Consider the following 57,671-nt stretch of genomic DNA (forward strand, 5'->3'; position numbering starts at 1 on the left):
CGCCCCGGTGCCTTGTGCACCAGCACTTTGCGCTCGGCCGCATCTTGCGCACCATAGCTGGCGCGCAAGGCACCCTCGAATTCGCCCTCACGCACTTCCAGGCGCAGAGGCTCTGTCCAGCCGGGAAGGTTCTCCAGACTGTTGAGCACCAACGCTTCGGTGTCGGGATTGGCCAACCCTTCGAGATACAAACCTTCGTAGGCGTGGACCAGTCGCACTCGCTGTTGCAGCACCCGCGCGCGCTCGGCAAGGTGCAGCGGCACCCGCGCAGCGCTGGTGAGGGCTTCGCGCTGCGCGGGCGCAACCTCGGCCAACAACTCGCGCACCATCAGGGTGGGCAGGCTCTTGAAGTTGCGTTGTATAAGCGCCACCGCCGTATCGGTCAGGGGTTGTTGTTCGGTGTACAGGCTACGCATCAGGCGCTCACGCGCCAAAATCGCACGTTCTTGCAAGGCTTTTTGCACCGCGCCGATACGTGCACCCGCCTCACGAGATGTGTAGCGCCCCACCAGCCGATCCATTTGCGCCTCATCCAGAAAGCCATGGATGCGCTCCGGCAGTTTCCCGGCCATCAGCTCGGCGCGCCGGATCTGCAGGGTGTCCCGGACGGAGGCGTCCAGGCTTCCATATTTGGCCGACGGTCCACTCAGCGTCTCGTCGGCAAACACCTCGATTGCCTTGCCGTCGGGCCAGCCCGGCAACTCCACCGCCAACACCGCGGCGTAACCACACAGCGTTTCGGGCAACGCCCCGTCACCAATGCCCTGCGCCACTTTGACCGCACCGTCGTAGGCCCGGAACTGCCGAATCGTATCGAGCAGGATGGCCGGCACCGGCTCCCCCTCCACATGCACCCGGCGCAATTTTGCCTCGCTGATGTCGCTGACCTGGCGGATCTGTTCCAGCGTGGCATCACTGAACCCCTCGACCACCGGCCCGAGGCGGCGCATCAGTGTGGCGCCTTGCCAAGTCAACGGCTGCTCCAACTCATGGTTCCAGGCACCGCTGCCATTCGCTACCAGTCGCGGTCGATAGGCGTCCGGACGAGTCGGGTGCTCAAGGTGATAACGCTGCGTAACCGGGTCCTGGCCCACGGCGTAACGCCGATCGTCCAGGGTCAGATAGCGCTTGCTGCCCACCCGGACAAGCCCTTGCTCATCCAACACCGACACCACAGGTAGCGGGCCGACGTGCTCATAGGCAGACAGGTCGGGCTTCCATAGGCGCGTCTTGCCACTGGGCAACTGCACCGACTTGAGGTTCTCGATAAAAGGCGATGCGGCCACGTGAAAAACCGCCGCGCCCACCGCCACCTGCGCCAGGCTCTCCAGCACATCGCTGATATGCGCCCACCCGGCTTCGCGGTCACCGGCACTGAGCTCGACCACTCCTTCGAGCACCTCATAAAGCATCTGCCCGACCATGACCACCGACATCACCGCCCCCAAGGGAGGCACCGCCATTGCCACCAGGTTGACCGCAAACAGGCCGATATTCAGGTAGTGCGCCAGGCGCAGGCTGCGGCTGGCGGCATCAGCATCGGCGGTGGGGATCGCCTGGGCCAGGCCATCATCGAGCATCCGTTTGCGCAGGCTCTCAAAGCGCTGTGGCCACAAGTCGACTTCGTCCCATGGGCCATTGATGGCATCGGCGTTGATGTTGAACCGAGGGTCCTTGAGCGGGTCTCGCCGGTACGGTTGCGGCTCGCCGAGAATCGACTCGATCGGCGACAGCCGTGGTGCGACCAGGCTCAGCGCCACCCGGCCCCATTCCGAACGCAGCCATTGCATGGCGAAGGGCTGTGGCGGTGCGTCCAGCACCAGTTCGGTCAGGCGTCGGAAGTAATAGGGCCGATCCTTGTAGGCCACGAACCGGCTGAAGAAATGCGCATAGTCAGTGCCTGAGGTGTCACGGGGGCTGCCAGCCATCAACCGCCGGGTCATGGCCCGTTCGAACTCATCGAAGGAGGCATAGCGCTTGATGGGGTGGTCAGGGTCATCGGGGATGTAGGCGATAAACCAATCCGAATAGTGGTATTTGACGCAGGGATCGATGATCAGGCAATCGTTCAGGTGCAGGTTCATCAGGCACGGCGTGCGGTACCAGATCTGTTTGTCACCCACCCTGATCGGTGATTGGCCGGCCGCCACTTTCAGCAACAGCCCATGGTCGCTGTCGCCGATATCGCCCTTGAGTAGCGCCAGGTAGGCGGCTGCCAGGAAGGCATCTTTCTGGTAACGCAGGTAGCGCTCGCGAAGCACGCCCTCGGCCACGACCTGGTCGGGATACAACGTGCTCTTGAGGTGGGCCTGGTAGCGCGCGCCCAGGTCCAGGTCGCGACACAGTTTTACGAAGACCTCGATCTTGAGCGTCGTGGCGTGGCGCTCGAAATGCCCGAGCGTGTCGGGCTCATTGATAAACCCGGAGGCGGCGTTGAAAAAGCCACTCTCGGCCTCCTGCGCCGAGAAATTATTCAGCGCCCCTTGCAACAGGGAAAACGTCTTGACCTTGAAGCCCTCCGTGCTGACCCCAAACCCATCCTCGGCCGGGCTGTAGAGGCGCAACCAGGTGCGATTGACGTCCAGTGGGTAACCGGCCTCTTGCAGCGCTTTTTCCAGCAGGGGCTGGCAAAAAGCGTGCACCGTTTGCAGCTTGCCAAGGGTTTTCTCCAGTGCATTGAGCGACTCACAGCGCGCTTGCATCAGTGCCTTGAGCCGGTCCTTCTGAGCATCGGTAGCGGCTGCATACCACGCGGGTATCTGCACGGGCGTTTGTTTGAGGGCGCTGCGGCGTTGCGGCGAAGACTGGACCAGGCATGGCGCGATGGCCTGACGGATAAACGCGTAGTGCTGCCCCTGTTCCCCTGGCATGAGCAGGGATGAGGAGCTAGGGGCTTGGGAATCGGGCATGGGATGACCCACCTTCAGGAGTGAAAGAAGGTCATCCTAGGTCGCGTGTTCGGGCCGGCGGCGCTAACTATCTACCCGTCGGTTGCGCCTGCGAGGTGCTGCTCAGGGGCCTGGACGGGCGGGAGCGGCAAGCGCGCGCTCCTCCAGGCGCGAGAGTTCCAACAGCTTCTGGTTGCGCGCCAGGGCCCCATCGACTTCGAGGCTTTGCAGGGCCTGGATATAGGCTTCGCTGGAGTAGCCTGGATATTGCTCCTCGATTTTCTCCTGTTCAGCCTCCGACTGACGTTGCAGTTCACGCAAGGGCTGCGGGTATTTTTCCTCCAGGTAACGCACCCAATACTCCCGTGAGATCAGTTCTTCATAGAACTGCTCCGTGGTCTCGGCCTGTTCCACTTCGCGCAGCGCATTTGCCCGAACCTCCCCTTCGACCGGCCTGGCAAACGCCATGTAGCGCGGCTGCCCCGGCAAAGGCAAGCCGTCGCGCCAGCCGTTGGTCAAACCGATCCGGTAACTCAGGCGCACCTCGGCCGCATCGGCCCCGCGCGTCAACGACGCATCGGCCAGGCGCTCTACCTGGCCGAGGCGGAACAACTGTCGCGACAGGTTCAACAACGCACGCCCACGTTGTGCCAGGCCCGGCGGGATCTCGCGCAGGGCCTGGTACTCGAAGGCCTTGACCTCCAGGTTGCTGAACGCCAGCGTACGCCCGTCAATACAGGTGTCGTGGGTGGCGGACAGGCTGAACAGTGTCTGGCGCAATTCGGTATCGCCCTCGGCGGCTTCCAGCAAGCGCCATACACGGCGGGTCAAGTCGGCACGGAACTGGGTGAACTCCCGCGTATCCTGCATGCGCAATAGCAGGTGGAAAAACTCCGCGTTATCCGGTTCGTCTGCCAGGCGCTGCCAGCGTGCACGGTGGCCCGGCACCTCGGCAGCGGGCACGGACTCCAGCCAGGGCGCCAGTTGCTCGGGGATCGCCGCGGTTTCGTCCTCGGAGATCACTTCGTCGGGTTGGTCCAGTTCCGGTTCATCGTCGCTGTCCCCTTCGAGTTCCTCAGGGGTCATGCCCAGCACATGATCAAGCCCGCGCCTATCGCCGTAGTCCCGCAAACGCTGGAGGCTGGCAGCCGACAGGTAGCGGTTATCACTGATGTCGGTACCGGCCATCAACGCGTCATGCGCGCCTTCCAGGGCTTGTGCAGGAATATCGTTGATTTCGTTGCCGCTCAAGTTGAGGCGACGCAGACGCGGCGCTTGCAGCGCCCCCGCCGGCCAGCGCTCCAGAAGGTTCTGGCTCAGGTTCAGCTCTTCCAGGTGGTCAAACTGTTCAACGCTGAAGGCGTGCAGGTTGTTGTAGCCCAGGTCCAGCACGCGAAGGTGTTGCAGTTGGCGCAGGGTCGGGTAGAGAGGGGCAGGATCGCTAAGTTCGATACTCGCCAGGCTGAGTCGATCCAACTGCGTCATCTCGGCGACCGCCTCGGGCAACGTCGCCAGGTGTTGGCCGTCGAGGGTGAGGTAACGCACATTGCTGAACGCCCGCAGAAAAGCGTTGGAGCCCTGCGCCGAAAGCCGCACACCTGTGAGGTCCAGGCGCGCCACATGGGAGAAATCGCCCGCCAGCGCTGGCAAGTCCCCGACTTGCAAACCTTTAAGGTCGAGGCTGTACGGCGCAAGGCCGAGCCCATCCAGTGCACCCAGGCGCCAGCAGTCAATGATTCTCGCCGCCGCCAGGGCGCGACTTTCGGATGATATCTGCCAGCCCAGACCGCTGGAGCGATGGCTGAACAGCCAGCCGTTAAGCGTTTGGGTCATGGTGTCGAGGGCCTGGTTTGCCTGGATGAGCCGAGCGTCAATGGCTGCGTCCGACTGCAGCGCAAGACGCAGTTGAGCCAAGCCAGCACGCACCTGCCCGATGGAAAACTGCGGCTGGATACGCTGCAGGCTTTGCTCACGCCACGCTGCCCCTTCGCCCAGGGCCGGCGGCGCCATCGGCAACAGGTCGCGCGAGACGCTAAGGGCCGTTTCAAGGGGTGGAAAGTAAGGCGTCTCTTCGGCTTCGCCGGCAAATCGGGCCAGTGTGCCTTCTGGCAACCCCCGCACGCGTTCGACGCGTGACATCGCCTGGGTCAATTCGCGCAGAGTCGGTGCATCCAATGCCAAGCCATGCACATTCAGCACGAGCAGCATCCGATCCTGCGCCAGCACCTCGGCGGGCAACGCGGTGATCGCGCTGTCGCGCAGGTCCAGATAGCCCAACTGCGCCAGTTGCTCGGCCCCCTTGGGCCAACTGCGCACGCCGCTGCCGCTGAGGTCCAGTGCCTTGAGACGGTGCATGCCGCTGACGTCCAGGGCGACCAGCGGGTTCTTGCCGAGGTCGAGGTTTTCCAGCATCGGCAGGTCGGCGGCCTCAAAGGGCAGTTCCGTCAGTGCGCTGTCATTCAGATCAAGGCTGCGTACCTGGCCAAAGCTACGGACAAATTCGCGCACCTGCGCCAGCGGGGCACGCAAACCGCGCAGGTTCACCGAGCGAATATGCGTGAAGCCGTCCTCAGGCAGGATGGGCAGATCAGCGACAGACAGGTCAGTCAACTCAAGGGCGGTGGAACCCCGTGCGCCGAAGCGTGGCAGCAACCCTTCCCACCAGCGGGTACGCAACTCTTCTACCACACGTTCATGGGACGGATTCCTGCGCCTCCAGTCCTCCAGGCTGGCATTGAGCGCAGCCTGTTCCTGGCGCAGCGCCTCAACCGCCTGGAACCGGGCGCGGGCCCCGGTAAAATGATTGAAAAACGCAGAGCGAAAGGCTGATTGCCGATCGAACTCCAACGCCAAGCTCACGAACGGACGGGTTTGCGCACTGATCCGATCCAGCTCGGCGTGGCAGTACTCCCTGATCATTTCCTCCTCGTCGACCAGATGCTCGGGCTGAGCCCTGAGAAACTCATAGGCGGCACGCAAGCTGTCGCGTTCCACCAACGACCAGTTGAGGGAAAGCCCGCGCCATACGCGCTCATGGCCCGGTTTCAGCAGTTCATCCGGCAAGCGGCGGATGACCATGTCCTTGAGGTCCAGGCGTCCCAGATGAGGCAGCCCGAGCACGCCTTTGGGCAAGGTTCCGAGGAACCCTTTGGAGATCTTCAACCGCTGCAACTGGGTCATTGCACTCACGTCGAACTCGCGCGCAGACCCCAAAACACGGTACAGGGACAGCGACTTCAATTGCGTCAGCCGCTCCAGTTTTGCCACTTCACTGTCAGCAAGGGGGGCCGCCGCATCGCCGGTTGAAATGCTCAGGTCGGTCAGTTTGGACAGCGTGCCGAGAGCGTCGGGGACTCGTTTGAACGGGGCACTGACGGCCTTGAGTTCAAGACGCTGCACGCCAGGAAAAGTGCGCAGCAACGACTCGAGGTTGGCATCTGTCACATTGGGGCCGGCGATGGTCAGATCACGCACATGGGAAAAATCTGCCGTCAGCGCCGGCAGCACATCGTTGCAACGCAGTTCCAGGGTGGCAAAGCCTGGCAATTCAGCCAAGGGGGCGTTTTGCCAACTATGCTTGATGTCTTCGGCCACGTACGACCGGCCCCAAATGCTGCGACTGAAGAGGGTGTCCGGTTCAGCGGCGACCCACTGATCCAGCGTGGCCTCCAGGGCCTGCCACTCACGCTGGCGTTCATTGAGCAGGTGCACGATCTCACGATCGGTCTTGTTGGCGATCATCTGCTTCAAAATAAAGCCGTCGGCCTGGTCGTTGGTCAACTGCGGATACACGGCCCGGACCCGCGCCGTCAGATCGGGAGCCTCGCCCACCCCGCGCCCGCTCGCCGGGTAACCCAGCAGGTTTGCGGCGATTCGCTGCGGCGGCCTGAACCAGGGTTGCTCACGCATGCGCCCGGAAACAATCCGCGCCGACTCCTGGGCGTGATTCACCGCGAACTCGCTGATCGTGCGCTGCAACGCGGCATGCTGGTTCACTTCGGGTACGCCAAGGGCGCCGCGCGCGCTGTCCGGCAGGGCATGCATGACTGACGCAAAGAAATTGTCGCCCTGGGCCGTGACGCTGTTGAGGGCTTCGCCCCGCTCGTCGAACGCCTGATAGCCTGGCCCGCGCTTGACCAGGTATTTGCGGCTGGCGGCACCTTCATCGCCGATGGCATCGAGTAGAGCGCCGGCCACGTTGCCCTCGCGCACCTCCAGGCGCAGCCCCTGCGGCCAGCCAGGCAACTTGGCCAGGGTGTGCAGGGCCAGGTGGCGGCTATCGGCCGAGGCCATATGTTCAGAGTGCAAACCGCTGAGCGCCCGGGTCAGTTGACCTTGCTGCGCGTACCAGCGCCCTTGCTCCAACAGGCGAAGCGGCACTTTGTTACTCGCCTGCATCCGCGTGATCTCTGCCCCATCAGCCTGGGCCAGCACGGTTTTCGCCGCCGTGTCGCTGAGGCCGGGGCATTCGCGTTGCAACCGGGCGACCCAGGGCGAGCGCGGCTCAGTGCCGTTGTACAGGCTGTCAAAGATCGCCGAGGTGCGGGTGCGGGCGAAGTCGACCAGTTGCTTGCTGAACTCCCTGGGCCTGGCGCTGACCACCCGCGCCGCTTCGCCGCCGAGCAGATGGGTGACTTCCGACTCGTCCAACTGCGCCAGGATGCGCTGGGGCAATTCACCGCCGAGCACTTCGGCGCGGCTCACGCGGATCGGTGCCTTGCGCAGGCGTACGGGCACCCGGTGCTCGGAGCCATACTTGACGGATGGCCCGCTCAACTGCGGGCCCTCGAACACCTCCAACATCCGGCCCAGCGGCCAGCGGGGCATTTGCGTCACCAGCGGCAGGCTGTAGAAATAACGGCCATTGATCGGCCGTGCGCCGCCCAGTTGTTCCAGCACCTGGGCCACATCACGGTCTGCTTCCAGTAGCCGCAAGGCATCACTCAGTGCCGGCGGCGGCAAGGCGTTGTCCAGGTGCATCTTGCGCAATGCGTTGTCATCGATACCGCTGAGGTCGGCGGCCTTGAGCAGGGTTTCATCGCTGGCCCCCTCAGTGATCGGGCCCATGCGCCGCAAGAGGGTGAGACGGTCCCAGCTCAAAGGGCGCTCCAGGGTATGGCGCCAGGCACCGGCGCCGTTGTGGCTGAGCAACGGTTGGTAGGCGCTGGCGTCGCTGGGATGGCGAATGCGCCAGCGTCGCTGGGCGGGGTCCCAGGCCTGTTCATAGGCCTTGCCATCGATGCGGATGAAGGTTTTGCCATCGACCCGATATTGCCCCTGCGCATTGGCATGGTCAGGCAGGCTGACGGTTTGTTCATAGCCACTGAGGTCCGGCTTCCACAACCGGGTCTGGCCGTCGGGCAGGGTTACCGGTTCGAGGTTTTCGATCACCGGCGTGGCCTTGGCGGCCACCAGCTTGGCCAGGCCCTTACCCGCACCGGCGGTCACGGCGAGCAACGCAAGGTTTTGTGCGACATCCAGCAGGTGGGCCTTGGCGGCCTGGCGGTCGCCCTCGCTCCACTCCAGCACGCCTTCAAAACTTTCGTACAGCAACTGCCCCGCCATCACCGTGAGCATCAGTTCGCCCAGCCCGGGCACGAACATCGATACCCCCGTGAACAGCAACATGCCGATGTTGAGCAGGCTCGCGAACTTCTGCGAGCGGGCCCGGGCGTCCACATCTGCCGTCGGGACCGCATGGGCGCGGGCATCAGCGATGGCCTTGGCGCGATGCTGATCGTACAGGTAGGTCCACAGGTCAATATTGTCGGCCCACAGGCCATGGCCTGCGCGAGGCAAATCCACGGGCGCCAGGAACGGATCAGGGTTGGCTTCGCGGGCACCCGGCGCTTGTGGCGGTAGATCGCGAATGCCGGTGAACACGGCAAACGGATTGAAGCCCTTGGCGATCTCGTTGAACACCGGTGCATAGCTCGCCGCCTTGTGGGCAAACGAAGGGTCGGGGGTGGCCTGGGTCAGTTGGCTGAAATAATCGGGGAGGTCGGCATAGCCCACGAAGCGGCTGAAAAACCTTTGGTACAGCGTTGGGCTGCCGTCGTTCGGCGCCTTGGCATCGCGTTCGGTAAAGCGCTGCTTGAACGCATGCTTCATGGCGTCGCCACTGTAGCGCTTGAGTGGGGCCTGCGGGTCGTTGGGAATGTAGAGCAGCCACTCGTCGGTGTACTTGTACTTGTCGCTGATCACAAACAGCACGCAGCCGGTCATGCGGTGCTTCATAAGGCCCAGGTCACGGAACCAGACGGGTTTGCCATTTACGTTCGGCAACCGCTCGCCGCCTGTCACCGACAGGATCATGCGGTAGTCGCGAGGTTCGATGTCTTGCTTGAGTAACGCGATTTCGGCGGCCACGCGCAAGGCCGCTTTTTGCGCGGCGATGAATTTGTCGCGCAGCACGTAATCGGCCACGCCATCCTTGGGGTACAGGTAGTCCTTGAGGTAGGCCTGGTACTGCGAGCCGATGTCGAGGCGGCGACACAAGCGGGTGAATTGCGTCACGGTCAACGGGGTGGTGACGGCCTTGAATGTGCCGTCGGCGGCGTCCTGTTCGATGAACCCCGAGCTTTCATGGAAGGTATCGGCCTCACACTCTGACGCTTCGAAGTTATGCAGCGCCGCCTGCAGCAGCGGCAGCTTGAGCACGTCGTAGCTGGCGACATCGATGCCGAGAATGCCCAGTTCTACCGCTTTGCGCAGTTGCAAAAATGTCGAGTCAACGTCCAGTTCGACGCTGAACTGATCCTTCAAGGCCTTGACCAGCAATGGCCTGGCAAACGCGTCGACGCTCTGCAGGCCCGCCATGGCCTGGTCCAGCCGGGTCTGTGCGGTGAAGCTGGCGAGGGTTTGCGTGTGCAAGGCCTGGCGCTGCGCCAACGTGGCCTGCCGGTACCACGGCGGTGGTTCGGCGGGGGCGTCCTTGAAAGCGGCAAGGCGTTCGGGTGTGGCGTTGATCAGCCAGTCGGGAATGGACTGTTCGATGAAGTCGCCGTGCAGGCTGCGGGAGATCGGCGGGTGTGGCTGCGCCGTGGAAGGGGTGGTTTCGGGCATGGTGTCGCTCCTCTGATTGGGAGCGTCAGCACACCATGCCCGGATGAGCGAGCCGCGCTAGATAGTTAGCGCGGTGGCCGATACCTCAGAAGTTTTCCCGAGGGTTGAACGCGGCCTTTTTCGCCAACTCCTGCCACAGGGCGACGGTTTCGTCGTCTGCCGCCTTAGGCATCACGGCCTTGAGCTGGATATACAGATAGCCGCGTTGCCCACTCTTGTTCAACAGGCCATGGCCCTTGGCGCGCATGCGCTGGCCGTTCTGGCTGCCGGCAGGCACCTTGAGGTTGATCTTGCCGGTCAGGGTCGGCACCGCCACTTCTGCACCCAGCGCCAGTTCCCACGGCGCCAGCGGCAGGGTAATCACCAGGTTTTCGCCTTCGACCTCGAACTTGGGGTGTGGCGCAAACTTGACGATCAGGTACAGATCACCGTTGGCCCCCCCGCCAATACCCGGTGCACCCTGGCCCTTGAGCCGGATGCGCTCACCGTCGGCGACGCCGGCGGGGATCTTCACGTTCAGGCTCTTGGTGGTGTTGCTCACATGTCGGCCCGAGGCGTCGTATTGCGGCACCTGGAAGCTGATTTGCTTGGACTCGGTAGAAAGCGTCTCTTCCAGGAACACCGACAGCTGCATCTCCACGTCCTGGCCCTTGCGCCCGGCAGGACGGCGCTGACCGCCGCCGAAACCGTCGCCGCGCGAACCGAAGATCGAGCTGAAGAAGTCCGAGAAGTCCTCGCCGCCGCCACCGCCGCCAAAGCCGCCACGGCTCTGCCAGCCCGGTGGCCCCTGGAACGGTTGGCCATGCTGGCCGTATTTGCGCAGCTCGTCGTATTCGGCGCGCTTGTCGGCGCTCTTGAGCGCCTCATAGGCTTCGGACGCGTCCTTGAACTTGGCTTCGGCGTCTTTTTCCTTGCTTACGTCGGGGTGATATTTACGCGCGAGCTTGCGGTAGGCCGCCTTGATTTCCTTGTCGTCGGCCGTCGGCTCTACGCCCAATATCTTGTAGTAGTCTTTGAAATCCATCGGCGGTTCACCTTCCTTAATCGAGATCGCACAGCCGGGGCACAACGTGCGCTGGTTTGCACCTGTTGAGTCTTGTGGCCAGGGGGTGCGTCAAAGTGTTATCGGCATTCGCCGTATGCAGCAGATGTGGGGGCGAATCCTGAACTTTCAAGGCGTATTTACAGATAGCCGGCCTACGCATCCGCCGCCGACTGGCATACACTGCGCGGCCGTTTTTCGACCGGAACCCGATAGACATGAACAACCCATCCCCGGCCCGTGCCTGCGGCATCGACTTTGGCACGTCCAACTCCACCGTCGGCTGGATTCGCCCCGGCGAGGAGACGCTCATCGCGCTGGAGGACGACAAGATCACCCTGCCGTCGGTGGTGTTCTTCAACTTCGAGGAGCGTCGCCCGGTGTACGGTCGCCTGGCACTGCACGAATACCTGGAAAACTACGAAGGCCGCCTGATGCGCTCGCTCAAGAGCCTGTTGGGTTCCAAGCTGATCAAGCACGACACCAGCGTGCTCGGCACGGCGATGCCGTTCACCGACCTGCTGGCGCTGTTTATCGGCCAGCTCAAGAGCCGCGCCGAAGCCAACGCCGGCCGTGAGTTCGAAGAAGTGGTGCTGGGCCGCCCGGTGTTTTTCGTCGATGACGACCCGATGGCCGACCAGGAAGCCGAAAACACCCTGGTCGACGTGGCGCGCAAGATCGGCTTCAAGGACATCTCGTTCCAGTACGAGCCGATTGCGGCCGCGTTCGACTACGAGTCGACCATCGCCAAAGAAGAGTTGGTACTGATCGTCGACATCGGCGGCGGTACGTCCGACTTCTCCCTGGTACGCCTGTCGCCGGACCGTCGCCACAACGACAACCGCCAGAGCGACATCCTCGCCACCGGCGGTGTGCACATCGGCGGGACCGACTTCGACAAGCAGCTCTCGCTCAACGGCATGATGCCGCTGTTCGGCTACGGCAGCCGCATGAAGAGCGGCGCCTACATGCCCACCAGCCACCACATGAACCTGGCGACCTGGCACACCATCAACTCGGTGTACTCGCAAAAGTCCCAGTTGGCCCTGGGCAGCATGCGCTACGACATCGAAGACACCGGCGGCATCGACCGCCTGTTCAAACTGATCGAAGAACGTGCCGGGCACTGGCTGGCCATGGAAGTGGAAGAAACCAAGATCCAGCTGACCCACGAAGACAGCCGCCACGTTGCGCTGGACCGCATCGAAGCGGGCCTGAGCGTGGACCTGAGCCGGGCGCTGTTCGAGTCGTCCATCGACACCTTGCTGGAGCGTGTGCGCGGCAGCGTGACGCAGTTGCTCAACGACGCCTCGGTGAGCGTGGAGCAGGTGGATACGGTGTTCTTTACCGGCGGTTCCAGCGGGATTCCGGCACTGCGCCACAGCATCTCGGCGATGTTGCCGAAGGCGCGGCATGTGGAAGGCAATATCTTTGGCAGTATCGGCAGTGGTCTGGCGATTGAGGCGAGCAAGCGGTACGGCTACTGAGTTTTAGCTGAAAGACTGCGGCGCGCCCTTCGCGAGCAAGCCCGCTCCCACATTTACGGTGTTTACACATTTAGACTTGTGAACACAGTACATGTGGGAGCGGGCTTGCCCGCGAAGAGGCCAGCCCAGGCAACACAAGCCTTAAACCATCCCTCCAAGCTTCAACTCACTCTTGAGATACGCATAATAAATCGGCCCCGCCACCACCCCCGGCAGGCCGAACGCCGCCTCGAACACCAGCATCGCCAACAACAGCTCCCACGACTTGGCGCTGATCTGCCCGCCGACGATCCGCGCGTTGAGGAAGTACTCGACCTTGTGGATCACAATCAAATACCCCAGCGCCGCCACCGCCACCCAGATCGACAGGGACAGCGCGACGATGGTGATCAGCGTGTTGGACATCAGGTTGCCGATCACCGGCAGCAGGCCGAGCAGGAAGGTCAGCACGATCAGGGTCTTGGTCAGCGGCAGGTGAATCCCGCACAACGGCAGCACCACGGCGAGGAAGACCGCCGTGAAGGCGGTGTTGAGCGCAGCGATCTTGATCTGGGCGAAGACGATGTTGCGAAAGGCCTGGACCAACAGGTGCAGGCGGTCGAACAGCGCGGCGGCCAGGGGTTTGCGTTTGGTCAGGTCGGGCACGCGCTGTAGGGCGATGATCGCGCCGAGCACCATGCCGATCAGCAGAGTGACGAACATGTGGGCGGCATCCTTACCCACAAGCTGCAGTTCGCTCAGGTGCTTGCTCATCCAGTCGCCGATGGCCACGCGGAACTCGGCGGCACTGGCGGGCAGGTAGGCGTCGATAAACGGCGGCAACTGCCCGCGCGCGCGGTCGACCACGCCCATGAATTTGTCGAGGGAGGCCCCGGGGTTTTCCGCTTCGTGAAGCAGGAAGCTGATGGCCCCGGCAAAAATCAGGGTCAACACGCTGACGATCAAAGTGCCGAGCAAGGCCACCGCCAACCAGCGCGCACGCCGGCCTTCGATCAGCCGTTGCAGTTGGGGGGTGAGCATGTTGACCAGTTCATACACCAACAGGCCGGCCAACAGGCTGGGCAGCAGCTTGAGTGGCAGCACCAGCAGCAAACCGCCGAAAATGATGATGTAGCTGGCCAGCAACAACACAGGACGCTGAGAAAACGTTGGCATACAGCCTCAAAACAAACGGCGTGAAAGGATGGGCAGTCTGCCAGCCTTGAGGGAATCAAGCGAGAGTTCTGAAAATTGTGAACACCGTCAATGTGGGAGCGGGCTTGCTCGCGAAAGCGGTGTATCAGTCGCCAGATTTGTTGACTGACCCACCGCTTTCGCGAGCAAGCCCGCTCCCACAGGGTATGTGCGCTGTCAGCTGCCTTTGAGGCAAGTGCTCATGAAGGTCTTGCGCGCATCGCCAGTCAGCGTCTTGGTCTTCGCCGAGGCATTGCAGTCTTTCATCTTCTGCTGCTGCGGCGTCAGGGTCTTGGCGTCATTGGCCGCCGGGGCCGACAGGCAGGTTTTCATGAACGCCTTGCGCTCGTCACCCTTGAGGGTCTTGGTGGTGGCTTCGGCGTTGCAAGTGGTCATCTTGTTTTGCTGGGCCGTGGCGGCAAAGCCCTGGGAACACAGCAGCAGGCCCATCATCAACAACGGAATTCGCAGCATCTTCATGGAGTTTTCTCCCTGTTACCGTACCGAGGGGCACGGCCTACCCTGCAGTGTAGTCAAACCCTGTTACATCTTCACCCACCACGAATCGTGGTCCGCCGGTACTGCTCCGGGGTGCAACCGGCGTGGCGTTGGAACATCGCAATAAAGGCCGAGGCAGTGCTGTAGCCCAGGTCGAAGGCCACGTGTTGCACGCTGTGTTCGCTGTTTAGCGCCTCGATAGCCGCAAGGTAGCGCAGACGCTGGCGCCATTCGCCAAAGCTCATGCCCAACTCGCGCACGAACTGGCGCGCCAGGGTGCGTTCGCTGACGTGCACTTGCGCCGCCCAGTGGGCCAGCGGGCGGTTGTCGCCGGGGTCGGCCTGCATGCCTTCGAGCACACCGAGCAGGCCGGGATGGCGGGCGTAGGGCAAGAAACAATTGTGGATCGGCGCCTGCTTGAGTTGGTCCACCAGCACCTGGGCCAGGCGGGTGTCGGCTTCGCTCTGCGGGATGTTCACGTCGCGCCGGGCGAAGTCGCTGAGGATCGCCTTGAGGATGTCGCTGATCGCCAGGGTGCAGGGTTGCTGCGGCAGTTGCGCGCAGAGCGCCGGAGCCAGCCCCACCGAGTGGTAGACAATCGCCTCGGCGTTGTAAGAACTGTGCTCGGTGTGCGGCGGCACCCACACCGCGTACTGCGGTGGCGACATAAAGCGATTGCCGGCCACCTCCATGCGCATCACGCCGCTGGCGGAGTAATCCAGCGAGCCCCAGCCGTGCCGGTGCGGGGTGCATTCGGTATCGGGGGCAAAATCCGAATAGCGGAAGTACACCGGGCTCGGCAGTTGGGGGAAATCCGGGAGGCGTACGTTGTGCTTGGCCATGTTGTCTGGATACATCAGTCATTTGTCCGGATCGCAGTATAGGCTGCGATCCAGACAAGGGATAATCGCCCCTCATCAACACACCTGGTTTCTTTCAATGCAATACGCGTATCCCCTGCTGGCCATCTTCATTTGGGCCGGCAACACCGTGGTCAACAAGTTGGCCGTGGGTTCGATCTTTCCCTCGGAGATCGGCTTTTACCGCTGGCTGCTGGCGGCGCTGCTGTTTACCCCCTTCATGCTCAAGCCGGTGCTCGCCCACTGGGCGCAGATCCGCCCGAGCCTGGGCAAGATCGGCATCCTTGGCGTGCTGGGCATGGCGGTGTACCAAAGCCTGGCGTACTACGCCGCGTCGCTGACCACGGCGACCAACATGGGCATCATCCTGTCGCTGATGCCACTGATGGCGCTCACCGCGGCGATCATCAGCCTCGGCCAGCGCCTGACCTACGGCGCGCTCACGGGAGCCGTGCTGTCGTTTGCCGGGGTGGTCGTGGTGGTGTCGTCCGGCAGTCTCGGTGCGTTGCTGCAGCATGGGGTCAACCTGGGCGATGCGATGATGCTGGTCGCTACCCTGGCCTACGCGGTCTACAGCACCTTGCTGAAAAAATGGCAACTGCGCCTGCCGCCACTGGTGTTGCTGTACTTGCAGGTGCTGGTGGCGGTGGTGGTGCTGTTTCCGCTGTTCGTGTTCTCGGAAAAGGCCGGGCTGGGCTGGGCGAATATTCCGCTGGTGTTGTACGCCTGCCTACTGGCTTCGATGCTGGCGCCGCTGGCGTGGATGCACTCGGTGAAGACCCTGGGGCCAAGCCGAACCACGCTGTTTTTCAATTTGCTGCCGTTGATCACGGCGCTGATTGCGGCGGTGGTGCTGAAGGAAGAGTTGGCGCTGTATCACTTGGTGGGGGGCTTGCTGACACTGGGCGGGGTGGTTTTGTCGGAGCGCTGGACCACGCCGGTCAGAGCGGCCTGAACGCGATCAACATGTGGAGCGGGCTTGTGTGGGAGCGGGCTTGCTCGCGAATACGGTGTAACAGTCGCCAGATTTGCTGCCGACCCGCCGCTTTCGCGAGCAAGCCCACAATTGGACCGAGTCAACTGTTTAGACTCCGGCGGCCTTGAGCCTTTGGGCATGTTCGGTAAACAACCGGATCGGCTCGGCCCCCTTGCCCACCAGGCCCAGGGACTGGTTGACGATGTCAAAGTGGTCCAACGGAAAGTCATCACCGATCACCAGCCCCAGGTGTGAACTGTAGCGCCCGACCATGCCGTCGCACTGGCCCTTCTCACGGACAAAGCTGCGGGCGAACAGGCGACAGCTGCGGTTCGTGCCATCGAGCAGGTTGCGGCCGCGGTCGGTGATACCCGGCTGCAAGGTGCCGGACCACGAGTAATAACGCACCCCGTTGACCACCTCATCACCCTGCCCGCCCCAGGTCTGGGGCAACCCTTGCGGGTACTGACGATTGAACAGCGCCACCCCCGCGCTGGTCAGGGAATGGTGGGAGGCCTGTAAATCCGCCTTGAAGCGCGGCCCGCGATAGCCGGTTTCCAGCACACCCATTACCCACGCCGCCAGATGAAACAGGGCGCTGATGATCCGCCCTTTCACGCCGTCGATGGGGTAATGAACCTGGATATGGTCGGCCAGTTCCGAGCCATGGTTCGGCCCGGCCACCGAGGTCACCGAGGCCACCCATTCCGGACGCTGGGCCGCGGCATAACGGGCGGTCAACGAGCCCTGGCTATGACCGATCAGGTTGACCTTGTCGGCGCCGGTCTCCCGGCGGATACGCTCGATCTGCACCAGCAACTGCTCGCCGCGCACCTCGCTGGAGTCCAGCGGCGCCACTTGCACCGCAAACACCTGCGCGCCACCCGCGCGCAATGCCGGGACGATGCCGTACCAGTACGGGAACCAGCCCAAACGCACAAACCCAAGCATGCCGGGCACCAGGACCATGGGGTAACGCGTGGCTAACGACTGCGGCATGGTGCGAACGTCCTCGAACCTGATCACTTGAGCGCCAGCCTAACCCGGCCTCAAGTCGGGCTGATGACGCACGGGGTAAATCCGATAAAACTTTTTGCTTGGTCCGGGACTCACAACTTCGAGCGATCACGCCGACAGAGCGTGGCGCAAAACCGGATTAGCACCAGGAGATTGAGATGACTGAAGCACACCTGACAGACGTTGCAACCCTGCGCAGCCGCGCGCGCCAAAACGTCGAAAATGGCGCCGTGACCGAAGGGTACGACGCCGACCGCGAAGAAATCATCCGCCTGCTCAACGCGTCGCTGGCCACGGAGCTGGTCTGCGTGCTGCGCTACAAGCGTCATTACTTCATGGCCAGCGGCCTCAAGGCCTCCGTCGCCGCCGATGAGTTCCTCGAACACGCCACCCAGGAAGCCGAACACGCCGACAAACTCGCCGAGCGCATTGTGCAGTTGGGCGGTGAGCCGGAGTTCAACCCGGACCTGCTGTCGAAGAACTCCCACGCGCAGTACGTGGCCGGCAAGGACCTGAAGGAAATGGTCTACGAAGATCTGGTAGCAGAACGGATTGCGGTGGACAGCTACCGCGAGATCATTCAGTACATCGGTGATAAAGACCCGACCACACGCCGGATCTTCGAAGACATCCTGGCCCAGGAAGAAGAACACGCCGATGACATGGCGGATATTCTGCAAGGTCTCTAACAGGCAATACCTAACAGTGTGGGAGCGGGCTTGCCCGCGAATGCGGTGTATCAGTCAACTTACATGTGGCTGGCACACTGCATTCGCGAGCAAGCCCGCTCCCACATTTTTTGACTCGGTTTGTTCGTTAGCCCTTCACCGTTTTCGGTGCCTTGCCCTCTTTCATCTGCTGCAACAACGGCGCGCACTGGTTCGGCACATCGCCGCTGGGTGCCACCAGCGCCAGCAAGCCGGCCGCCGGGGCAACGATCACGCCCAAAGCCACCATGCCCGCGCCGCGCAGCATCAGTGGGACCGCCTTCACGCCAGCGTTGGGCTTGATGAACGGCCCGTTGACGTACAGCGGTGAGCGCAGGGAGAACAGGCGAAAGCCCTTGGATTCCGGGGTGATGATCAGGTCCAGTTGCTCGGTGGCCATGTTGGCGGTGCCATCGATGTAGATGATCGCGTTCTCGGTATCGAACACAAACAAGCGCGTGGTCGCCAGGCCGTTCTTGACACCGAAGTCCGCCGCGGCGCAGTTGATCTTCACTTCCTTGTCGCCGAACAGGCGGCCGACCACGTAGTTACCGACGTTGAGTCCGGCAATTTCCATCAGGCCACGGCTGATCGCGCCGTCGTTGATCAGCATCTTCAGGTCACCGTTGGAACTGCCCAGCAGCGCCGCTACGGAGTTGCCGCGCCCGGCGATATCGGCGTCGCCGTTGAGTTCGCCGAAGCTGGTTTTCATCGGTTCGAAGGTCGGGAACAGTTGCTTGAGCTTGAAGTTGCGTGCCGTGAGTTTGGCGCGGCCTTCCATGGGCGTGATGCGCCCGTTCAGGCGGATCTGCGCGTCGAGCTTGCCGCCAGCCACGCCGAAGCGCAGGGGTTCGAGGCTGAGTTGGCCGTCGTTGAGCAACACGTGGGTGTAGAGGTCGGTGAAGGGCAATTCGGCGCTGTGCACGATGCGTTTGCCGGTGAATTCCACGTCGGCATCCATGTCGCGCCAGCGTTCGGTGCGGAACTCTTCCACCGGCAGCACTTTGGTCGCCGGCTGTTTGCTTTCGCCGCCACGGGCCTTTTGCTTGGCGTTGGAGTCGGCGCCGATCAGCGGTGCGAGGTCGGTCATCAGCAGTTGGTTGGACACCAGCGCGCCACTGAGCTTGGGGCGTGGCTGGCTGGCGACGTAGGCGAGGTTGCCGTGGATGTCGCTGTTGCCGATCTTGCCGTTGAAGTTGTCGTAGCTGAATGATGCGCCGCTGGCCTCGTGCAGCTTGGCGATCAGGCGGCCGTCGGTGGAGTAGGCCGGCGAATCCGGCAGGGTCACGCCGGTCAGCGGGTAGAGGTTGCCGAGGCTGGCGCCGGCGAGTTTAAGACGCAGGTCAAGGGCGCCGAGGTTGAGCGGGTCGGTCAGGGTGCCGGCCAGGGCGATGCTGGTGTCAGCGATCTTGACCTGGGCTTGCAGCGGGAATGGCTTGGCCGCGTCCTGCAAGGCGAGCAGGCCGCCGATCTTGCCGGTGCCGTCGAGTTTCTGGCCGTGGTACTGGCCTTTGACCTTGAGCGCGAACGCGTAGTCCTGGGGCGCCGAGCCTTTTTCCAGGGCCTTCTTCGCATCGGCGTCGCCGACGATTTCGCCGAAGGGGATGGGTTTGCCCAGGGGATCGATGATCACGTCGAGTTGGGTCTTGAGGGTTTGGTCGTCGAGGGTCACGTGGCCCTTGTCGAAGCCGATGGCGCCGATGTCGACCACCCAGTTGGAGGGCTCGGCGTTGGGGTCTTTAGGGTCGAACTTGAAAGTCCAGTTGGCGCGGCCGTCGGCCAGGCGCTGCAACTCGGCGCTCGGCTCGGTGAGATCGATACGCGGGATCACCACGCGCTGCACCAGCAAGGCCAGGGGCGAGATGCGCAGCTCGACCTTTTTGAGGCTGACCATCTGCGGTTTTTTTGACCAGTCGGGGTTGCCGAGGCTCAGGTCTTCGGCGATCAGGTGCGGCCACGGCACCCAGGCGCGCCAGCCGCCTTCATCGGGTTCACGCGCCCACACCACTGCCAGGTTGCCGTTGATGGCGAACGGGCGGTGCAGTTCTTCGGAGACCTTGGCGTTGATCTGCGGCTTGATGCGGTTCCAGTCGAAGAACACCAGCATCAACACCGCCACGGCGATTAATAGAACGAAGCTGGTACAGCTCCAAGCGACGATTTTGCGCGTGCGCGTCATTGCACAGGACTCCTGAATACGACCGGCTGGGTGACAGCCGTTTAAGACAGCTTATAGGACTACGACTGGCAAACCGCGCGGGGGTTTAACCGGATCGACCATTTGCCAGGAAAAAGGCGTTTTTCTGACCATCTCGACAGATTTATCCCTACGTCGGCGCACCATTGTTACCCGTGCACGTGTCGAAAATACCCACCCCGGTGCAAAACCGCGGGCTTGAGAGGTGCGGTCTAGAGCCATCCCTTGGAACAATCAATTCTGTTGATTATTACCATTGTGTTTATGAACTTTTATATCGAGTTATCAAGAGTAGCATTAGCCCTGTACCCACTTTATCGCCCTCCCAAGGAGCAACCCATCATGAAACGCCAAGTACTCGCTACCGTCCTGTTGTCCGTCCTGGCTTCCAGCGCTTTCGCCCTGCCAGCTGCCGAACAGGCCATCCCACAGAACAAAGCACAAGCCGTCCAGTCCAGCCAGACCCTGGCTCGCAGCGGCTCGCAAGAAGAAGAAAACCGTGACTACGCCAAAGGCATTGCTGAAGGCGGTGCTGAACAAGCCAACGACCGTGCTTACACCCAAGGTGTTGCCGAAGGTGGTGCTGAACAAGCCAACGACCGTGCCTACACCCAAGGCGTCGCTGAAGGTGGTGCTGAACAAGCCAACGATCGCGCTTACGCCCAAGGTCTTGCCGAAGGTGGTGCTGATCGCCTGAAAGAACTGCACGAAGCCCAGAGCTAAGCCCGTGGTGGCCGAGAAAAAAGCCCGATCTGTCGATCGGGCTTTTGCTTTCCTGTAGACCGCATCACGCAGTACCCCGCCAAGTTCGACGCCAACAGAGCTGGTTTGCTAGAGTGCGTCGCTGTACTTGCCGACTAAGCCCGCCCGCCATGCTGCCCCGCGCCGAACAGAAGCAACAGACCCGCCTCGCCCTGATGGACGCTGCTCGCCATCTGATGGAGTGTGGCCGTGGGTTCGGCAGCCTGAGCCTGCGTGAAGTGGCCAAGACCGCCGGCATCGTCCCCACAGGTTTCTATCGCCACTTTGCCGACATGGACCAGCTTGGACTCGTGTTGGTCAGTGAAGTCGGCCAGACCTTTCGCGCCACCATTCGCCTGGTGCGCCACAACGAATTCGTGATGGGCGGCATTATCGATGCTTCGGTGCGCATCTTCCTGGATGTGGTCGCCGCCAACCGTTCGCAATTTTTGTTTCTCGCCCGCGAGCAATACGGCGGCTGCCTGGCCGTGCGCCAGGCCATTGGCGCCTTGCGTGAAGACATCACCCGCGACCTGGCCGCCGACCTGACATTGATGCCCAAGCTGCAACACCTGGACGGCGAAGGCTTGCATGTGATGGCCGACCTGATCGTCAAAAGTGTGTTCGCCACCCTCCCCGACATCATCGACCCGCCCGCCCAGGCCCTGCCTGCGCACCTCACGCCCCAGGCGAAAATCACCCAACAGCTGCGCTTTATCTTTATCGGCCTCAAGCATTGGCAAGGGCTGGGCAGCACCGAGTAACGCGGTCACCCCGCCGAGTGGAAACGCTTGGCAGTCGTGTAGTTCCTGTTCCAGTAGTTGTTGCTCAGCGAGTCGATGCGCACGGTCTTGCCGGTGCGCGGCGAATGGATGAACTTGCCCTCACCGATATACAGACCCACATGGCTGACCTGGCCACGCCCGTTGCCGCTGAAGAACACCGCATCGCCGGGCTTCAAGGCATTGCGCGGGATAGTCGCGGCCGTCGAACGGTGCATCGCCGCCGTGGTGCGCGGCAGCTGGATATTCGCTTCGGTCTTGAACAGGTAGACCAGGAAACTGCTGCAGTCGAAGCCCTGCGTCACTGAGTTTCCGCCGTATTTATAGGGCGTTCCCAACAGCGCGTGGGCACGGTCGACCACATTGTTGATGTCAGCCTTGCTGAACACAGGGCGGGGCTGGAAATTGGCTGACGCGGTGGAGACGGAAAAAGACAGGCCGATAAAAACCAGACACAAAAATGACTTGATCATGATGAACGTCGCAGTGGATTAAACACGGCGCGAAGCCTAATCAATCACCCTGCAACACCCTGAACGGCGAATCCCCAAGCCATGTAGGAAAAATCCCAAAACGCCCGCAACAAGTGCGCTAGAGCAATCCATGCACCACATCGGCGCACACCAAAAATCCCACCGCGCCCTGTTTCGTGGCGCCATCGTGCCTGCCTACAGGCAATTCCTACTCGCTACCGGGGTTGGCAAGCCCCTTGCTCTAGCACTGTCATCGCTCATTGCTGGAAGCCTTCTGATGCTGGTGATCCACCGCCGAATCGCCCCCCAAGCCCTCTGGGCCGCCGAGTTGCTGCTGAATTTCGAAGCCCGCAGCAAAAGTCGCCTGCGCTGTTTCAGTGCCGACGGTGAAGACGTCGGCCTTTTTCTGGAGCGCGGTCAGCCACCGCTGCACGACGGCGAATTCCTACAGGCTGAAGACGGACGCGTCGTACGCGTCTGCGCCCGTCCTGAACAACTGCTGCATGTCACCTGCAGCAGTGCCTTTGAACTGACCCGCGCCGCCTATCACCTGGGCAACCGCCATGTGGCACTGCAAGTCGGCGATGGCTGGTTGCGCTTGCTTGATGACTACGTACTCAAGGCCATGCTCGAACAACTGGGGGCCAGCACCGCGACCATCGAAGCGCCGTTCCAACCGGAACATGGCGCCTACGGCGGCGGCCATCACCACTCACGGCATGGCGACGAAGATTTCAACTACCCGCCCAAGCTGCACCAGTTCGGCGTGCGGCTATGAACCCAGCCTGGGCGCTGCTGCGTCTGGCCAGCCCGCAATTGCCGATTGGTGGCTACAGCTATTCCCAGGGCCTGGAGATGGCCGTGGACAACGGCCGGGTGCATGACGCGGGCAGCGCCAGGCGCTGGATCAGTGACCAGTTGCTGCTCAACCTGGCACGCTTCGAAGCACCGCTGCTGCTCGCCCATTGCCACGCCGCGGCACAGGAGAATTGGCCAATGCTGGCAACCCTGTGTGAAGAGCACCGCGCCAGCCGTGAGACCCGCGAGTTGCATCAAGAAAGCCGGCAGATGGGTTATTCGCTGCAACAACTGCTCAACGGCTTGCCTGAACTGGACGACAGCGCGCGCGCCTTCCTTGAACAACGTGCCGAACCCCATCTCGCCCTGGGCTGGGCCCTCGCCGCCCGCGCCTGGGCCATCAGCCCCGCCGACGCCCTCGCCGCCTGGCTGTGGAGCTGGCTGGAAAACCAGTTGGCCGTGCTGATGAAGACCCTCCCCCTGGGTCAACAAGCCGCCCAACGCCTGACCAGCGAACTGCTGCCGTTGCTGCAACAAGCCCAGCAGGACGCCACCCACATCGACCCCAACCATATCGGCAGCGCCGCGTTCGGCCTGTCCCTGGCGTGCATGGCTCACGAGCGCCAGTACAGCCGCCTGTTCCGTTCCTAGGAGAAGCACACCATGAACACACAACCTCTGCGCGTCGGCATCGGCGGCCCGGTAGGTTCCGGCAAGACCGCCCTGACCCTCGCCCTGTGCCTGGCGCTGCGCGATCGCTACAACCTGGCCGTGGTCACCAACGACATCTATACCCGCGAAGACGCCGATTTCCTGGTGCGCAACCAGGCCCTCGCGCCCGAGCGCATCATTGGTGTGGAAACCGGCGGCTGCCCGCACACCGCAATCCGCGAAGATGCATCGATCAACCTCGAAGCGGTCGACCAACTCAACCGCCGCTTTCCCGGCCTGGACCTGATCCTGGTGGAGTCCGGCGGCGACAACCTGTCGGCCACCTTCAGCCCGGAGCTGTCGGACCTGACCATCTACGTGATCGATGTGTCCGCCGGCGACAAGCTGCCGCGCAAGGGTGGGCCGGGTATTTGCAAGTCCGACCTGCTGGTGATCAACAAGATCGACCTGGCGCCGCTGGTCGGCGCGTCGCTGGAGTTGATGAACAGCGACACCACGCGCATGCGCAACGGCAAACCCTTTGTGTTCAGCAACCAGAAAACCGGTGTGGGCCTGGAAGAAATCGTCGCCTTCATCGAACGCCAAGGCTTGCTGACCGCTGCCTGATAAACCACAAGGAGCCTGTTTATGAGCCTCAAGAAACTCTTCACCGCCGCCGCATTGCTGCTGGCCCCCGCCCTCGCCTTCGCCCATCCGGGGCATGGTGACAACGGCTTGATCGCCGGGATCAGCCACCCGCTGGGCGGCCTCGATCATTTGCTGGCGATGGTGGCGGTCGGTCTGTGGGCCGCGCAACAGCAAGGCGCGGCCCGCTGGGCACTGCCGTGCACCTTTGTCGGCACCATGTTGCTCGGTGGCGTGCTGGGCTTTGAAGGCATGCAATTGCCAGCGATGGAAAGCGGGATTGCCGCTTCGGTGCTGGCCCTGGGCCTGGCGGTAGCGTTGGCGGTGCGGCCGCCGTTGTTCATGGCCGTCGGTGCAACAGCCTTGTTCGCCTTGTTTCATGGCGTAGCGCACGGTTTGGAGCTGCCGGACATGTCCAGCCCGTGGGCGTATGCGGCCGGGTTTGTCGGGGCGACGGCAGTGTTGCATGCGGCCGGGTATTGCGTGGTGCGCTTCCTGCCGGCGGCGGCTGCGCCGTTGGTGCGGATTGCCGGTGCGGCTTCGGCGGCGACGGGGGCCTGGTTGTTGGCGGGCTGATTCGCGGCGTTGATTCGGGCCTCTTCGCGAGCAAGCCCGCTCCCACATTTAACTGCGTTCTACCTTTGAAATGCGCTCGAATGTGGGGGCGGGCTTGCTCGCGAAGGCGGCGGCACAAACAACAGATAACCCAAGCCTGCTACCATGCGCGCCTACACCCCTGCCGTGACGACGCCAGCCAATGCCCACCGCTCCAAGCTCCGCCCTGAATGCCGTGCTCAATCACTTCCACACCTTGATCGTGCCGCTCTGGCAAGGCCCAGGCTGGAATGCCGACCTCGCGCTGCCCTATGAAGCGCTGGACGCCCATCACCAGCCGCTGCCTCCGCAGCGCTACCGGGCCATGGCGTGCGCCCGGCAGTTGTACCTGTTTGCCAGCCTGATCGGCGAACCCGGCGCAGCATTTGCCGAAGAGCGCGCGGCGGCGTTGTTCCGCTCTCTGCAACGGCATTTCCACGACGCCGAGCACGGCGGTTGGTTCTACAGCATCGACCCGGCCGGGCAGCCACTGGACAAGCGCAAAGACCTCTACACCCACGCCTTCATTATTTTTGCCTGCGCCCACTACTGGGCCAAGGTGCGCGAGCCGTTGGTGGAATCGGTGCTCAACGCCGCCCTGGCAGTGGTAGCCCAGCGCTTTTCCAGCGGCGACGGCCTCTACGAAGCGGTACTGGAGCGCAACTGGTCGTCCCTCAAATCCGGCCCGCTGCAAAACCCGTTGATGCACCTGGCCGAAGGTTTCCTCGCCACCCTCGCGGTGCGTGAAGACGCCGATGTGCAAGCCGCATTGCTGGGGTTGGCGACGGCCATGCAGCAGCGCTTCATCGACCGCCAGCATGGCGTGATGCTGGAGAAACCGCTGGGTGCTGTGGATAACTGGTTTGAACCGGGCCACCAGTTCGAGTGGTTCTTCTTGCTGGAATCGTCGGACGTCCTGCGCGGTACGCCGTTGCATGCCTCGTTGACGCGGGCATTTGCCTACGCCGAGCTCAAGGGTGTGGATAACTTGAGTGGTGCTGTCAGCGGCATGCTGGCCCTCGATGGCAGCGTGCGTGACGGGACCCAGCGCATCTGGGCCCAGGCGGAATACCTGCGGGCACTGACATTACGGCCGGGTAGCGAGGCGGTGTTGCAGCGGCAATTGCTGGCGCTGCAACAGCACTTTTTGCATAGCAATGGCTGGAATGAATGCCTGGATGCCCAGGGTGTGGTGAGTCGGCGGGATATGCCGTCGACTACGCCGTATCACTTGGCGACTTGCTATCAGGGCCTGATCCAGCATCTGGGCTGATCTTCAGGGCCTCTTTGCGAGCAAGCCCGCGCCCACATTTAACTGCGCTCTAGCGTTGAAATGCAGTCGAATGTGCGAGCGGGCTTGCTCGCGAAAGCTTCATCCCGGTCTACCTGCCCCTCACGCAATCCACTTGCGATCCCCGGTAAAACTGATGGTCAACCAGCGCGCCGCATCCGGTTTGCCGAGCCCTGTGGATATTTCTTCGCGCAGCCCATCCAGGGTCGCCACGTTATCCACCGGGTAATCCGCCGGCAACACCACATGAATCTCGATAAACCGTGCCCGCCCGTGCTTTTGCACGTAGGACACGTAATCGGCGAAACCATGCTTGGCCTGCGCCGTGTTCATCACTTCGCGCACCTTGTCGTCCAACTGGTCCGGGGCGATCCCCAGCACCTCGCGCAATGCCGGGCGCAGGATCTTGAACGCCGGCGCCAGCATGCTCAGGGCCAGCAGGATCAGGATCAGCGGGTCGACATACATCGCCCACTCATCGTAACCCTGGGACTTGAGCAACAACGCCACCAGGAAGCTGATCAGCAAGCCGATCGAGAGCATGGCGTCCACTAGCCAACTGATGTTGTCAAACTGGATCAGCGACGATTTCAGCGTGCGATTGCGATACCGCACATAGAAGAAGTAGGCGAATTCCAGCACGGTAAATACCGCCGCGTAGATGATTACCAGCCCCAACTCGATCTCGCGCCCGCCATTGATAATGCCGAACACACCGTTGAGGAACGCGTAGATGGCGATCAGCAACAGGAAGCTGCCTTCGATCAACAGCACCATAGGCTCCAGGTGCCAATAGCCGAACTGGAAGCGTTCGTTGCTTTTCTTGGCGATCAGCTTGGCCGTGATCAGCATCAGCACCTTGATGGCGGTGGCGATCAGCGAGAAAAAGCCGTCGAACAGAATGGACTGGGCGCCGGATACTACACCCGTGACAATCCCGGCGATCGCGACTGCGAACATCAGGATAGTCGATTGTTTGAGCAGTGCCTGCTCACCTCGGTTACTCACATTTCCTCCCGTCAAAACCTTGAATCCACAGAGTGCGGAGGGGTTTTACCGGGTGGAGTGTACCTTATGTCGCATTTTGGCCGATTTGACGCCTTCGCGAGCAAGCCCGCTCCCACACTTGACCGCATTTCAAGGATGTACTCGGTCAACCTGTGGGAGCGGGCTTGCTCGCGAAGCAGGCGGCGCGGTTTAAAGCCTTACTTGGCCCCACGCTCAATGGCAAACCCAGCCCAGGTCTGGCTCACTGGCATCAGTTCCAGGCGGTTGATGTTCACATGCGCTGGAGTGTTCATCACCCAGAAGATGGTGTCGGCAATATCCTGCGGCTGGATCGGCTCGGCACCCGCGTACGTCGCGTCATACCGCGCCTGATCGCCACCAAAGCGCACCAGCGAAAACTCGCTTTCACACAGGCCTGGCTCGATGTTGGTCACACGCACGCCGGTGCCTTGCAGGTCGCATCGCAGGTTCAGCGAGAACTGCTTCACGAACGCCTTGGAGCCGCCATACACATGGCTGCCCGGGTACGGGTAGTTGCCGGCGATGGAACCGAGGTTGATGATCCCGGCACCACGGCCGTGGGCGATCAGACGCGGCAGCAGCAGGTTGGTGGTGGTCAGCAGGCCCTTGATGTTGGTGTCGACCATGGTCTCCCAATCGTCGAGGTCGCACTTGGGCGCAGGGTCGGTGCCCACGGCCAGCCCGGCGTTGTTGATCAGCCCGCGCAGCTTGGCGAACGACGGCGGCAGGTTGGCGATCGCCTCTTCCATGCCCTTGCGGTCACGCACATCCACTACCAGGCCGTGCACTTCGGTCTGCTCTGACAGCTCTTGCACCAATGCATTCAAGCGGTCGGCGCGACGGCCGGTGAGCACCAGTTTCCAGCCGGCTTGGGCAAAACGACGGGCACAGGCCTCGCCGAAACCTGAGGTTGCGCCAGTAATAAACAGCGTGTCGGACATGGTGTTCTCCTTGCGGGCATCGGGAAAAAAGTTGCCAGCAGAATGCCCGTACGCCGCCGCGGCGGCAACCGTTAAGCACACAACTCGATACACGCCTGATCAATTTTTAACCATGTCTAGCAAAGCCTTTTAAACCGTGGCTTACAGCCATATGCGCGCAGGTTATCCACAGCTGCGCCCACAGTCTCTGGGGGCAAGTCCAAAACAGCCCAAGCCGCTGTATGCGTGGCTTTCAGAGGGTTTTAGAAAGTTTTTTGCTTGACCTCTGCGAGGGCGTATGTAGGCCCACTGCCAGCGGGGAAATTCGAACGATGGCTCCAGGCCAGTCATTCCGGCCTCTGCGGCGGTCTTTCCAGAGTTTAGTCACAGACTTATCCACAGGCCTGACGGACATAAATCAGTCATATACCTGTGTCTATAAACAGGTTGACAAAGCCCTCGACAGGCCGCGAAAAAGTCCTTGATCAAAAAACGACCATCGCGCTACAAGCCACGGTTTTAAAGGCCTTCAGCAGAGTACTACCACGTTACCCACAGCCGGTTCCACAGTAGGTGGGGACAAGTCAAAACTGTGACAAAACAGGGATTTGCGGCGGCTATATGTCGCGCTTTGGAGGGGAGCCAGATTTGTTTTCCACAATTTGGTATCGGCCTTATGAACACCGTAAAACAAATGTGGGAGCGGGCTTGCTCGCGAAGGCGGTGGATCAGTTTCAGATGTTCTGACTGACACACCGCTTTCGCGAGCAAGCCCGCTCCCACAGGGGCCTGCGTCAAACTTCAGGTCAGTGCCCGCCGAGATAGGCGTTGCGCACTTCCTCGTTCACCAGCAGCTCTTTACCCGTGCCTGTCAGGCGAATCTCGCCGTTGACCATCACATACGCCCGATCCGACAAGCGCAGCGCATGGTTGGCGTTCTGCTCCACCAGGAAGATGGTCATCCCGGTAGACGCCAGCTCGCGCAACGTCGAGAAGATCTGCTTCACCACAATCGGCGCCAGGCCCAGACTCGGCTCGTCCAGCAGCAACAGCTTGGGCCGGCTCATCAGCGCGCGGGCGATGGCGAGCATTTGCTGCTCGCCGCCGGACATGGTCATGGCCCGCTGGTTACGCCGTTCCTTGAGCCGTGGGAACAACTCGAACATGCGCTGCATGTCTTCCTGGGCGTATTTGTCGCCAATCGGGATGGTGCCCATCAGCAGGTTTTCCTCGACGGTCATGTCGGGGAACACCCGCCGCCCTTCCGGCGACTGCGCGATGCCGTTGGAGGCGATGTAGTGGGACGACTTGTGGGTAATATCGACGCCGTTGTACAGAATCTGCCCCGACTCGGCCCTTGGTTGGCCGAAGATCGACATCAGCAGCGTGGATTTACCCGCGCCGTTGGAGCCGATCAGGCTGACGGTTTCGCCTTCGTTGATGTGCAGCGAGACTTTTTTCAAGGCCTGGATCGGGCCATAGAACACGTCCAGGTCCTTCATTTCGAGGATAGGTCCGCTCATACCAACTCCTCTTCGTCGGCGCCCAGGTAGGCGGCAATCACTTTCGGGTCGTTGCGGATCGCATCCGGGCCGCCTTCGGCGATCACGTTGCCGTGGTCAAGCACCACGATGTGGTCGGAAATACTCATCACCATGCCCATGTCGTGTTCGATCAGCACCACCGTAAGGTCGTGTTCGTCGCGCAACAGGCGAATCATCGCGCTGAGGGCTTCGGTTTCCTGGGGGTTGAGGCCAGCAGCCGGTTCGTCGAGACAGATGATCTGCGGCCGCGTGCACATGGCGCGGGCGATTTCCAGGCGCCGTTGTTGGCCGTAGGAAAGTTCGCCAGCGAGGCGGTTGGCGCAGTCCACCAGGTCCACCACCTCCAGCCAGTAGAAGGCGTGGTCGAGGGCGTCGCTTTCGGCCTTGCGGTAGCCTTTGGTGTTGAGGATGCCCGCGAGCATATTGCGGTTGACCCACATGTGCTGGGCCACCAGCAGGTTTTCCACCACCGACATTTCCTTGAACAGGCGAATGTTCTGGAAGGTCCGCGCCAGGCCAGCGCGGTTCACCAGATGGGTGCCGCCGAACATCTTGTAGAACACCCGGCTGAAAAAGCTTTTGGGCGACACGAAGTCGGTGGGCTGGAAGCGCTCGCCGAGCAGTTGGATCACGTTGGTGCGCTTGCCGCGCACGTTGAGTTCGATCTTGCCGCCGCTGGCTTTGTAAAAGCCGGTGAGGCAGTTGAACACCGTGGTCTTGCCCGCTCCGTTGGGGCCGATCAGGGCGAAGATCGAGTTGCGTTCGACCTTGAGGCTCACATCGCTCAAAGCCTTGATGCCACCGAAGTGCATCATCAAATGTTCCACAGAGAGGACGACTTCCTTGCTCATGGCGCTACCCCCTTGCGTGGTGTCACACCGGTCCGGCTGATGCGGATCAACCCGCGCGGTCGCCAGATCATCATCACCACCATCAACACACCAAACAGCAGCACGCGGTATTCGGAGAAGCTGCGCAGCAGTTCCGGCGCAACCGTCAGCACGAACGCGGCGATCACCACGCCCACCGTCGAGCCCATGCCACCCAACACCACGATGGCCAGGATCAGCGCCGACTCGAAGAAGGTGAACGACGACGGGTTGACGAAGCCTTGGTAACTGGCGAAGAACACCCCGGCAAGACCTGCGGTGGAGGCACCGATGGTGAACGCCGAGAGCTTGACCAGCACGTGGTTCAGGCCCATGGAACGGCAGGCGATTTCATCTTCGCGCAGGGCTTCCCAGGCACGCCCGACCGGCATGCGGGTCAGGCGGTGCTTGATGTACAGCACGGCCAGCACCACCAGGAACAGCACGATGTAGATGAACATGAACTTGATGTTGGGGTTGTAATCGATGCCGAAGAACTCGTGGAACGGAATCCCGCCGTCCTTCGCCTTGCGCCCGAACTCCAGGCCAAGGAAGGTCGGCGACGGCACCGGCATGCCGTTCGGGCCGCCAGTGAACGACAGCCAGTTGTTCAGCACCAACCGGATGATTTCACCAAAGCCCAGGGTCACGATGGCGAGGTAGTCGCCGTGCATTCGCAACACCGGGAAGCCGAGTATGCAGCCGGCCAAAGCCGCCGCGATGGCCGCCAGTGGCAGTACCGTCCAGAAACCCAGGCCGAGGTATTGATACCCCAGGGCCAGGCCGTAGGCGCCAATGGCGTAGAACGCCACGTAACCCAGGTCAAGCAGGCCGGCCAGGCCAACCACGATGTTCAGCCCAAGGCCGAGCAATACGTAGATCAGCCCGAGGATCACCACGGTCAGCAGGTATTTGTTGGCGAAGATCGGGAACACGATGGCAATCACGATCAGTGCCGGGATGATCCAGCGCAACCGCGACTTGTAGTCCGGCGCCAGCACATGCACACCCGAACCGCTGCTCTCGAAACCTTGCAGGACCTTGAGGCCCTTGGGCGTTTGCAGGAACAGGCTCAGGGCAAACCGGCCGACCATCACGATGGCGACCAACGTGGCCACGCGGGCCGGTTCCAGGTTGAAGCTATAGCCGTCGAGGACTACGCCGACGATCGGGCCGAACACGACCAGGGAAATAAGCCCGGCAAGGATCGTATCGACCACACTTTTCTTGATATCGATGGGTTTGGCAGCAGACATGTTTACACCTTAGCCACGAGTGGGCGACCCAGCAGGCCCTGGGGACGGAAAATCAGAATCACCACCAGCAGGGAGAAACTGAACACGTCTTTGTAGTCAGAGTTGATCAACCCCGAGAACAGCGACTCGGAGATGCCGAGGATGATCCCGCCGAGCATCGCCCCAGGCAGGGAGCCGATGCCGCCGAGAACCGCAGCGGTGAACGCCTTGATGCCGATGATGAAGCCGGCATAGAAGTCGAAGGTGCCGTAGTTGAGGGTAATGAGCACACCGGCGAGGGCGGCCATGGCGGCCCCGATGACAAACACGTAGGAAATCACGCGGTCGGTGTTGATGCCGAGGATCGAAGCCATCTTGCGGTCTTGCTGGGTGGCGCGGCACATGCGGCCGAGCTTGGTGTACTTGATCACGTAGGTCAGCAGGGCCATGCCCGCGAAGGCGGCGACCAGGATGAAGACCTTGGTGTACGTCAACTGCACGAAACCGGTGCCGATGTCGACACGCCAGGCCCCGGCCAGCAAGGTGGGAATCCCTTGTTGCTTGGCGCCCTGGGCGATCTGTGCGTAGTTCTGCAGGATCAGGGAGATACCGATGGCGCTGATCAGCGGGGCCAAGCGGGTGGAGTTGCGCAGCGGTTTGTAGGCGACACGCTCGATGACCCAACCGTACACGCCGGTGACGACCACGGTGAAGATCAAGGTGCCGAGAATGAGCAGCGGGAAGGATTCAATGCCGAAGTAGGCCAGCAGGGCCAGAGTGATCGCCGCGAGGTAAGCGGAAATCATATAAACCTCGCCGTGGGCGAAGTTGATCATGCCGATGATGCCGTAGACCATTGTGTAGCCGATGGCGATCAGGCCGTAGACCGACCCGAGGGTCAGGCCGTTGACCAGTTGCTGCAGGAAAATACCATCCATAACGCAATCTCACGCGGTGAGCACCTGCACACCTGTGGGTGTGCGGCGCTTCTGGAGGAAAAGACAGATCTTGATCACAACACAGTCCCCCTGTGGGAGCGGGCTTGCTCGCGAAGGCGGGGTGTCAGAAACACATTCAGAGACTGACACGCCGCATTCGCGAGCAAGCCCGCTCCCACATTAGGTCCGCGGTGTTTGTACTTACTTCTGTTTTTCCAGCTGATGGTATTTACCGTCTTTATCCCACTGGTAAACCACGTAGTCGGAGATTTTCAGGTCGCCCTTGCCGTCCCATTCCTTTTTGCCCATGACGGTCTGGACCGGGTTGGCCTTGAGCCATTTGGCCGCGTCTTCGCCCTTGTTGGACTTGGCGCCGTTGAAGCCGGCAGCCAGGGCCTGGACCGAGGCGTAGGCGTACAGGGTGTAGCCTTCAGGCTCGGTGCCGTTTTTGCGGAACTCTTCCACCACGGCCTTGCTGTCCGGCAGCAGGCGCGGGTCGGCGCCGAAGGTCATGTAGACGCCGTCGACGTATTGCTTGCCGCCAGCGGTGGCGACCAGTTCGTCGGTGACGATGCCGTCATCGGACATGAACTTGACGTCTTTCAGGCCGGCTTCACGGATCTGGCGAACCAGTGGACCGGCTTCCGGGTGCAGGCCGCCGAAGTACACGACGTCGGCGCCCAGGGAACGGATCTTGGTGACCAGGGCGCTGAAGTCTTTCTCGCCACGGGTCAGGCCTTCTTCCAGCACCGGCTTGACGCCACGCTTGGTCAACTGGGCAGCGGTGGCATCGGCCAGGCCTTTGCCATAGGTGTCCTTGTCGTTGATCACCGCGACTTTCTTGCCCTTGAGTACGTCGACGATGTAGTCGCCGGCGACGATGCCTTGCTGGTCGTCACGCCCGCACATACGGAACATGGCACCCAGGCCGCGCTCGGTGACTTGCGGGTTGGTGGAGCCAGGGGTGATGGCGATGATGCCCGCTTCGTCGTAGACCTCGGACGCCGGGATGGTGTTGGACGAGCAGAAGTGCCCGACCACGCCGATGACTTTGTCCTGATCGGCCAGGCGGTTGGCCACGGCTACGGCCTGCTTGGGCTCGCAAGCGTCGTCGCCGGCCACCAGGACGATTTTCTCGCCATTGATGCCACCAGCCTTGTTGATGGTATCGGCCGCCGCCTGGGCACCCTTCATGTACTGCTCACCGAAAGCGGCGTTGGCACCCGTCATGGGCCCCGCTACGCCAATCTTCACATCAGCTTGAACAAACGTAGAAACACCCAGGGCCGCTGCAACGGCGAGGGCAAGAAAACCTTTCTTGTAAAACGTCTGGGACATGAGTGGTGCTCCGATATTTTTGATTTTTGGCACTACAACTTGCGTTCAAACTTTCCACTGAAAGCCCAGAGCAAAGCGCGTGCCAGTAGGTTTTTATTCTTCAAAAAGACACGGTGTCATTGGAATTACAGGCGTTTCGGCTCCGTTCGTCAGGACGTGCAACCCTCTAGGATCAATAGGTGCAACCAATGAGCGAAAAAAGTACAACCCTGGCAGGTCGCACCTGCAACCAGGCCTATAAACGACAGTACCTACAGCTGTAACAGGCTGCGTAACGGAACTGCACATTTACAGTGCGCGACTGCTACGACTTGCACCAATACAGATTAGTAGCCTGCTAAGAAAATGCGGGCTTCTGAGCGGTATTTCGCTGATCAGATCACGATCCGCAGACATTGCCCGGCGTGATACAGCGAGAATCCAGCCTCATACAAGCAACTGCGCAGGCCCACCCCGGCCAGCGGCTGCATGGGTGCAAACGGGATCGGTAAGGCCTGGGGATTCTGGTGACATAGATAGTCGGCGAACGCTTTGCCGACCACACTGCCGGTGGTCACGCCACGCCCGTTATAGCCGGTAACGGCCACCAGCCCCGGCGCCGGTTCGAACAGGCGCATCAAGTGGTCGGGAGTGAAGGCGATGCAGCCGGTCCAGGTGTACTCCCACTGCACCGATTTGAGGTACGGGAAGTAATGCTGCTGCACCCGATCGGCCCACGCCTTGAGAAACCAGGCGGGTTTCTGGTTGCCATTGCCCAGGCTGCCAAGGAGCAGGCGGCCATCGGCGTCACGGCGGATGCTGCTCAGTACTTGGCGAGTGTCCCACGAGCCCTGGCCACCGGGAAGGATCTGTTGGGCAGCGGCATCCGTCAGTGGCGCCGAAGCGACCTGATAGTAGTAGCCGGGGAAGAAATTGCGCCGCAGTTCGGTCCATTCGCCTTCGGTGTAGGCGTTGGAGGCGATCACCACTTGGCTGGCCTGCACCGAGCCCTGGACGGTCTGCACCGACCAGTGCGCACCCTGGCGTTCCAGCTGCGTGACCGGTGAATGATCGAACAACTGCCCGCCCAAGCCGACGGCAGCATTCGCCAGACCACAGGTGTAGGCCATCGGGTTCAAGGTGCCGGCGCGCCGGTCGAGCAAGGCAGCGGCGATTTTCTGCGTGCCGGTGGCCTGCTCACAGGCCTGGCCGGTGAGCAGCTCCACCGGCGCACCACGGCGCTTCCATTGTTCTTCGCGGCTGCGCAAATCCGCCTCGCCCCGGGCGTTGTGCGCCATGTGCAAGGTGCCCTCGCGGCGCAATTGGCAATCGATGTTGTACTTGTCGATCAGGCTGAACACCAGTGCCGGCGCCGCACCCAGCATGCGATTGAGCTGGCTGCCGACCGCTTCGCCAAAACCGGCTTCGATGTCATCCGGCGGGATCCACAGCCCGGCGTTGACCAGCCCGACATTGCGCCCCGAACCACCGTGGCCGGTGCGATGGGCCTCCAGCACGGCGACGCTTTTACCTTGTTCCAGCAAGTGAATGGCCGCTGACAAACCGGTGATCCCGGCGCCGATCACGCACACATCCACCTTGACCTCGCCCTTGAGCGCGGCGCGGTCTGGCCGGCTGGGGGTGAGGTGTTCCCACAAACATGTTTCGCGTAATGCCATTGCCAGACTCCGATGAGACCCAACAAACCACTCAATTCAGTTTCGACTTGGTAATCCAATCAAATGTGGGAGCGGCGGTGCGACGATTCGACTTGCTCGCGAATGCGGTGGATCAGCTGTAAATCTATTGACTGACACGCTGCATTCGCGAGCAAGCCCGCTCCCACATTTTCAACCGCGTTCCGACAGTGTTTTAGTCGAAGGTAATGCCCTGGGCCAGCGGCAGTTCCAGCGAGTAGTTCACGGTATTGGTCTGGCGACGCATATACCCGCGCCATGCATCCGAACCCGACTCACGCCCGCCGCCCGTCTCTTTCTCCCCGCCAAACGCGCCGCCGATCTCCGCGCCGCTCGGGCCGATGTTGACGTTGGCGATGCCACAGTCACTGCCCACCGCCGACATGAACTGCTCGGCCTCGCGCACGTCCGTGGTGAAGATGCACGACGACAAGCCTTGCGGCACCGCATTGTTCAGGCGCAAGGCTTCGGCGAAATCGGTGTAGCCGACCACGTACAGGATCGGCGCGAAGGTTTCGGTGCACACCACGTCGCTTTGCTCGGGCATTTCCACGATGGCCGGCGACACGTAGTAGGCATTCGGGAAGGTGTCTTCCAACTGCCGCTTGCCGCCGAACACCTTGCCGCCTTCGCTCAAGGCTTGCGCCAGGGCATCCTGCATATTGTCGAAGCCGTGCTTGTCGATCAGCGGGCCGATCAGGTTGCCTTCCAGCGGGTGGCCGATGCGCACCTTGGAATAGGCGGCCTTGAGGCGGGTGACGATTTCTTCCTTGACCGATTCGTGAGCAATCAACCGGCGCAAGGTGGTGCAGCGCTGGCCGGCAGTGCCGACAGCGCTGAACAGGATCGCGCGCACGGCCATGTCGAGGTCGGCGCTGGGGCCGAGGATCATCGCGTTGTTGCCGCCCAACTCAAGGATGCTGCGGGCAAAGCGCGCGGCGACTTTGGGCGCCACTTCGCGGCCCATGCGCGTGCTGCCGGTGGCGCTGATCAGGGCGACACGCGGGTCATCCACCAACGCGGCGCCGGCATCGCGACCGCCGATGATCACTTGGCTGAGGTACGGCGGCGCATCGTTGAAGTTCTTCACCACGCGCTCGAACAACGCCTGGCAGGCCAGGGCGGTGAGCGGGGTCTTTTCCGACGGTTTCCAGATCACCGCGTTGCCGCACACCAGCGCCAGGGCGGTGTTCCACGCCCACACCGCGACCGGGAAGTTGAAGGCACTGATCACGCCGACCACACCCAGCGGGTGCCAGGTTTCGCGCATATGGTGGCCAGGACGCTCAGAGGCGATGGTCAAGCCGTAGAGCTGGCGGGACAGGCCGACGGCGAAGTCGCAGATGTCGATCATCTCCTGCACTTCACCCAAGCCTTCCTGGGTGATCTTGCCGGCTTCCCAGGAGACCAACTCGCCGAGGTCGGCCTTGTATTCGCGCAGCACCTCGCCAAATTGGCGCACCAGCTCACCGCGACGCGGCGCCGGCACTTTGCGCCAGGCCTCGAATGCATGCTCGGCGCGACTGACCTGTTGCTCCACCTCGGCGGCACCTTCCCAGTGCACACTGCCGATACGGCTGCCATCAATCGGCGAATGCACGGGTTGTTTCCCCGCCTGGTACAGCGCCGGGTTTACCCCGAGACGATCAAGCAATGCGGCAACCATGGGTCACTCCTTCAGTCTGCAGACCTAAAAATTCGCGCCGCGAGGAACACGACGATCCAGAGCTTATTTGTAGCTGGCGCAAGACTTGCCAACAAACGACGATTAGGCGAGATATCATTCCATTAATTCATGCAAAACATAAAAAGAGGCACAGCGTGCTGAACAAAAGACATTTGCCCTCGATCACCGCCCTGCAGTGCTTCGAAGCCGCCACCCGCCACCTGAGCTTTACCCGCGCCGCCGAGGAGCTGAACCTCACGCAAAGTGCGGTGAGCAAGCAGGTGGCGCAATTGGAAGAACTGCTCCAGCACCTGCTGTTTCGCCGCGTGCGCCGACGTTTACAGATGACCCCGGCGGGCGACCTGTACCTGGTGGAAGTGAGAAAAATCCTCACGCAAGTGGAGATGTCCACCCACTACCTGCGTTCCTACGGTGGCGAGACCGAAGTGCTACGGGTGTCCACGCCCTACACCTTCGGCGCCCGCTGGCTGGTGCCGCGCCTCAAGGGCTGGCGGCTGCGTCACCCGCAGATCCATCTGGACCTGTGCAACGAACAAGACCCGGACGAGCTGCTGCAAGGCAAGGCCGACATGGCCTTCTACTTCGGCCAAGGCTCACGCCCGGGCACCGAGAGCCTGAAATTGTTCAGCGAAGAGCTGGTGCCCGTCTGCGCCCCGGACAGCCTGCCCGCGCAGCCATTCACCGACCCGACGCAACTGAGCGACTTGGTGCTGCTGCAAAACGCCTCGCGCCCCCAGGGCTGGCACGACTGGTTCGCCAGCCAGGGCTACCAGACCGAACACAGCTACCACGGACCGCGTTTCGACACCTTTTACATGTGCATCCGCGCGGCGCAGGTGGGCTGCGGCGTGGCGCTATTGCCACGGTTCCTGGTGGAGGAGGAATTGGCCGACGGCAAACTGGTAATCCCCTGGCAGCATGCGATGCCGAGCCAGGACGCGTACTACCTGGCGTACCCGGAGCATTCGGCGGAGGTGCCGAAGGTGCGGGAGTTTGTGAGGTGGATGATGGAGCAGGTTTAAGTGGGGGCCCGTGACATGGTTGTGCAAACGCTTGCGGGCCACCCTCACATCTTTCGCCAAGCCCACTCAAATTTAAGTAACGACAATAACTCTTCATCGGCGAGATGAAAGGCCCATTCATTCGGCAGGCGAGGTTCAAACTCAGGAAGCTCACTGAGACTATAAAAAGTACTCTCCTGATAGAACTTCTTTATTCGCACCAGCTCTGGCATAGACTCTTCAAGTGGCTTGTTTGGAGAGTCGTTTCTGACGCGCGCTACGCCCATCAGGCGCGGGATGCATTTTTCGCAACCTTCGTTGACCCCCTTCTCCCACGAGCGATAAGCGTCCAGACGTCGGCCCTCCATATCGGCCAGTACTCCAAGACCTTCGTACGCATGGGCATAGCCCTGGCTCGCTGCGCACTCAAGCAGCGCCCTGCCTAGTGGTCGCAACGCCTTGGACTGCACAACGATCGTCGTCCCGATCCAGGTCATCGCATGTGGACTTCCTCGGTCGATAGCGGCGTCAAGCAGGTAATACATGCTTTTACCGTCCCGACCGAACAGGTAGGTCGCATATTTGTACGCAACTATCGGCACGCCTTTCTCGACCAGTTCAATCAGCTTGGCTTGGGCATTTTGTTTCGCAACGGCATCTCGCGAGCGGCGTAGAGTCCATGTGCTATCAACGAATTCAGCCTTCCAACTTTCAGCCTTGAGAGCAGCACTTAACAGGGCCTCCCGTTTCTGCCTATGGACATTGTCCATCCAGAAGTCCTCAACCTTGTCTCCAGTTACGCTGTATTCAACAAATTCACCGAACGCCCGTACCGCGGCATCACTTTCTTTCGGCTCGAATTGTTTGCTATCCCGACAAACGAATTCCTTCTTGTTGAACTGAGCGATCAAGTCTGGATCATCACTGACCTCGGCAGAGGTTCCATCCCAGGGAGGAGCATGATTGAAGCCTTCCAATGTGACAGGCGCGTCCTGCGCCGAAGCCATGTAGGAGAACATCAGAAAAATAAGAACTGTCATCTTGATCACGAAAACACCTCGTCTTGAAAATAGTCATACAAGATCAAACTAACCCTTAGTTCTGGGCCGGGATTGACTCCACTGCACTGGCGACGGCGAAATCAGGTCACGCGCAAAAACGCGACGGTCATGAAAGCAGGCACCATTCCACCACTTGCTCACTGCGCGTGATCTTGTCGGAGAAGGGCCAACTACGTACCTGGTAGCGTTCGATCAACATTTTCGGCAGGACCTCGCCCGTCTCGAAATGCCGAACCCCATCTCCACTCGCGACGTAATAGCTATCTGGGAGCCGGCCCACCGTCCAATACCCACTGACCGGACAGGCTTGGCCGCTGTAGCAGTTGGGTGAAAACAAGTGGGCCTGGGTGAATGCCGGTGAGCCCGGCAACCCTTTCCCGGTGGCAGGATCGAGCAGTTTGGCGTTGGCCAGTTGATGGATCAGTGCTTCGCTGGGCTTGGGGGGCGGGACGTTGGCCAGGCGCGCTTCCAGCCATTGCAATTTGCCGTCCCAGGCAGGGAGCTTGGCTGGAGGCAGGGGGACAATCTGGTTGATTTCGGGGACTTTGGGGTCAGCGTAGGAGTATCTCGCTAATATTCTCCAGATTGTTTTATAGCGCTCGGCGCGTTCAAGGTCTTCTTTCTGGTCGAGGTAGTACAAACGGTCTTCCGGCAGTGGGCCTCGAAAACCTTTGCCCAAGCGTGAGGCCGAGCTTTCTTCTCCTGCGGCCACTCCCAGTTGAAGCACCTCCAAAGCAGCTTGGTACTCGCCCTCATTTTTGAGATCGATGCCCAACGCCACTGCAGCTGCTCCATTCCCTTGCTCAGCTGCACAGCGGCGCATCTGTCTGGCGATCGCTGGCGCGACGCTGATCGGCGCCAATATGTCCCCGACAATCGTTTGAGCTTGTGCACTGCCTTGGTCAGCGGCCTTGCGGTAATAACGCAGGGCCATTTCCTCGTCCAGCGCCAAACCAGCGGAACCCTGCTGCAGGAAGACCCCAATGAAGTAATAGCCGGTCGCGACACCAGCATTGATCAGTTGCTGACTTAGTCGCAGATATTCTTCGCCATGAAGCTTGAAGCGGCCGCGCATGCTGCCGGTTTGTAGATTGATATTGGCTTTGTAGTGACCGTTTTCAGCAGCGATGCGGTAAAGCCGCTCGATCGCAACGTCGACGGCCTTGTCTGGTATGAGCTGGTTATTTTTTTGCAGCCAGCGAGCGTACTGGAACAACATGTCAGCTTCGGCAGCCGGCTGAGGAATGGTTTCATGCCTACAGATAAAGGTAAGTTTTTGTTTAGCCTCGGTAATCGGATTCATCGGAATGCCCTTGTTCAGTTGAATAGGCCCAGCACCGTTGATACAAGCGGCCAGCAGCAGGCTTGAGAGCAGAAAAAATCGGCGCATCAGTCGAGGTCCTTCAGGGTTCTTTTGCCGTAATAAAACTCGACGAGGGGTGTGCTGGGCGTCGAAGCTTTGGACTCGCGCTCTTTGTTTTCATTGATGATCTCCGTCCAAACTACAAATGCTTCCTCCGGATCATCCTGAGCCCCCCTCCCATCCGTATGCAGCCCCCATAACCTGCGCCGCAACCCCTGCGTCACACTCCCCCACTCATGCGCAATATTCAGCTCGCTATCCACCTGCATGCTGCGGGTGTTGATGTTCGCTGAGCCCAAGGTGGTAAACACGTCATCCACAATCATCAACTTCGAGTGGATATACACCGGCATCCACTGCCGGCCGGCGGGTGAGTCAGGCGCCACTAGCGAACACACGTGAATTTTCAACCCTGGCAGCTCTTGCGGGACAACCATGCTGTCCTCGATCGCCTTGGTTTTTTGATCGAGTTCGGCCTGCCATTTAGTCAATTCCCTTTGCCCTACATGATCCCGTGGATCAGGTGATGGCCGAGGAGGAGCGGCCGCTTTCATCCGCTCGATACGCCGAAGCTTGGTCACGCCGGGAATCGTGTCGGCACGTCCCAGGCTCTCAAGCATGCGCTGGGTATTGAGCGTGCCCGCACCTATGCCGTCCTCGGTCGCATTGGTGATCACAAACAGGTGCAACGAGCCGTGTACACCAGGATCACGCCCTCCACCAGTCTGATCCGCCGCCGTCTTCTTGATCGCTTCGGCCAGCGGTGGCCAGCGAAAATACTGGTTCTCGATATAGATAAACTGCGTCGCGTTGTTGACCGCATTCAAGTAGGCCTTCTCGATCTCACGCTTGCCCGCTTGCGCCTGGGTGCGCAGCACTTGGGCCAGCTGGCGCGTGACGCCGGGCATGCATTGCAGGTGCGGCCCGACCTGCTTGGCTTGGCGAAGGTCGAGCAGGTTCTCCCCGGTTTCCTTGAGCCAGGCACTGGCGAAGTTATGGTGCAGGTGCTCCAGGATCGGCCCGCTCAGTTGAGTGGAAATATCCTGGCGCGGAGTGTCACCACGTGGCCCGCGATTGGGTGCGGGTTTGCTCTGTTCAGAGCGGCCCAAAGCCGAGTGTTTGTCGGTATCCCAATACGCATCGAGCATGTTGTGGCCCATGACAAAACCTACAGCGCAGTCCGGCAGTTCGTAGTCGACCAGCACGCTCTTCTGGTGATGGCTGGCGGTCCATCGCAATGCGTGACGCATCTGGAGGCTGATCTCGGGGTCGAGGCTTTCCTCTTTCAGGCTGCGGGCGATCTCGGCCCGCTCATTCAGGTCGAAACCACGACTGATAAAGACCGGGAGCCCGCGCGCTGCCTGCCCGGCGGCCTTGCTGTCCGACACCGAGCATTCGGCGAACCATCGACGGTCCTCGTCGTATTGCGCCTGGGTAGACGTCTGTAGCGCCCGATCGCTGATGCGTACCGAGCCTTTACCGGGCAAGTTCGCCTCACCTGCAACACCGGCAGAGTTAAGCGGCATTTCCCACGTCAATACGCGAACCCTGACTCCCTCGCGAGCCTTTGCCTTGAGCAGTTCGCCAATGCTCGGGCTCTTGCCGTCGCGGATGAAATACATCGACGGCTGGAACCCCCAACAGATGATGTCGACGGTTTTGCTGGCCCTGGCAATCGCCAAATGCACGGCCTTGAAGGCTTCTTCGCCATTGATCAGCGGTTGATAAGTGGCTTCCACAGGATGGTATTCACTGCCCTGCACGTACCAGGGCGCGTTACAAGTGACGGTCTGCGTATGCTGCAAGGCGACGGGCGCGACAATGGCAGGGCGATTCATTCCTCTACTCCCTCGGCTAGGTGAAAGCCCAGAGCGTAAAGAGTTGCTATCCGTGACGAATGTCAGAAGGTTCGTCTTTCAAAGCGGGACGCTTCTCGATCACGCAAAAAAACACTGGCAAACCACCCCCCGCCTATGCGCCACTAGCCCCCATCCTTAACTGTGCGTAAAGGTCGGCGCCCATCGCCGATCCGTCTGGAGAGTCCCGTTATGAGCGAGAGTGTGTTTGCCGATCGCATCGTGCAGAACCTGCTCGACACCGACTTCTACAAGCTGACCATGATGCAGGCGGTGCTGCACAACTACCCGAATGTGGAAGTTGAATGGGAGTTTCGTTGCCGCAACAGTGAGGATCTGCGCCCGTACCTGGCGGAAATCCGCTACCAGATCGAGCGCCTCGCCGAGTTGAGCCTGAGCCCCGACCAACTGGGTTTCCTGGAGCGCATCAGCTTTATGAAGCCGGATTTTTTGCGCTTCCTCGGGCTGTTCCGCTTCAACTTGCGCTATGTGCAGACCGGGATCGAGAACGGTGAGTTGTTTATCCGCCTGCGCGGGCCGTGGCTGCATGTGATCCTGTTTGAAGTGCCGATGCTGGCCATCGTCAGCGAAGTACGTAACCGCTATCGCTACCAGAGCGTGATCCTCGAACAGGCCCGCGAGCAGTTGTACCGCAAGTTCGATTGGCTGACGGCCAACGCCAGCAGCGATGAATTATCCGAACTGCAAGTCGCCGATTTCGGCACGCGCCGGCGTTTTTCGTACCGGGTGCAGGAGGAAGTGGTCAACGTGCTCAAGCATGACTTCCCCGGCCGTTTCGTCGGCACCAGCAACGTGCACCTGGCCCGCGAGCTGGACATGAAACCGCTCGGCACCATGGCCCACGAATGGATCATGGCCCACCAGCAACTCGGCCCGCGCCTGATCGACAGCCAGATCGCCGCCCTCGATTGCTGGGTCCGCGAATACCGTGGCCTGCTGGGCATCGCCCTGACAGATTGCATTACCACCGATGCGTTCCTCGGCGATTTCGATCTGTACTTCGCCAAGCTGTTCGACGGCTTGCGCCACGACTCCGGTGATCCCGTGCAGTGGGCCGAAAAAGCCATCGCCCACTACCACAAGCTGGGCATCGAGCCGATGAGCAAGACCCTGGTGTTCTCCGACAGCCTGTCGCTGCCCAAGGCGCTGGAGATCTTCCGGGCGCTGCGTGGACGGATCAATGTGAGCTTTGGCATCGGCACCAACCTGACTTGCGATATTCCAGGGGTGGAACCGATGAGCATCGTGCTTAAAATGACCGCCTGCAATGGCCAGCCCGTCGCGAAAATTTCCGACGAAGCGGGCAAGACCCACTGCACCGATCCGAACTTTGTCGCCTATTTGCGTCACGTTTTCAAAGTACCTGCCATCTCTAGCAAGGAGTGAATCATGCAAGCCGTACAGCGTGAGATTGCTGAACAACTCAAGGTCCAAGCGCCGTTCAACGACCAGGCGGCCCTGGAGGCCGAGGTGGCCCGCCGCGTGGCCTTTATCCAGGATTGCCTGCGCAATTCCGGGCTGAAGACGTTGGTGCTGGGCATCAGCGGCGGCGTCGACTCCCTGACCGCCGGCCTCTTGGCCCAGCGCGCGGTAAAAGAACTGCGCGAAAACAGCGGTGATGCGGCCTACCGCTTTATCGCGGTGCGCCTGCCGTACGAAGTCCAGTTCGATGAAATCGACGCCACGGCCTCGGTGGACTTTATCGAGCCGGACGAGCGCCATACCGTCAACATCGGCCCCGCGGTGAAAGCCCTGGCGGCTGAAGTGGCGGCGTTTGAAGGCAAAGCCGCAGTTTCCCGCGACTTCGTGCTGGGCAACACCAAGGCGCGCATGCGCATGGTGGCGCAGTACACCGTCGCCGGCGCGGCCGGTGGCTTGGTGATCGGTACTGACCATGCGGCGGAAGCGGTGATGGGCTTTTTCACCAAGTTCGGCGATGGTGCGTGCGACCTGGCACCGTTGAGCGGGCTGGTGAAAAACCAGGTGCGTTCGATTGCACGCTACTTTGGCGCGCCGGAATCGTTGGTGGAGAAGGTGCCGACGGCGGACCTGGAAGACTTGTCGCCGGGCAAGCCGGACGAGGCGTCACATGGCGTGACGTATGCGGAGATTGATGCGTTCCTGCACGGTGAGCCGGTGCGTGAGGAAGCGTTCCGGATTATCTGCGAGACCTACCGCAAGACTGCCCACAAGCGGGTTATGCCGTTCGCGCCGTGAGGTGGGCCTGGCAAGTTCTGTATTGATTGTTAAGTCGCCTTCGCGGGCAAGCCCGCTCCCACACTTGACCGCGCTCCAACAGGGGAATGCGGTCGAATGTGGGAGCGGGCTTGCCCGCGAAGAACGATAACGCGGTCTTACTTGACGACCACCGTGCCTTTCATCATAGAGATGTGGCCCGGGAACGAGCAGAAGAACGCGTAGTCAGTCCCGGCGGCCAGTTTCGACACGTCGAAGGTCACCGAATCTTTCTCGCCGGCACCGATGATCTTGGTGTGGGCGATGATGCGTGCATCACCTTCCTTCAGGTAGTTCTTGTCGATGCCAGCGGCCATGCCGTCAGTGGCTACCGGTTGCATGTCGGCCGCGCTGGTCAGTACCCAGTTATGGCCCATGACGTTTTTCGGCAAGCTGCCCGAGTGTTCCAGGTTCACGGTGAACGTCTTGCAGCTCTTGTCGATCGTGATTTCCTTGGTGTTGAAGGACATCTGGTCAGTGGAGTCGACGGTGACCTTGCACTCTGCAGCAAGCAACTGGCCGCTAGCCAGAGTCAGCAGGGAAACAGCAACGAGTTTGGCGAACATGTGAATCTCCAAGGCAGGGTTTAAAAAACGCGGATTGCGACAAGGGTGCCTCAAGCAGGCATGAGTTCTTATGATCTGAGTCAACAGATTGTATACAACTTTAGGCTATCAGACTTATCAACACAATCTAACGGCCAAAGTACTACGACCGCCCTATGATCGGCCCACCAACCACTGGAGCCCGCATCATGCACCTCGACCAACTGTTCAACGGCCTGCTGGCCGCTTACGCCTGCGGTAAGTGAAGGCCAAGCGCGCTGCTAAGCTGCTACCATGGCAGCCCAAGGCAGCTGCGCGCCGCCACCCTCACCTTCGACCCTAGAGGATCGCCCATGGCCAAACCTAATTACTCCTTCGCCAAACGTCAGAGAGACTTGGCCAAGGAGCAGAAGAAAGAGGAAAAGCTGCAACGCAAGAAAGCCGCTGCAGAAGACGAAGCCAATGGGCTGAGCACCGATGTCGATGCTGAAGAAACGAACGACGAGAGCGAAACGCCAAAAGATCCGGCGCAATAATTGAGCGCTCCCACCTTGTGGTGAGCAGGCCCTGGGTATCTACACATCTTCTGAATCCCTAGGCGAATCCTGTAGTGAGCGGGCTTGCCCGCGCTGGGTGGCGCAGCCACCCTAAATCCAGGCGCCTCGGTCTTTCTGAAACAGCGCGGCGGCCCTATCGGGGCGGCTGCGCCGTCCAGCGCGGGGCAAGCCCGCTCACGCCGCCAATCATTCCAGCGGCATCACCGTCACCCGCACCTCCGGGTCATGGCTACCGCCCCCCAGAATCACTCCCCGCAACGGCGACACATCGGAGAAATCCCGGCCCCAGGCCAGGGTGATGTGCTCCAGGGCCGGCTGCACATTGTTGGTCGGATCAAAATCCACCCAGCCCGATATCGGGCAATACACCGAAACCCATGCGTGGGACGCATCGGCGCCGATCAGCCGTGGCTGGCCGGGCGGAGGCTGGGTGAGCAGGTAGCCGCTGATATAACGCGCCGCCAGGCCACGCGAACGCAGGCAAGCGAGCATCAGGTGCGCAAAGTCCTGGCACACGCCACGGCGGCGCTCCAGCACTTCCACCAGCGGCGTGGCGACTTGGGTGGCTTCGGCATCGAAGGTGAATTCGCTGAAGATTTTTTCCATCAGCGCCTGCACACCGAGCAACAGCGGACGCCCCGGTGGGAAACAGCTGGCGGAGAACTCGACGAAGTTTTTCTTCAGGTGCACGTAGGGCGATTCGAAGCGGTAACGGATGGCTTCGATCAACTCATCGGACAGCGGCTGGCTGCTGTAGGTCAGGCTGTCGCGGGCCTGGTCCCAGGCGGGCGATTGCTGGAAGTCCAGCATCGGACGCGCCAGCACCTCCACGGTCAGCCCGGCGTTCACCAGCAGTTCGTCGTGGGGGCGCTCGAAGGCCAGGCGGGTGATCGGGTTGCCGAACACGTCTAGCTCATCGCGCCGCGACGAGGGCTGCGGGCTGATTTCCAGTTGCTGCTGGGTGCAGCGCTGCCACGCACACGGCCGGGGCCACAGGTGCGCCAACTGCTGGGCCAGGGACACCGGGCTGTCGTAGTGGTAATGGGTATCGTGGAAAATCTGGTAGTGCGCACTCATCACACCGACACCGTTTGCTGGCTGACATCATCCACGTGGGCAAAATGGCGCAGCGCGAGGCGATCCGACACTTGCCCACTCTCATCGGCGACCGCTTGCAGCAGGTCGGCCAGGCCGTCCAGCGCGGCACGTACGCTGGTTTCGCCGAACAGCGGGTTCTCCAGGCAACCCAGGTCGAAATGCGCAAGGCGCTCGACCAGCGGGCCAAGCCCGGTTTCCCGGGGCACGCCAAAATCATCGTTCAAGCGCCGCAGGGTGCGGCTCACCAGTTTCAATTGGAACAGCACTGCATGGGGGTTCTGCTCGTCCAACAGCAACAAGTCGAGCACCGGGATCAACTGCGGCACCGCCAGGTAGCGTGAGCGGTAGGTGATGCTGCTGTTGCCCAGTTCGAGCAACCACTCCAGCCCCGCCTGATCAAACACCGCCACACCCCGCAGAAACGCCGCCAGGCTGCTGCTCAGAAATTGCAGGCGCTCGATGCGTCGGCCCATCATCAAAAAGCGCCAACCTTCGTCACGGGTCATGTCGTCCAGGGCAAATCCGGACAGCGCCGCCAGGGACATCACCAGGCGGTTGAGGAAATCCAGCAATTCGCCGAAATCCGGCGCTTGGCTTTCCAACTCCAGGGCTTCGCGCTGCAACTCCACCAGCGCCTGCCAGTTCTCCCGGGACAACTTGCCCCGCACCTGGGACGCGGCCCACTGCAAGCGCTGCAGATTGGCGCGCAGGCTCGACGGCCAGTCGTCACCGAGCATGGCACCCAGCAGGCGTTCGGGTAGCTCGCCCTCCTCCGGCAGCAACCGCAGGTTCTCGCCCAACTCCACCGCCGCTTGCAAGGCCAGCGGATCGTCGCCATCGACATAACGCGCCAGCACGATGCGCAGCCAGCGCGCACTGTCATCGCAGCGCTCGCAATAACGACCGAACCAGAACAGGTTTTCCACCACGCGGGACGGCAGGTAAGGATCGCGGCGCACCAGGTCATGGGCGCCGATGGTGCGCTGCGCACGCCATTGCTCGCCACCCGGCGCGCGTTCGCCGAGCACCCAGGTGTCCTTGCTCGCGCCGCCTCGTTGCATGGACACCACTTCGGCATCGGCTTGCGCCGCTACACGTGTCAGGCCGCCGGGCAACACGCGATAACCGTCATCGCTGGCCACGGCGTACACTCGCATGCCGATGGCGCGGTGTTGCAGATGGTCCTCCACGGTGTGCCACACCGGCGCCTGGGACAGCTGCGCCAGCTCTTGGGCGACGTAGGCGTAAGGGCGCGCGCGCATGCGTTCGGCCAGGGCCTGGCGTTGTTTGTCGTCCAGATCGCGCCCGAACACCGGAGCAAAACTTTGCGACGCAAACGCCGGCTTGATCAGCAGCTCGGGCAGTTTCTCAAGCGCTTCGGCCAGTACCGGCGCTTCACCGCACCACCAGGTGGCGATGGAGGGCAGGATCAACGCCTCGCCGAACAGGAACTCATTGATCTTCGGCAGGAAACCAAGCAACCCCGGCGACTCCAGCACGCCGCTGCCCAAGGCATTGGCCACCAGCACATTGCCTTGGCGCACGGCATCGAGCAAGCCGGGCACGCCCAACGCCGAGTCGGTGCGCAGTTCCAGCGGGTCGCAGAAATCGTCGTCGAGACGGCGCATGATCGCGTGCACCCGGCGCAGGCCGCTGAGGGTCTTGAGGAACACACTGCTGTCGCGCACGGTGAGGTCGCCGCCCTCCACCAGCGGGTAGCCGAGCTGGCGCGCGAGGTATAGGTGTTCGAAGTAGCTTTCGTTGAAGCGCCCCGGCGTGAGTAGCACGATCAGCGGCGGCTGGTCATCGCCGGGTGCCTGGCGGGCCAGGGTTTCCTGCAGGGTGCGGAAGAAACCGGTGAGGTGCTGCACCTGCAAGTCGCGGTACAGGTCCGGAAAGGCGCGGGACACGATGGTGCGGTTTTCCAGTGCATAACCGGCGCCCGACGGCGCCTGGGTACGGTCGGCAGTGACCCACCAGCGGCCGTCGGGTGTGCGCGCCAGGTCCACGGCGTAGAGATGCAGAAACGCGCCGTCCGGCGGTTGGATGCCCTGGCACGGCCACAGGAAGTTGTTGTGTCCAAATACCAGCTCGGCCGGCAGCAGGCCTTCCTTGATCAGGCGCTGCGGGCCGTATAGGTCGGCGAGCACAGCGTTGAGCAGGCGCGCGCGCTGGGCGATCCCCGCTGCCAGGTGCTGCCACTCTTCGGCGGCGAGCACATGGGGCAGCAAGTCCAGTTCCCAGGGACGGTCGGCGCCCTTGGGGTCGGCGTAGACGTTGTAGGTCACGCCGTTTTCCTGGATCTGCCGGGTCAGCAGCGCCTGGCGCTGGGCCAGTTGCGCGGGGGTGCTGCGTTGCAGGTGGTCGAGCAGGCGCTGCCAATGGGCACGCACCGCACCGCTGTCGTCCAGCAGTTCGTGATAAGTGCCCGCGGTCAGCGGGTAACGGTCGAGCAAGTCGGACATGGAACGCTCGGCAGAGGCAAAGAAGGTCGGATTCACCACAGTCTAATGTGGGAGCTGGCTTGCCTGCGATAGCAGTGGGTCAGTCACCAGAAGTATCGACTGGTACACCGCTATCGCAGCGATGCGGCGACCCGACAAGCCAGCTCCCACATTTTGAACTGCGTTCAGTCATTTTTATTGGGGAAGCGTCGTAGATCCAGGGTCATTGGCAATTCATCATTGATCACCAGGGACGGCACCGGAAGCTTCCCTGGGCTATGCCCAAGGCGGAAAAACCGCGCCATCCGCCGACTCTCCGCCTCGTTGGCATTCACCGGCAAACTGTCGTAATTGCGCCCGCCCGGATGGGCGACGTGGTACTGGCAGCCGCCCAGTGAACGTTGCATCCAGGTATCCAGCAAATCAAACACCAGCGGCGCATGCACCGGGATGGTCGGTTGCAGGCAGTTGGCCGGTTGCCAGGCGCGGTAACGCACGCCGGCGACAAACTCGCCCACGCGGCCGGTGGCCTGCAATGGCACGGGGATGCCGTTGCAGGTCAGCAGGTAGCGTTGCGGCGCCAGGCCGGTCAACTTGACTTGCAGGCGCTCCAGGGACGAATCCACATAGCGCACCGTGCCGCCCACCGCGCCCTCCTCGCCCAGTACGTGCCAAGGTTCGAGGGCCTGGCGCAGTTCCAGTTCGATACCGCTGACGGCGTAGTCGCCGACCTTGGGGAAGCGGAACTCCAGGTGCGCGGCAAACCATTCGGCGCGCAGCGGGTAGCCGGCGGCGTTGAGTTCGACGATCACGTCAGCGAAGTCCTGCTCGATAAAGTGCGGCAGCAGGAAGCGGTCATGCAACTCGGTGCCCCAGCGCGCCAGCTTTGGCGGCGCGTAGGGTTCGCGCCAGAACCGTGCGACCAGGGCACGCAACAGCAATTGTTGGGTCAGGCTCATGCGCGCATGGGGCGGCATTTCAAACGCGCGTAGCTCCAGCAAGCCCAGGCGGCCGGTGGCGCCGTCTGGCGAATAGAGTTTGTCGATGCAGAATTCGGCGCGATGGGTGTTGCCGGTCACGTCGATCAACAGGTTGCGCAGCAGGCGATCGACCAACCACGGCGGACACTCTTCACCCGGTTCAGGCATTTGCGCGAAGGCGATTTCCAGTTCATACAACGCGTCGTTACGTGCTTCATCCACCCGTGGTGCCTGGGACGTCGGGCCGATAAACAGCCCGGAAAACAGGTAGGACAACGAAGGATGGTTATGCCAGTAGCTGATCAGGCTGCGCAGCAGATCAGGTCGGCGCAGGAACGGTGAGTCCTTGGGCGTCGCGCCGCCGAGTACAAAATGGTTACCGCCGCCGGTGCCGGTGTGGCGCCCGTCGATCATGAATTTTTCCGTGGTCAGGCGGGTTTGCCGCGCCTCTTCGTAGAGAAATTCGGTGCGTTCGACCAGCTCGTCCCAACTGGCGGACGGCTGCACGTTGACCTCGATCACACCCGGGTCCGGCGTCACGCGGAAGTTGCTCAGGCGTGCATCGGCAGGCGGTTCGTACCCCTCCAGCAGCACCGGGCAATGCAACTCTTCGGCGGTGGCCTCGATGGCGGCGACCAGTTCCAGATAATCCTCGACACGCTCCAGCGGCGGCATGAACAGGTAGAGGCGCCCTTCCCGCGCTTCGGCGCACAACGCGGTGCGGGTCAGCCAGTCGGCGGATTCGTCCACGCTGGGCGTACGCTCATCGCTCGGCGCAGGTTCGCCGTGGCTGTTCAACTGGGCGGTCGTGGGCAGCTCCGGCTGATCCTGGTTCGGGTCCGTCGGGTGCACAAACGGATACTCCGCCGCCGTCACCCAGGGCTGCGACGCCAATGGCAGGCGATAGCCCAAGGGCGAATCCCCCGGCACCAGGCGGCAGTGGTTATCGCGCAAGTACCAGCGCCCGCTCTGCCAGCGGTCGTTGGCAGCCGTACGCGCCAGCGGCAGGACCTGGCCGATGACTTTGCCCAAGCCCTGGCTGAACACTTTGCGCAGGCGTTCGCGCTCCAGGTCGTCGCTTAGACGCGGGTCTTGGGCGGTGACGTTTTGCGGCAACGCGCCTTCGCGCCACAGGTAGTAGAAGTTGTCTTCAAACGCCGGGAATACAAAACGCGCCGGCAGTTTGAGGCGCTCGGCGACGCTGGCGAGGAAACGCCCGGCCATGGCGCCGTCCGCGCCGTAGTCTTGTTGTTCATCGGCGATCAGCGCGCTGTTGTGCCAGATCGGTACGCCGTCGCGACGCCAGTAGCAATTGAGCGACCAGCGCGGCAATTGCTCGCCGGGGTACCACTTGCCCTGGCCGAAGTGCACCAGGCCCTTGGGCGCGTAGTGCTTGCGCAGGCGCTGGAACAACTCGGCAGACAGCCGGCGCTTGTCCGGGCCGAGGGCCGCGGTGTTCCATTCGGCGCCGTCGGGGTCGTCGATGGAAACGAAGGTCGGCTCGCCGCCCATGGTCAGGCGCACATCGCCCTTGAGCAGGTCGCCATCGATCTGCCGGCCGAGGGCCTGGATCGCCAGCCATTGTTCTTCGGTGTAGGGCTTGGTGACGCGCGGCGCCTCCCAAATCCGCTCAACCGACATTTCGTGGGTGAATTCACACTCGCACGGTTCCACCAAACCACTGATCGGGGCGGCAGACGATGGATCGGGACTACAGGCCAACGGGATATGGCCTTCACCAGCAAACAGACCGGAGGTGGCATCCAGGCCGATCCAGCCCGCGCCGGGCAAATACACTTCGCACCAGGCGTGCAAGTCGGTGAAGTCCACCTCGGTGCCGGACGGCCCGTCGAGGGCTTTGACGTCGGCGGTGAGCTGGATCAGATAGCCAGACACAAACCGCGCCGCCAACCCCAGGTTGCGCAGCAATTGCACCAGCAGCCACGCCGAGTCACGGCAGGAACCGGAGGCGTTTTCCAGGGTGAACTCCGGGGTCTGCACGCCCGGCTCCATGCGGATCAGGTAGCTGATATCGGCAGCCAGGCGTTGGTTGAGGCCCACCAGGAAATCCACCGCCGGCAATGGTGTGCGGTCGATACCGGCCAGGTAGGCGGCGAACTTCGGCGTCAACGGCAAGGTTTCCAGGTACGGCGCCAGCTCGCGCTGCTCATCGGCGGCATAGCTGAAAGGGATTCTTTCGGCGTAGGGCTCGAGGAAAAAGTCGAACGGATTGAACACCGCCATCTCGGCGACCAGATCGACTTCGATACGCAGCTCGGCAGTCTTTTCCGGGAACACCAGACGCGCCAGGTAATTGCCCTGGGGATCTTGCTGCCAATTGATGAAATGCTGCTCGGGCAGCACTTTCAGCGCGTAGGACAAAATCCGCGTGCGGCTGTGGGCCGCCGGGCGCAAACGCACGATCTGCGGGCCGAGTTCGACAGCGCGGTCGTAGCGGTAATGCGTAACGTGGTGCAACGCGACATGAATCGACACGGCGGCCTCCTGCGAGCCAGAGCATGGGGTTTGACGCGCGCAAGACTTATGCCAGCGCGGCAGTCATTGCACTTTGTCGTACGGCCCGGTGCAGTACAGCACCAAAACGGCGCCAACGTAGGTGCCCTGGTGCAACAGTTGCACATATTTGTGGCGGGTGTGGGGGATTACCTCGGTTTCTTTATTCTTATGATTGCGCGCTCGTGTTTGCGTCGTTTCTCGATGGCCACCGTGACTTTGCGGCGCATATGGCGAAGTTCTACGTATTTGGCACGCATTTCATGGTGGCGTTTGCTGCTTAGTAGCAGTAGGCCAAGTACCGAGGAAAAAATGCAATCCACATAAAAGACGGGGATCGGCAAAAAAATAAAACCTGGCACAGCAACCAATAGGCAAGTGATGAAAAGGCTATACATGCCCCAGGCGCCCCTTGGAAATCCATAGGCAATCATGACATTGCAGAGTGTGATAAAGAGGGCTAGCACCACGCCGGCTTGTTCAGCAGCAGCGTTCGATAGCGACGGCAAATAATAGTTCTCCACCATCACCACGACGACAGCACTGCTGTAGATGCCCGAAAAAATCACGCCAACGAATACGGGGAAATACCGAATTAGAAAAGGGCCTCGCGGTATGAGTGATTTCCTTTCGATAAGTCTCATTCTGAGGTTTCCTCATGCAGCCCAACCGCAATGATCCCAGAACGTACGCTGCCGGCAACACTCGATGCACCGCCAAGGGCATCAAGCATCTGCATGAGGGTCCCTCGCTTGACCTGTGCCGAGGTGTAGCGCTTTGGCATCTCGCCTGCCATTTGCTTCAACTTGATCATTCTCCGGCTCATTTGCGGATGGTTGATGCTCAGTAGCTCCCTGGTGAGCTTTACCCGCTCCTGACGATTCAGCCCTTTGAGTACCTGCTGCGTGTTTTTCCCCGTTGCCTTTTTAAGCATGCTGACGAATCGAATCGTCGACATCGCCGCATTACCAGCCCCCAATAACGAAGCCGCATCCAAGCCGGCCGTTACGGCCTGATACCACGGATCGCTATCCAAAGCGTCGTTGAGTGCTGGGTCATCCCTTTCATTTGCAGTCCGGCGAATGCCCATCCAACATTGAATACTGCTGGCCGACGCTCCCACAACGCTGATCGCCGCCGCTACGCCAGTAGCCCCAAAAGTAAATGGGCTCAGCGCAGAACCACCCGCGATCAATAACCAACTAATCAGCGCCGACGTACACGCAAACCCCGCATTCAACGCCTCAAACGCCACCTGCGCCTCTCGCGGCTCATTCGCCAACCGCCGTGCAAACTCCACCCGCCCGACATAACTGGGCGCCTCCCGCAAAATCACCTTCTTGGGCACAACGCTGCAAATCGGCTGGAACTCGCGCAACACGATCACCCGCAACTGCGCATCGAGGTACACCACGCCAGCACCGACAACCGCCGGATCAGCATCAATGGCGGCAAACAACTTACGCAGATCAATCGTGCTTTCCACCCACTGCCGCGTCGTCAAGTGCGCACTGGGGAATCCGTCTTTCAACACACTGGAAGTCATCCCTTTACTCCGGTTTTTCACAAGAGCGCAGAGGGTAAAGACTGGGCATCGCGTAAAAATGTCAGAAGCTTCGCTTTATCGGGACAGGCACTTCCTGATCACGGTGTAGCGTCTTGTAGGCCATGTCCCGAATAAGAAAAAGTACGCCCCGCGCCACTACCGGCGCACACCAGTACAGGGAACGACAATGGCAACTGATATGTTTTTGAAGTTGGGCGACATCAAGGGCGAATCCAGGGATCAGGCCCATCGCGATGAAATCGAGATCAGCCGCTGGGGCTGGGGCATGTCGCAGACAGGCTCGATGCATAGCGGCAGCGGCGGTGGTGCGGGCAAGGTCAATATCGAGAACCTGTCCATCTCGAAAGTGATGGATAAGTCCTCACCCAACCTGATGATGGCCTGCTCCACCGGCAAGCATTACCCGCAAGCGCGGCTGGTGGTGCGCAAGGCCGGTGGCAGCAGTGCGGTGGAGTATCTGGTGATCACCTTGAAGGAGGTGATGGTGACGTCCTACCAAACCGACGCGGTGAAAAACAGCGACGAACTGACAGAGGTCATCGGCTTGAATTTCGCCAGCGTCGAAGTCAGCTACCAACCGCAGAAAGCCGACGGCGGCAAGGACGGCGGTGCGGTGAAATACGGTTGGAACATTCGTCAGAACGTGAAAATCTGACCACGCGAGCCAAGGCTACAGGCCCGCCTTGGCCGCCTCACGCAAGCGGCGCACATCCACCAGCTTGCCCACCATCGCCCGATAGCCCTTGCCGTTGATCAGCAACAACCCCAACAGTGGCCAGAACAGACATTCGCTGTAGATAAACCAGTGGGGGCCATAGGCCAGTGTCGGCAGGGTCACCAGCAGACACACCACGAAAAACCCGACCATACCCCACACCGCCCAGGCGTGCCCGCGCACGACCAGGATGTTGCTGAGGGTCACGAACAGCGCGGCAAACAGCACCACGAACCACGACACCGTCGCGTTGGTAGCCATCGGCACGTCGGCGAAGTAGGTGCTGGCAGCCAGGGAAATAGCGCCAGAGCCGCCCAGGCAGCCTGCGAGAATCACACCGATGAACGATGGGAAATGTTCCAGCAGGAATGGTTTCAACGACGGCACGCCACGCATTATTCGGACTCCTCGTACAAGCCAATCGCCAGGGTTTTCTTGACGTTATCCGAACGAGCCAGCCCCCAGCTGCCGAGCCCGGCGCCGAAGGCGTCGCCGATCTGCACGATGGTGGCGTGCTTGAGCTGGGTCGGGGTGAACCGCTTGGTCAACTCGCCACGCAGTTGCAGGAGCTTGCGCATCTTGGTCGACATCTGCGGGTCGGCGAGTTTCAGCAGTTCCTTGGTCAGCTTCTCCCGCTCCTGGCCGTTGAGGCCCTTGAGTACCTGGCGCAAGGTTTTGCCGGTGGAGGCGCGGGTGACGTTGATCAGTTTGACCGTGGTCAGCGTCGACGCGCCCACGCCGACCAAGGCCGCGCCGTCCATGATTTTTGTCGCGGTCTGATACCACTCTTCGTTATCCAGGTAGTCGTTCATGCCTGGGTTGACGATTTCATTGCGCGTGCGATACGCGCCGAAGAAGCACGAAGCGGTACTGGCCGTGGCGCTGGCATAGCCGATCACGGTCATCACCGAACTGGCGCCGGCGGTGAACGGCACGGCGATAGTACCGCTCAGGACAACGAGCCAACCGATGATCGCCCCGCCACAGGACAATGTGGTGTTGATGGCTTCGCCGATCAGCCGTCCTTCGCGCGGGTTGTTGACGACCTGGTCGGCGAACTGTGCCGGCGCGATGTATTTCTGTGCCTCGCGCACAATGATGCGCTTGGGCAGGATGCTGCAGATCGGCTTGAATTCGCGCAGGGTGACAACGTTGAAGTCGGCGTCGATATACACCACGCCGGCGCCGACGATAGCGGGGTCGGCGTCGATGGCGGCGAATAGCCGGGGTACGTTGATCTCACTTTCGATGCGCTGGCGCGCCATGAACTGGGAGCGGTTGGAGTCCATGCCGATGCCGGCCAGGGGGTTGCCCATGGGGGTGTTCTTCCTTGAATGGGGTGGTGACTGAGCTGACGCTTTCGCGAGCAAGCCCGCTCCCACACTTGACCGAGTTCCCACATGAGAATGCGGTCGAATGTGGGAGCGGGCTTGCTCGCGAAGGCGGCCTGATGGGCGCCACCTTAACAAACCGGCGCGCCACCGAATAGAAAGCAAAACGCCAGCACTCGGCTGGCGTTTTGCATATTCACGCGTCGATCAACGCGGCACCACTGGCTTGCGCGCAGGCTTGCCGCCCTTGCCCTTCGCCGCATCGCTACGTTCCTTGGCGGCCTGCTTGTTGCGGGCCTGGGCCGCGGCCTTGGCTTGCTCACGCTTGTCCCACGGGTTGCTGCCGTCACTGCCGCGTGGTGGCAGGCCGGTGTGCTGCGTGAGGATCCTGGTGGTGGTTTCCTTGGCGACCTTATGGCTGCCGGCCGGCGTCGAGTTCTTGCGACGGGCGCTCTGGTAGCTGTCAGTGCTCGGCTGGTGCAGCGGGATCAACTGCTCCTTGCCCGGGCCGATCAGGTCGGCGCGGCCCATGCGGGTCAGTGCCTCACGCAGCATCGGCCAGCCTTTGGGGTCGTGATAACGCAGGAACGCCTTGTGCAGACGGCGCTGCTCTTCGCTCTTGACGATGGTCACCGCGTCGCTCTTGTAGGTGACCTTGCGCAGCGGGTTCTTGCCCGAGTGGTACATGGCCGTGGCGGTAGCCATTGGCGACGGGTAGAACGCCTGCACCTGGTCGGCACGGAAGCCGTTGCCCTTGAGCCACAGGGCCAGGTTCATCATGTCTTCATCGGTGGTGCCCGGGTGGGCGGCGATGAAGTACGGGATCAGGTACTGCTCCTTGCCCGCTTCCTTGGTGTACTTCTCGAACATGCGCTTGAACTTGTCATAGCTGCCAATGCCCGGCTTCATCATCTGGTTGAGCGGACCTTCCTCGGTGTGTTCCGGGGCGATCTTGAGGTAACCACCCACGTGGTGGGTTACCAGTTCCTTGACGTATTCCGGCGACTCGACCGCAAGGTCGTAGCGCAGGCCGGACGCGATCAGGATCTTCTTCACACCCGGCAACGCACGGGCGCTGCGGTACAGCTGGATCAGGGAAGAGTGGTCGGTGTTCAGGTTCGGGCAGATGCCGGGGAACACGCACGACGGCTTGCGGCACGCGGATTCGATTTCCGGGCTCTTGCAGGCGATGCGGTACATGTTCGCGGTCGGACCGCCGAGGTCGGAGATCACCCCGGTAAAGCCCGGGACCTTGTCGCGGA

Annotated in this window: 45 protein-coding genes (2 of these 45 cut by a window edge); 15 read left to right on the forward strand and 30 right to left on the reverse strand. The window is 61.5% G+C overall.

Features of this window, described 5'->3' with window-relative positions; genetic code table 11:
* The 3 genes from IB241_RS21545 to IB241_RS21555 form a co-directional block, all read right to left on the reverse strand.
* Positions 1–2,909: the 5' portion of an NEL-type E3 ubiquitin ligase domain-containing protein gene (locus IB241_RS21545; protein WP_225595647.1), read on the reverse strand. The gene continues 2,233 nt to the left of window position 1, outside the view; the window shows 2,909 of its 5,142 coding nt (coding positions 1–2,909); its start codon is at positions 2,907–2,909; its stop codon lies beyond the left edge, outside the window.
* A 102-nt stretch (positions 2,910–3,011) separates the two neighbouring features.
* Positions 3,012–9,953, reverse strand: coding sequence for a dermonecrotic toxin domain-containing protein (locus IB241_RS21550; RefSeq protein ID WP_192300224.1), 6,942 nt, complete (start codon positions 9,951–9,953; stop codon positions 3,012–3,014).
* Between the two features lie 85 nt (positions 9,954–10,038).
* The gene (locus IB241_RS21555) at positions 10,039–10,977 is read right to left on the reverse strand and encodes a DnaJ C-terminal domain-containing protein (protein ID WP_192300225.1); all 939 of its coding nucleotides are present in this window, start codon (positions 10,975–10,977) and stop codon (positions 10,039–10,041) included.
* 236 nt (positions 10,978–11,213) lie between these two features.
* On the opposite strand from IB241_RS21555, the gene IB241_RS21560 reads away from it, so the two are divergent.
* A complete protein-coding gene (locus IB241_RS21560) occupies positions 11,214–12,482 on the forward strand; it encodes an Hsp70 family protein (RefSeq protein ID WP_192300226.1) in 1,269 nt (422 codons plus the stop codon).
* A 141-nt stretch (positions 12,483–12,623) separates the two neighbouring features.
* Here IB241_RS21560 and IB241_RS21565 read toward each other — a convergent pair whose 3' ends face one another.
* From IB241_RS21565 to IB241_RS21575, 3 genes are all read right to left on the reverse strand, one after another.
* On the reverse strand, positions 12,624–13,637 hold the full coding sequence (locus tag IB241_RS21565) for an AI-2E family transporter (protein WP_192300227.1): 1,014 nt from the start codon (positions 13,635–13,637) through the stop codon (positions 12,624–12,626).
* A 195-nt stretch (positions 13,638–13,832) separates the two neighbouring features.
* Positions 13,833–14,135, reverse strand: a complete 303-nt coding sequence (locus tag IB241_RS21570; protein WP_192300228.1) for a PsiF family protein — start codon at positions 14,133–14,135, stop codon at positions 13,833–13,835.
* A 71-nt stretch (positions 14,136–14,206) separates the two neighbouring features.
* Positions 14,207–14,995: an AraC family transcriptional regulator gene (locus tag IB241_RS21575; RefSeq protein ID WP_192300286.1), complete on the reverse strand. Its 789-nt coding sequence runs from the start codon at positions 14,993–14,995 to the stop codon at positions 14,207–14,209.
* A gap of 97 nt (positions 14,996–15,092) precedes the next feature.
* On the opposite strand from IB241_RS21575, the gene IB241_RS21580 reads away from it, so the two are divergent.
* Positions 15,093–15,968, forward strand: a complete 876-nt coding sequence (locus IB241_RS21580; RefSeq protein WP_192300229.1) for a DMT family transporter — start codon at positions 15,093–15,095, stop codon at positions 15,966–15,968.
* 129 nt (positions 15,969–16,097) lie between these two features.
* On the opposite strand, the gene IB241_RS21585 is transcribed toward IB241_RS21580, so the two are convergent.
* Positions 16,098–16,988 carry an esterase/lipase family protein gene (locus IB241_RS21585; RefSeq protein ID WP_192300230.1) on the reverse strand — a complete coding sequence of 297 codons (891 nt, stop codon included), beginning with the start codon at positions 16,986–16,988 and terminating at the stop codon, positions 16,098–16,100.
* A gap of 176 nt (positions 16,989–17,164) precedes the next feature.
* Here IB241_RS21585 and IB241_RS21590 point away from each other — a divergent pair, with 176 nt between their 5' ends.
* Positions 17,165–17,695 (forward strand): ferritin-like domain-containing protein, encoded by a 531-nt coding sequence (locus tag IB241_RS21590; RefSeq protein ID WP_192300231.1) that lies wholly within the window; start codon positions 17,165–17,167, stop codon positions 17,693–17,695.
* Between the two features lie 127 nt (positions 17,696–17,822).
* On the opposite strand, the gene IB241_RS21595 is transcribed toward IB241_RS21590, so the two are convergent.
* Positions 17,823–19,892, reverse strand: coding sequence for an AsmA family protein (locus IB241_RS21595; RefSeq protein WP_192300232.1), 2,070 nt, complete (start codon positions 19,890–19,892; stop codon positions 17,823–17,825).
* 360 nt (positions 19,893–20,252) lie between these two features.
* On the opposite strand from IB241_RS21595, the gene IB241_RS21600 reads away from it, so the two are divergent.
* Positions 20,253–20,633 carry a hypothetical protein gene (locus IB241_RS21600; protein WP_192300233.1) on the forward strand — a complete coding sequence of 127 codons (381 nt, stop codon included), beginning with the start codon at positions 20,253–20,255 and terminating at the stop codon, positions 20,631–20,633.
* A gap of 149 nt (positions 20,634–20,782) precedes the next feature.
* Positions 20,783–21,415, forward strand: coding sequence for a TetR family transcriptional regulator (locus tag IB241_RS21605; protein ID WP_192300234.1), 633 nt, complete (start codon positions 20,783–20,785; stop codon positions 21,413–21,415).
* A 5-nt stretch (positions 21,416–21,420) separates the two neighbouring features.
* Here IB241_RS21605 and IB241_RS21610 read toward each other — a convergent pair whose 3' ends face one another.
* Positions 21,421–21,906 carry a C40 family peptidase gene (locus IB241_RS21610; RefSeq protein WP_192300235.1) on the reverse strand — a complete coding sequence of 162 codons (486 nt, stop codon included), beginning with the start codon at positions 21,904–21,906 and terminating at the stop codon, positions 21,421–21,423.
* 277 nt (positions 21,907–22,183) lie between these two features.
* Here IB241_RS21610 and ureE point away from each other — a divergent pair, with 277 nt between their 5' ends.
* From ureE to IB241_RS21635, 5 genes are all read left to right on the forward strand, one after another.
* Complete coding sequence (gene ureE / locus IB241_RS21615) at positions 22,184–22,684, forward strand: urease accessory protein UreE (protein WP_192300236.1); 501 nt, start codon at positions 22,184–22,186, stop codon at positions 22,682–22,684.
* Positions 22,681–23,355, forward strand: a complete 675-nt coding sequence (locus IB241_RS21620) for an urease accessory protein UreF (RefSeq protein ID WP_192300237.1) — start codon at positions 22,681–22,683, stop codon at positions 23,353–23,355. Before ureE ends, IB241_RS21620 begins: the two co-directional genes overlap by 4 nt.
* Before the next feature lie 12 nt (positions 23,356–23,367).
* The gene (gene ureG, locus IB241_RS21625) at positions 23,368–23,982 is read left to right on the forward strand and encodes an urease accessory protein UreG (RefSeq protein ID WP_017737493.1); all 615 of its coding nucleotides are present in this window, start codon (positions 23,368–23,370) and stop codon (positions 23,980–23,982) included.
* A 21-nt stretch (positions 23,983–24,003) separates the two neighbouring features.
* Positions 24,004–24,576 (forward strand): HupE/UreJ family protein, encoded by a 573-nt coding sequence (locus IB241_RS21630; RefSeq protein ID WP_192300238.1) that lies wholly within the window; start codon positions 24,004–24,006, stop codon positions 24,574–24,576.
* 181 nt (positions 24,577–24,757) lie between these two features.
* Complete coding sequence (locus tag IB241_RS21635) at positions 24,758–25,867, forward strand: AGE family epimerase/isomerase (protein ID WP_192300239.1); 1,110 nt, start codon at positions 24,758–24,760, stop codon at positions 25,865–25,867.
* 120 nt (positions 25,868–25,987) lie between these two features.
* Here the strand turns inward: IB241_RS21635 and IB241_RS21640 are convergent, their stop codons facing one another.
* From IB241_RS21640 to IB241_RS21680, 9 genes are all read right to left on the reverse strand, one after another.
* The gene (locus IB241_RS21640; RefSeq protein ID WP_192300240.1) at positions 25,988–26,893 is read right to left on the reverse strand and encodes a cation diffusion facilitator family transporter; all 906 of its coding nucleotides are present in this window, start codon (positions 26,891–26,893) and stop codon (positions 25,988–25,990) included.
* Between the two features lie 197 nt (positions 26,894–27,090).
* Positions 27,091–27,855, reverse strand: coding sequence for an SDR family oxidoreductase (locus tag IB241_RS21645; RefSeq protein WP_192300241.1), 765 nt, complete (start codon positions 27,853–27,855; stop codon positions 27,091–27,093).
* Between the two features lie 785 nt (positions 27,856–28,640).
* On the reverse strand, positions 28,641–29,357 hold the full coding sequence (locus IB241_RS21650) for an ABC transporter ATP-binding protein (RefSeq protein WP_192300242.1): 717 nt from the start codon (positions 29,355–29,357) through the stop codon (positions 28,641–28,643).
* Positions 29,354–30,229, reverse strand: a complete 876-nt coding sequence (locus IB241_RS21655) for an ABC transporter ATP-binding protein (protein ID WP_192300243.1) — start codon at positions 30,227–30,229, stop codon at positions 29,354–29,356. Before IB241_RS21655 ends, IB241_RS21650 begins: the two co-directional genes overlap by 4 nt.
* The gene (gene livM, locus IB241_RS21660; RefSeq protein ID WP_192300244.1) at positions 30,226–31,503 is read right to left on the reverse strand and encodes a high-affinity branched-chain amino acid ABC transporter permease LivM; all 1,278 of its coding nucleotides are present in this window, start codon (positions 31,501–31,503) and stop codon (positions 30,226–30,228) included. Before livM ends, IB241_RS21655 begins: the two co-directional genes overlap by 4 nt.
* 2 nt (positions 31,504–31,505) lie before the next feature.
* A complete protein-coding gene (locus IB241_RS21665) occupies positions 31,506–32,420 on the reverse strand; it encodes an ABC transporter permease subunit (RefSeq protein ID WP_192300245.1) in 915 nt (304 codons plus the stop codon).
* Between the two features lie 201 nt (positions 32,421–32,621).
* Positions 32,622–33,758: a branched-chain amino acid ABC transporter substrate-binding protein gene (locus IB241_RS21670; protein WP_192300246.1), complete on the reverse strand. Its 1,137-nt coding sequence runs from the start codon at positions 33,756–33,758 to the stop codon at positions 32,622–32,624.
* A gap of 374 nt (positions 33,759–34,132) precedes the next feature.
* Complete coding sequence (locus IB241_RS21675; protein WP_192300247.1) at positions 34,133–35,416, reverse strand: NAD(P)/FAD-dependent oxidoreductase; 1,284 nt, start codon at positions 35,414–35,416, stop codon at positions 34,133–34,135.
* A gap of 193 nt (positions 35,417–35,609) precedes the next feature.
* Positions 35,610–37,100 (reverse strand): aldehyde dehydrogenase family protein, encoded by a 1,491-nt coding sequence (locus IB241_RS21680; protein ID WP_192300248.1) that lies wholly within the window; start codon positions 37,098–37,100, stop codon positions 35,610–35,612.
* Positions 37,101–37,255: 155 nt separating this feature from the next.
* On the opposite strand from IB241_RS21680, the gene IB241_RS21685 reads away from it, so the two are divergent.
* On the forward strand, positions 37,256–38,143 hold the full coding sequence (locus IB241_RS21685; protein ID WP_192300249.1) for a LysR family transcriptional regulator: 888 nt from the start codon (positions 37,256–37,258) through the stop codon (positions 38,141–38,143).
* A gap of 44 nt (positions 38,144–38,187) precedes the next feature.
* On the opposite strand, the gene IB241_RS21690 is transcribed toward IB241_RS21685, so the two are convergent.
* The 3 genes from IB241_RS21690 to IB241_RS21700 all read right to left on the reverse strand — a co-directional run bounded on the left by IB241_RS21690 (position 38,188) and on the right by IB241_RS21700 (position 42,384).
* The gene (locus IB241_RS21690; protein ID WP_225595649.1) at positions 38,188–39,171 is read right to left on the reverse strand and encodes a hypothetical protein; all 984 of its coding nucleotides are present in this window, start codon (positions 39,169–39,171) and stop codon (positions 38,188–38,190) included.
* A gap of 118 nt (positions 39,172–39,289) precedes the next feature.
* On the reverse strand, positions 39,290–40,573 hold the full coding sequence (locus IB241_RS21695) for a sel1 repeat family protein (protein ID WP_192300250.1): 1,284 nt from the start codon (positions 40,571–40,573) through the stop codon (positions 39,290–39,292).
* Positions 40,573–42,384 (reverse strand): phospholipase D-like domain-containing protein, encoded by a 1,812-nt coding sequence (locus tag IB241_RS21700; protein ID WP_192300251.1) that lies wholly within the window; start codon positions 42,382–42,384, stop codon positions 40,573–40,575. The genes IB241_RS21695 and IB241_RS21700 overlap by 1 nt, the downstream gene beginning before the upstream one ends.
* A 210-nt stretch (positions 42,385–42,594) precedes the next feature.
* Here IB241_RS21700 and pncB point away from each other — a divergent pair, with 210 nt between their 5' ends.
* Positions 42,595–43,809 carry a nicotinate phosphoribosyltransferase gene (gene pncB / locus IB241_RS21705; RefSeq protein WP_192300252.1) on the forward strand — a complete coding sequence of 405 codons (1,215 nt, stop codon included), beginning with the start codon at positions 42,595–42,597 and terminating at the stop codon, positions 43,807–43,809.
* 3 nt (positions 43,810–43,812) lie between these two features.
* A complete protein-coding gene (gene nadE, locus IB241_RS21710) occupies positions 43,813–44,640 on the forward strand; it encodes an ammonia-dependent NAD(+) synthetase (protein ID WP_192300253.1) in 828 nt (275 codons plus the stop codon).
* A gap of 137 nt (positions 44,641–44,777) precedes the next feature.
* Here nadE and azu read toward each other — a convergent pair whose 3' ends face one another.
* Positions 44,778–45,224: an azurin gene (azu, locus tag IB241_RS21715; protein WP_192300254.1), complete on the reverse strand. Its 447-nt coding sequence runs from the start codon at positions 45,222–45,224 to the stop codon at positions 44,778–44,780.
* Positions 45,225–45,556: 332 nt separating this feature from the next.
* Here azu and IB241_RS21720 point away from each other — a divergent pair, with 332 nt between their 5' ends.
* The gene (locus IB241_RS21720) at positions 45,557–45,739 is read left to right on the forward strand and encodes a hypothetical protein (RefSeq protein WP_192300255.1); all 183 of its coding nucleotides are present in this window, start codon (positions 45,557–45,559) and stop codon (positions 45,737–45,739) included.
* A gap of 207 nt (positions 45,740–45,946) precedes the next feature.
* On the opposite strand, the gene IB241_RS21725 is transcribed toward IB241_RS21720, so the two are convergent.
* The 5 genes from IB241_RS21725 to IB241_RS21745 form a co-directional block, all read right to left on the reverse strand.
* On the reverse strand, positions 45,947–46,837 hold the full coding sequence (locus tag IB241_RS21725) for a transglutaminase family protein (RefSeq protein ID WP_192300256.1): 891 nt from the start codon (positions 46,835–46,837) through the stop codon (positions 45,947–45,949).
* Positions 46,837–49,323 (reverse strand): circularly permuted type 2 ATP-grasp protein, encoded by a 2,487-nt coding sequence (locus tag IB241_RS21730; RefSeq protein WP_192300257.1) that lies wholly within the window; start codon positions 49,321–49,323, stop codon positions 46,837–46,839. The genes IB241_RS21725 and IB241_RS21730 overlap by 1 nt, the downstream gene beginning before the upstream one ends.
* 164 nt (positions 49,324–49,487) lie before the next feature.
* Positions 49,488–52,778: a DUF2126 domain-containing protein gene (locus IB241_RS21735; RefSeq protein ID WP_192300258.1), complete on the reverse strand. Its 3,291-nt coding sequence runs from the start codon at positions 52,776–52,778 to the stop codon at positions 49,488–49,490.
* A 167-nt stretch (positions 52,779–52,945) separates the two neighbouring features.
* The gene (locus tag IB241_RS21740; protein ID WP_192300259.1) at positions 52,946–53,440 is read right to left on the reverse strand and encodes a hypothetical protein; all 495 of its coding nucleotides are present in this window, start codon (positions 53,438–53,440) and stop codon (positions 52,946–52,948) included.
* Positions 53,437–54,342 carry an NAD synthetase gene (locus tag IB241_RS21745; protein WP_192300260.1) on the reverse strand — a complete coding sequence of 302 codons (906 nt, stop codon included), beginning with the start codon at positions 54,340–54,342 and terminating at the stop codon, positions 53,437–53,439. The genes IB241_RS21740 and IB241_RS21745 overlap by 4 nt, the downstream gene beginning before the upstream one ends.
* Positions 54,343–54,529: 187 nt before the next feature.
* Between IB241_RS21745 and IB241_RS21750 the strand changes: the two genes are divergently transcribed.
* Positions 54,530–55,018, forward strand: coding sequence for an Hcp family type VI secretion system effector (locus tag IB241_RS21750; protein WP_192300261.1), 489 nt, complete (start codon positions 54,530–54,532; stop codon positions 55,016–55,018).
* A gap of 15 nt (positions 55,019–55,033) precedes the next feature.
* On the opposite strand, the gene IB241_RS21755 is transcribed toward IB241_RS21750, so the two are convergent.
* From IB241_RS21755 to IB241_RS21765, 3 genes are all read right to left on the reverse strand, one after another.
* On the reverse strand, positions 55,034–55,474 hold the full coding sequence (locus tag IB241_RS21755) for a hypothetical protein (RefSeq protein ID WP_192300262.1): 441 nt from the start codon (positions 55,472–55,474) through the stop codon (positions 55,034–55,036).
* Complete coding sequence (locus IB241_RS21760; RefSeq protein WP_192300263.1) at positions 55,474–56,394, reverse strand: NAD synthetase; 921 nt, start codon at positions 56,392–56,394, stop codon at positions 55,474–55,476. Before IB241_RS21760 ends, IB241_RS21755 begins: the two co-directional genes overlap by 1 nt.
* 222 nt (positions 56,395–56,616) lie before the next feature.
* On the reverse strand, positions 56,617–57,671 hold the 3' end of the coding sequence (locus IB241_RS21765) for a YgiQ family radical SAM protein (RefSeq protein WP_192300264.1). It continues 1,249 nt past the right edge of the window; 1,055 of the gene's 2,304 nt are visible here — the last part of the coding sequence; the start codon falls outside the window, past its right edge; its stop codon occupies positions 56,617–56,619.

Origin of the sequence: Pseudomonas sp. PDM05, assembly GCF_014851685.1 — a bacterium.
Classification (GTDB): domain Bacteria; phylum Pseudomonadota; class Gammaproteobacteria; order Pseudomonadales; family Pseudomonadaceae; genus Aquipseudomonas.

Coding starts and splice junctions, on each gene's coding strand:
- azu (WP_192300254.1), bottom strand. CDS start 45,224: ATGTTCGCCAAACTCGTTGCTGTTTCCCTGCTGACTCTGGCTAGCGGC.
- IB241_RS21575 (WP_192300286.1), bottom strand. CDS start 14,995: ATGGCCAAGCACAACGTACGCCTCCCGGATTTCCCCCAACTGCCGAGC.
- IB241_RS21600 (WP_192300233.1), top strand. CDS start 20,253: ATGAAACGCCAAGTACTCGCTACCGTCCTGTTGTCCGTCCTGGCTTCC.
- IB241_RS21635 (WP_192300239.1), top strand. CDS start 24,758: ATGCCCACCGCTCCAAGCTCCGCCCTGAATGCCGTGCTCAATCACTTC.
- IB241_RS21645 (WP_192300241.1), bottom strand. CDS start 27,855: ATGTCCGACACGCTGTTTATTACTGGCGCAACCTCAGGTTTCGGCGAG.
- IB241_RS21655 (WP_192300243.1), bottom strand. CDS start 30,229: ATGAGCAAGGAAGTCGTCCTCTCTGTGGAACATTTGATGATGCACTTC.
- livM (WP_192300244.1), bottom strand. CDS start 31,503: ATGTCTGCTGCCAAACCCATCGATATCAAGAAAAGTGTGGTCGATACG.
- IB241_RS21595 (WP_192300232.1), bottom strand. CDS start 19,892: ATGACGCGCACGCGCAAAATCGTCGCTTGGAGCTGTACCAGCTTCGTT.
- IB241_RS21650 (WP_192300242.1), bottom strand. CDS start 29,357: ATGAGCGGACCTATCCTCGAAATGAAGGACCTGGACGTGTTCTATGGC.
- IB241_RS21720 (WP_192300255.1), top strand. CDS start 45,557: ATGGCCAAACCTAATTACTCCTTCGCCAAACGTCAGAGAGACTTGGCC.
- IB241_RS21675 (WP_192300247.1), bottom strand. CDS start 35,416: ATGGCATTACGCGAAACATGTTTGTGGGAACACCTCACCCCCAGCCGG.
- IB241_RS21755 (WP_192300262.1), bottom strand. CDS start 55,474: ATGCGTGGCGTGCCGTCGTTGAAACCATTCCTGCTGGAACATTTCCCA.
- IB241_RS21750 (WP_192300261.1), top strand. CDS start 54,530: ATGGCAACTGATATGTTTTTGAAGTTGGGCGACATCAAGGGCGAATCC.
- IB241_RS21610 (WP_192300235.1), bottom strand. CDS start 21,906: ATGATCAAGTCATTTTTGTGTCTGGTTTTTATCGGCCTGTCTTTTTCC.
- IB241_RS21565 (WP_192300227.1), bottom strand. CDS start 13,637: ATGCCAACGTTTTCTCAGCGTCCTGTGTTGTTGCTGGCCAGCTACATC.
- ureE (WP_192300236.1), top strand. CDS start 22,184: ATGCTGGTGATCCACCGCCGAATCGCCCCCCAAGCCCTCTGGGCCGCC.
- IB241_RS21700 (WP_192300251.1), bottom strand. CDS start 42,384: ATGAATCGCCCTGCCATTGTCGCGCCCGTCGCCTTGCAGCATACGCAG.
- IB241_RS21730 (WP_192300257.1), bottom strand. CDS start 49,323: ATGTCCGACTTGCTCGACCGTTACCCGCTGACCGCGGGCACTTATCAC.
- IB241_RS21605 (WP_192300234.1), top strand. CDS start 20,783: ATGCTGCCCCGCGCCGAACAGAAGCAACAGACCCGCCTCGCCCTGATG.
- IB241_RS21570 (WP_192300228.1), bottom strand. CDS start 14,135: ATGAAGATGCTGCGAATTCCGTTGTTGATGATGGGCCTGCTGCTGTGT.
- IB241_RS21665 (WP_192300245.1), bottom strand. CDS start 32,420: ATGGATGGTATTTTCCTGCAGCAACTGGTCAACGGCCTGACCCTCGGG.
- IB241_RS21555 (WP_192300225.1), bottom strand. CDS start 10,977: ATGGATTTCAAAGACTACTACAAGATATTGGGCGTAGAGCCGACGGCC.
- IB241_RS21695 (WP_192300250.1), bottom strand. CDS start 40,573: ATGCGCCGATTTTTTCTGCTCTCAAGCCTGCTGCTGGCCGCTTGTATC.
- IB241_RS21560 (WP_192300226.1), top strand. CDS start 11,214: ATGAACAACCCATCCCCGGCCCGTGCCTGCGGCATCGACTTTGGCACG.
- IB241_RS21630 (WP_192300238.1), top strand. CDS start 24,004: ATGAGCCTCAAGAAACTCTTCACCGCCGCCGCATTGCTGCTGGCCCCC.
- IB241_RS21585 (WP_192300230.1), bottom strand. CDS start 16,988: ATGCCGCAGTCGTTAGCCACGCGTTACCCCATGGTCCTGGTGCCCGGC.
- nadE (WP_192300253.1), top strand. CDS start 43,813: ATGCAAGCCGTACAGCGTGAGATTGCTGAACAACTCAAGGTCCAAGCG.
- IB241_RS21760 (WP_192300263.1), bottom strand. CDS start 56,394: ATGGGCAACCCCCTGGCCGGCATCGGCATGGACTCCAACCGCTCCCAG.
- IB241_RS21740 (WP_192300259.1), bottom strand. CDS start 53,440: ATGAGACTTATCGAAAGGAAATCACTCATACCGCGAGGCCCTTTTCTA.
- IB241_RS21620 (WP_192300237.1), top strand. CDS start 22,681: ATGAACCCAGCCTGGGCGCTGCTGCGTCTGGCCAGCCCGCAATTGCCG.
- IB241_RS21580 (WP_192300229.1), top strand. CDS start 15,093: ATGCAATACGCGTATCCCCTGCTGGCCATCTTCATTTGGGCCGGCAAC.
- IB241_RS21680 (WP_192300248.1), bottom strand. CDS start 37,100: ATGGTTGCCGCATTGCTTGATCGTCTCGGGGTAAACCCGGCGCTGTAC.
- pncB (WP_192300252.1), top strand. CDS start 42,595: ATGAGCGAGAGTGTGTTTGCCGATCGCATCGTGCAGAACCTGCTCGAC.
- IB241_RS21670 (WP_192300246.1), bottom strand. CDS start 33,758: ATGTCCCAGACGTTTTACAAGAAAGGTTTTCTTGCCCTCGCCGTTGCA.
- IB241_RS21745 (WP_192300260.1), bottom strand. CDS start 54,342: ATGACTTCCAGTGTGTTGAAAGACGGATTCCCCAGTGCGCACTTGACG.
- IB241_RS21590 (WP_192300231.1), top strand. CDS start 17,165: ATGACTGAAGCACACCTGACAGACGTTGCAACCCTGCGCAGCCGCGCG.
- IB241_RS21550 (WP_192300224.1), bottom strand. CDS start 9,953: ATGCCCGAAACCACCCCTTCCACGGCGCAGCCACACCCGCCGATCTCC.
- ureG (WP_017737493.1), top strand. CDS start 23,368: ATGAACACACAACCTCTGCGCGTCGGCATCGGCGGCCCGGTAGGTTCC.
- IB241_RS21725 (WP_192300256.1), bottom strand. CDS start 46,837: ATGAGTGCGCACTACCAGATTTTCCACGATACCCATTACCACTACGAC.